Source organism: Arthrobacter sp. 05L417 (assembly GCF_056397865.1).
This window is the reverse complement of sequence record NZ_JBFTOG010000001.1, coordinates 1-57,671: the sequence shown is the minus strand read 5'-3', so window position 1 is coordinate 57,671 and position 57,671 is coordinate 1. Positions and strand designations below refer to the sequence as shown.

At 62.6% G+C, this 57,671-nt stretch carries 47 protein-coding genes and 1 pseudogene (1 of these 48 running past the window's edge); 28 read left to right on the top strand and 20 right to left on the bottom strand.

Annotated features, from left to right (window positions below):
• Positions 1–202: the 3' end of a helix-turn-helix transcriptional regulator gene (locus AC1DJW_RS00240; RefSeq protein WP_284754758.1), read on the top strand. The gene continues 464 nt to the left of window position 1, outside the view; only the last 202 of its 666 coding nucleotides appear in the window; the start codon falls outside the window, past its left edge; its stop codon occupies positions 200–202.
• 97 nt (positions 203–299) lie between these two features.
• Positions 300–1,550: a cysteine desulfurase family protein gene (locus AC1DJW_RS00235; protein ID WP_459341170.1), complete on the top strand. Its 1,251-nt coding sequence runs from the start codon at positions 300–302 to the stop codon at positions 1,548–1,550.
• On the opposite strand, the gene AC1DJW_RS00230 is transcribed toward AC1DJW_RS00235, so the two are convergent.
• Positions 1,547–2,785, bottom strand: coding sequence for an NAD(P)/FAD-dependent oxidoreductase (locus AC1DJW_RS00230; RefSeq protein ID WP_476900474.1), 1,239 nt, complete (start codon positions 2,783–2,785; stop codon positions 1,547–1,549). The genes AC1DJW_RS00235 and AC1DJW_RS00230 overlap by 4 nt on opposite strands.
• A gap of 235 nt (positions 2,786–3,020) precedes the next feature.
• Between AC1DJW_RS00230 and mnmA the strand changes: the two genes are divergently transcribed.
• From mnmA to AC1DJW_RS00205, 5 genes are all read left to right on the top strand, one after another.
• Positions 3,021–4,142 (top strand): tRNA 2-thiouridine(34) synthase MnmA, encoded by a 1,122-nt coding sequence (mnmA, locus tag AC1DJW_RS00225; protein WP_390279350.1) that lies wholly within the window; start codon positions 3,021–3,023, stop codon positions 4,140–4,142.
• Positions 4,143–4,408: 266 nt separating this feature from the next.
• Positions 4,409–6,037: an ABC transporter substrate-binding protein gene (locus AC1DJW_RS00220; protein ID WP_284754753.1), complete on the top strand. Its 1,629-nt coding sequence runs from the start codon at positions 4,409–4,411 to the stop codon at positions 6,035–6,037.
• Positions 6,038–6,152: 115 nt separating this feature from the next.
• A complete protein-coding gene (locus AC1DJW_RS00215; RefSeq protein ID WP_284754752.1) occupies positions 6,153–7,241 on the top strand; it encodes an ABC transporter permease in 1,089 nt (362 codons plus the stop codon).
• 1 nt (position 7,242) lies between these two features.
• Complete coding sequence (locus AC1DJW_RS00210; protein WP_284754751.1) at positions 7,243–8,277, top strand: ABC transporter permease; 1,035 nt, start codon at positions 7,243–7,245, stop codon at positions 8,275–8,277.
• Positions 8,274–9,983: an ABC transporter ATP-binding protein gene (locus AC1DJW_RS00205; protein WP_390279232.1), complete on the top strand. Its 1,710-nt coding sequence runs from the start codon at positions 8,274–8,276 to the stop codon at positions 9,981–9,983. The genes AC1DJW_RS00210 and AC1DJW_RS00205 overlap by 4 nt, the downstream gene beginning before the upstream one ends.
• Before the next feature lie 76 nt (positions 9,984–10,059).
• On the opposite strand, the gene AC1DJW_RS00200 is transcribed toward AC1DJW_RS00205, so the two are convergent.
• The gene (locus AC1DJW_RS00200) at positions 10,060–10,719 is read right to left on the bottom strand and encodes an NADPH-dependent F420 reductase (RefSeq protein WP_350225163.1); all 660 of its coding nucleotides are present in this window, start codon (positions 10,717–10,719) and stop codon (positions 10,060–10,062) included.
• Positions 10,720–10,797: 78 nt separating this feature from the next.
• Between AC1DJW_RS00200 and AC1DJW_RS00195 the strand changes: the two genes are divergently transcribed.
• Positions 10,798–11,184, top strand: coding sequence for a chorismate mutase (locus AC1DJW_RS00195; RefSeq protein ID WP_284754749.1), 387 nt, complete (start codon positions 10,798–10,800; stop codon positions 11,182–11,184).
• 4 nt (positions 11,185–11,188) lie between these two features.
• Positions 11,189–12,226 carry a uroporphyrinogen decarboxylase/cobalamine-independent methonine synthase family protein gene (locus AC1DJW_RS00190; RefSeq protein ID WP_459341168.1) on the top strand — a complete coding sequence of 346 codons (1,038 nt, stop codon included), beginning with the start codon at positions 11,189–11,191 and terminating at the stop codon, positions 12,224–12,226.
• An 18-nt stretch (positions 12,227–12,244) separates the two neighbouring features.
• On the opposite strand, the gene AC1DJW_RS00185 is transcribed toward AC1DJW_RS00190, so the two are convergent.
• The 6 genes from AC1DJW_RS00185 to AC1DJW_RS00160 are packed head-to-tail and all read right to left on the bottom strand — an operon-like array spanning position 12,245 to position 18,609.
• Positions 12,245–12,979, bottom strand: coding sequence for a DUF4166 domain-containing protein (locus AC1DJW_RS00185; protein ID WP_390279227.1), 735 nt, complete (start codon positions 12,977–12,979; stop codon positions 12,245–12,247).
• A gap of 52 nt (positions 12,980–13,031) precedes the next feature.
• Positions 13,032–14,324: a DUF58 domain-containing protein gene (locus tag AC1DJW_RS00180; protein WP_390279225.1), complete on the bottom strand. Its 1,293-nt coding sequence runs from the start codon at positions 14,322–14,324 to the stop codon at positions 13,032–13,034.
• Positions 14,325–14,373: 49 nt separating this feature from the next.
• Positions 14,374–15,462, bottom strand: a complete 1,089-nt coding sequence (locus AC1DJW_RS00175) for an AAA family ATPase (RefSeq protein WP_284754745.1) — start codon at positions 15,460–15,462, stop codon at positions 14,374–14,376.
• Positions 15,459–16,565 (bottom strand): DUF4350 domain-containing protein, encoded by a 1,107-nt coding sequence (locus AC1DJW_RS00170; RefSeq protein WP_284754744.1) that lies wholly within the window; start codon positions 16,563–16,565, stop codon positions 15,459–15,461. Before AC1DJW_RS00170 ends, AC1DJW_RS00175 begins: the two co-directional genes overlap by 4 nt.
• Positions 16,566–16,624: 59 nt before the next feature.
• Complete coding sequence (locus AC1DJW_RS00165) at positions 16,625–17,311, bottom strand: DUF4129 domain-containing protein (RefSeq protein WP_459341166.1); 687 nt, start codon at positions 17,309–17,311, stop codon at positions 16,625–16,627.
• On the bottom strand, positions 17,308–18,609 hold the full coding sequence (locus tag AC1DJW_RS00160) for a DUF7847 domain-containing protein (RefSeq protein ID WP_459341165.1): 1,302 nt from the start codon (positions 18,607–18,609) through the stop codon (positions 17,308–17,310). Before AC1DJW_RS00160 ends, AC1DJW_RS00165 begins: the two co-directional genes overlap by 4 nt.
• A 176-nt stretch (positions 18,610–18,785) precedes the next feature.
• Between AC1DJW_RS00160 and mtrA the strand changes: the two genes are divergently transcribed.
• The 3 genes from mtrA to AC1DJW_RS00145 are packed head-to-tail and all read left to right on the top strand — an operon-like array spanning position 18,786 to position 23,156.
• Positions 18,786–19,460 carry an MtrAB system response regulator MtrA gene (gene mtrA / locus AC1DJW_RS00155; RefSeq protein ID WP_059387541.1) on the top strand — a complete coding sequence of 225 codons (675 nt, stop codon included), beginning with the start codon at positions 18,786–18,788 and terminating at the stop codon, positions 19,458–19,460.
• Positions 19,432–21,423, top strand: a complete 1,992-nt coding sequence (gene mtrB, locus AC1DJW_RS00150; protein WP_459341164.1) for an MtrAB system histidine kinase MtrB — start codon at positions 19,432–19,434, stop codon at positions 21,421–21,423. The genes mtrA and mtrB overlap by 29 nt, the downstream gene beginning before the upstream one ends.
• Positions 21,420–23,156: an LpqB family beta-propeller domain-containing protein gene (locus AC1DJW_RS00145; protein WP_476900473.1), complete on the top strand. Its 1,737-nt coding sequence runs from the start codon at positions 21,420–21,422 to the stop codon at positions 23,154–23,156. The genes mtrB and AC1DJW_RS00145 overlap by 4 nt, the downstream gene beginning before the upstream one ends.
• On the opposite strand, the gene AC1DJW_RS00140 is transcribed toward AC1DJW_RS00145, so the two are convergent.
• Positions 23,153–23,308 carry a hypothetical protein gene (locus AC1DJW_RS00140; protein WP_476900472.1) on the bottom strand — a complete coding sequence of 52 codons (156 nt, stop codon included), beginning with the start codon at positions 23,306–23,308 and terminating at the stop codon, positions 23,153–23,155. The genes AC1DJW_RS00145 and AC1DJW_RS00140 overlap by 4 nt on opposite strands.
• Positions 23,309–23,524: 216 nt before the next feature.
• Between AC1DJW_RS00140 and AC1DJW_RS00135 the strand changes: the two genes are divergently transcribed.
• The 4 genes from AC1DJW_RS00135 to secA all read left to right on the top strand — a co-directional run bounded on the left by AC1DJW_RS00135 (position 23,525) and on the right by secA (position 29,153).
• Positions 23,525–24,115: a ComF family protein gene (locus AC1DJW_RS00135; RefSeq protein WP_476900471.1), complete on the top strand. Its 591-nt coding sequence runs from the start codon at positions 23,525–23,527 to the stop codon at positions 24,113–24,115.
• Between the two features lie 158 nt (positions 24,116–24,273).
• On the top strand, positions 24,274–24,999 hold the full coding sequence (gene hpf, locus AC1DJW_RS00130; protein ID WP_234748144.1) for a ribosome hibernation-promoting factor, HPF/YfiA family: 726 nt from the start codon (positions 24,274–24,276) through the stop codon (positions 24,997–24,999).
• Positions 25,000–25,031: 32 nt separating this feature from the next.
• The gene (locus AC1DJW_RS00125) at positions 25,032–26,273 is read left to right on the top strand and encodes a winged helix-turn-helix domain-containing protein (RefSeq protein WP_284751317.1); all 1,242 of its coding nucleotides are present in this window, start codon (positions 25,032–25,034) and stop codon (positions 26,271–26,273) included.
• 135 nt (positions 26,274–26,408) lie between these two features.
• Positions 26,409–29,153, top strand: coding sequence for a preprotein translocase subunit SecA (secA, locus tag AC1DJW_RS00120; RefSeq protein WP_284751316.1), 2,745 nt, complete (start codon positions 26,409–26,411; stop codon positions 29,151–29,153).
• A gap of 150 nt (positions 29,154–29,303) precedes the next feature.
• Here the strand turns inward: secA and AC1DJW_RS00115 are convergent, their stop codons facing one another.
• Positions 29,304–29,816: an Rv3235 family protein gene (locus AC1DJW_RS00115; RefSeq protein ID WP_390279206.1), complete on the bottom strand. Its 513-nt coding sequence runs from the start codon at positions 29,814–29,816 to the stop codon at positions 29,304–29,306.
• Positions 29,817–29,898: 82 nt separating this feature from the next.
• Entirely contained in the window at positions 29,899–30,684 is a 786-nt protein-coding gene (locus AC1DJW_RS00110; RefSeq protein WP_284751314.1) for a LysM peptidoglycan-binding domain-containing protein, read from the bottom strand.
• A gap of 144 nt (positions 30,685–30,828) precedes the next feature.
• On the opposite strand from AC1DJW_RS00110, the gene AC1DJW_RS00105 reads away from it, so the two are divergent.
• Positions 30,829–31,401 (top strand): hypothetical protein, encoded by a 573-nt coding sequence (locus AC1DJW_RS00105; protein ID WP_390279204.1) that lies wholly within the window; start codon positions 30,829–30,831, stop codon positions 31,399–31,401.
• 44 nt (positions 31,402–31,445) lie between these two features.
• Here AC1DJW_RS00105 and AC1DJW_RS00100 read toward each other — a convergent pair whose 3' ends face one another.
• Positions 31,446–31,661, bottom strand: a complete 216-nt coding sequence (locus AC1DJW_RS00100; RefSeq protein ID WP_059387549.1) for a helix-turn-helix domain-containing protein — start codon at positions 31,659–31,661, stop codon at positions 31,446–31,448.
• Between the two features lie 151 nt (positions 31,662–31,812).
• Here AC1DJW_RS00100 and AC1DJW_RS00095 point away from each other — a divergent pair, with 151 nt between their 5' ends.
• The 4 genes and pseudogenes from AC1DJW_RS00095 (at position 31,813) to AC1DJW_RS00080 (ending at position 40,182) form a co-directional block, all read left to right on the top strand.
• Complete coding sequence (locus AC1DJW_RS00095; protein ID WP_390279202.1) at positions 31,813–32,457, top strand: SAF domain-containing protein; 645 nt, start codon at positions 31,813–31,815, stop codon at positions 32,455–32,457.
• Positions 32,454–33,768 (top strand): annotated as a pseudogene (locus tag AC1DJW_RS00090) (CpaE/TadZ family protein). The gene AC1DJW_RS00095 and the pseudogene AC1DJW_RS00090 overlap by 4 nt, the downstream one beginning before the upstream one ends.
• Positions 33,769–33,825: 57 nt before the next feature.
• Positions 33,826–38,682 (top strand): NAD-glutamate dehydrogenase, encoded by a 4,857-nt coding sequence (locus tag AC1DJW_RS00085; protein ID WP_476900470.1) that lies wholly within the window; start codon positions 33,826–33,828, stop codon positions 38,680–38,682.
• Positions 38,683–38,712: 30 nt separating this feature from the next.
• Positions 38,713–40,182 carry a sensor histidine kinase gene (locus AC1DJW_RS00080; protein WP_284751309.1) on the top strand — a complete coding sequence of 490 codons (1,470 nt, stop codon included), beginning with the start codon at positions 38,713–38,715 and terminating at the stop codon, positions 40,180–40,182.
• 130 nt (positions 40,183–40,312) lie between these two features.
• Here AC1DJW_RS00080 and AC1DJW_RS00075 read toward each other — a convergent pair whose 3' ends face one another.
• On the bottom strand, positions 40,313–40,561 hold the full coding sequence (locus AC1DJW_RS00075) for a WhiB family transcriptional regulator (RefSeq protein ID WP_003804966.1): 249 nt from the start codon (positions 40,559–40,561) through the stop codon (positions 40,313–40,315).
• Positions 40,562–40,789: 228 nt separating this feature from the next.
• Here AC1DJW_RS00075 and AC1DJW_RS00070 point away from each other — a divergent pair, with 228 nt between their 5' ends.
• Positions 40,790–41,287, top strand: coding sequence for a hypothetical protein (locus AC1DJW_RS00070; protein ID WP_390279195.1), 498 nt, complete (start codon positions 40,790–40,792; stop codon positions 41,285–41,287).
• 6 nt (positions 41,288–41,293) lie between these two features.
• Here the strand turns inward: AC1DJW_RS00070 and AC1DJW_RS00065 are convergent, their stop codons facing one another.
• Positions 41,294–45,400: an FtsK/SpoIIIE domain-containing protein gene (locus AC1DJW_RS00065; RefSeq protein WP_476900469.1), complete on the bottom strand. Its 4,107-nt coding sequence runs from the start codon at positions 45,398–45,400 to the stop codon at positions 41,294–41,296.
• 211 nt (positions 45,401–45,611) lie between these two features.
• On the opposite strand from AC1DJW_RS00065, the gene glf reads away from it, so the two are divergent.
• The 4 genes from glf to AC1DJW_RS00045 are packed head-to-tail and all read left to right on the top strand — an operon-like array spanning position 45,612 to position 50,447.
• Positions 45,612–46,799, top strand: a complete 1,188-nt coding sequence (gene glf, locus AC1DJW_RS00060) for a UDP-galactopyranose mutase (RefSeq protein ID WP_459341157.1) — start codon at positions 45,612–45,614, stop codon at positions 46,797–46,799.
• Complete coding sequence (locus AC1DJW_RS00055) at positions 46,796–48,823, top strand: glycosyltransferase (RefSeq protein ID WP_284751306.1); 2,028 nt, start codon at positions 46,796–46,798, stop codon at positions 48,821–48,823. Before glf ends, AC1DJW_RS00055 begins: the two co-directional genes overlap by 4 nt.
• Positions 48,820–49,713, top strand: a complete 894-nt coding sequence (locus AC1DJW_RS00050) for an ABC transporter permease (RefSeq protein WP_284751305.1) — start codon at positions 48,820–48,822, stop codon at positions 49,711–49,713. The genes AC1DJW_RS00055 and AC1DJW_RS00050 overlap by 4 nt, the downstream gene beginning before the upstream one ends.
• Positions 49,714–49,715: 2 nt before the next feature.
• The gene (locus AC1DJW_RS00045) at positions 49,716–50,447 is read left to right on the top strand and encodes an ABC transporter ATP-binding protein (RefSeq protein WP_284751304.1); all 732 of its coding nucleotides are present in this window, start codon (positions 49,716–49,718) and stop codon (positions 50,445–50,447) included.
• A gap of 131 nt (positions 50,448–50,578) precedes the next feature.
• On the opposite strand, the gene AC1DJW_RS00040 is transcribed toward AC1DJW_RS00045, so the two are convergent.
• From AC1DJW_RS00040 to AC1DJW_RS00015, 6 genes are all read right to left on the bottom strand, one after another.
• A complete protein-coding gene (locus AC1DJW_RS00040) occupies positions 50,579–52,519 on the bottom strand; it encodes a DUF6541 family protein (RefSeq protein ID WP_350225121.1) in 1,941 nt (646 codons plus the stop codon).
• A 97-nt stretch (positions 52,520–52,616) separates the two neighbouring features.
• Positions 52,617–53,480 carry a glucose-1-phosphate thymidylyltransferase RfbA gene (gene rfbA / locus AC1DJW_RS00035; RefSeq protein ID WP_284751302.1) on the bottom strand — a complete coding sequence of 288 codons (864 nt, stop codon included), beginning with the start codon at positions 53,478–53,480 and terminating at the stop codon, positions 52,617–52,619.
• Positions 53,481–53,554: 74 nt separating this feature from the next.
• The gene (locus tag AC1DJW_RS00030) at positions 53,555–54,469 is read right to left on the bottom strand and encodes a glycosyltransferase (RefSeq protein WP_476900468.1); all 915 of its coding nucleotides are present in this window, start codon (positions 54,467–54,469) and stop codon (positions 53,555–53,557) included.
• Positions 54,470–54,480: 11 nt separating this feature from the next.
• A complete protein-coding gene (locus tag AC1DJW_RS00025; protein ID WP_284751300.1) occupies positions 54,481–55,368 on the bottom strand; it encodes a glycosyltransferase family 2 protein in 888 nt (295 codons plus the stop codon).
• 18 nt (positions 55,369–55,386) lie between these two features.
• Positions 55,387–55,770 (bottom strand): DUF2304 domain-containing protein, encoded by a 384-nt coding sequence (locus AC1DJW_RS00020; protein WP_284751299.1) that lies wholly within the window; start codon positions 55,768–55,770, stop codon positions 55,387–55,389.
• Entirely contained in the window at positions 55,771–56,523 is a 753-nt protein-coding gene (locus AC1DJW_RS00015; RefSeq protein ID WP_284751298.1) for a glycosyltransferase family 2 protein, read from the bottom strand.
• A gap of 200 nt (positions 56,524–56,723) precedes the next feature.
• On the opposite strand from AC1DJW_RS00015, the gene AC1DJW_RS00010 reads away from it, so the two are divergent.
• Together AC1DJW_RS00010 and AC1DJW_RS00005 are read left to right on the top strand one after the other, a co-directional pair.
• Positions 56,724–57,479, top strand: coding sequence for a glycosyltransferase (locus AC1DJW_RS00010; RefSeq protein ID WP_476900467.1), 756 nt, complete (start codon positions 56,724–56,726; stop codon positions 57,477–57,479).
• A gap of 31 nt (positions 57,480–57,510) precedes the next feature.
• Positions 57,511–57,671 (top strand): NAD-dependent epimerase/dehydratase family protein (locus AC1DJW_RS00005; protein ID WP_476900578.1); only part of this gene is annotated, 161 nt, incomplete at its 3' end.

The following is a 57,671-nucleotide window of genomic DNA, read 5'->3' as shown; positions in this document are numbered from 1 at the left end:
GCCGGAAGCTGACGAGGACGGCGGGTACTCCTTGGTCAATTGCCCGTTCCACCGGCTGGCCGAAAGCCACACGAGCGTCGTCTGCGCCATGAACGGCGCCTTCCTGAGCGGAGCGGCGGCCGCGTGCGGAATTGCCGAGGACCGGATCGCCGACGACGACCGCGAAGGCCATTGCTGCGCAAGAATCCTTCCGACATCGTGATCCGTCCGGCGGATCAGTCCCGCGGAGAGGAGAGCGGCCGGGGAAGGCACCTTCCGCCGCCGGAGCCTGATTCCGCCTGCCTCGATAGACTTGGGTAGTGCCTGTTTACCTGGACCATGCCGCCACCACGCCCCTTGCCGCCGTCGCCCTCGCAACCATGACCCGCGAGCTGGCACGGACCGGCAATCCGTCATCGTTGCACGCTTCAGGTCGGCGTGCCCGGCGATCCGTGGAAGATGCGCGAGAGGCCATTGCGGCAGCGGCCGGGGCGCATCCTTCCGAGCTCATCTTCACGTCCGGAGGCACCGAGGCAGACAACCTCGCCGTCAAGGGGATGTACTGGGCCCGCCGCGACGAAGACGGCCGGCGCAAGCGGATCCTTTGTTCCGCCGTCGAGCACCACGCGGTGCAGGACACGGTTGAATGGCTTGAACGGCACGAAGGGGCCGAAGCGGTGTGGCTTCCCGTCGATTCCCAAGGCGTGGTGCGGCTGGACGCGGTGCGGGCGGAGATCGAACGTGATCCGGGATCGGTGGCCCTGGTCACCGTCATGTGGGCGAATAACGAGGTGGGCAGCATCCAGCCCGTCAAGGAAACCGTGGAAATCGCCGCCGCCCACGGCATTCCTGTGCACTCGGACGCTGTCCAGGCGTTCGGCTCTATTCCCCTCAGTTTTCGCGAATCCGGGCTCGCTGCGATGTCGGTGTCGAGCCACAAAATCGGCGGACCCGTGGGTGTGGGCGCCCTGTTCCTGGGGAGGTCCACCAAGGTCACTCCCGTCCAGCACGGGGGAGGGCAAGAGCGCGACGTCCGCTCGGGAACCCTGGATACGGCATCGATCGCTGCTTTCGCCGCCGCAGCAGAGTCTGTTGCCCGGAACCTGCCCGCGGAGCGCGAGCGAATCAGTGGCTTGCGGGACAAGATCATTGAGGGGGTCCACGCGGCCATTCCCGAGGCTGTGCTGCGCGGAGCGCCTGGAGACGCCCGGCTTCCGGGCAACGCGCACTTCACCTTCCCTGGCTGCGAGGGCGATTCCTTGCTGTTCCTGCTGGACCTCGCAGGTATTGAGTCTTCCACGGGATCCGCCTGTACCGCAGGGGTCCCCAGGCCATCTCACGTCTTGCTCGCCATGGGGCTTGATGAGGACACCGCCCGGGGTGCACAGCGATTCAGCCTGGGGCACTCCTCGGACGACGCCGACGTCGACGCCCTCCTCAAGGCCCTGCCGGACGCGTATGCCCGGGCGAAGCTTGCCGGAATGGCCGGTCACGAGTCCAGCATCCAGACCGCGGGCACCGTGGCCCGGGGCCACGGTAGCGGTTCTGCAGGCAGCTCGGCGGGCGATTAGGTACCGGGCAACAACTGATCCAGCGGAACGGCAGGATCGGTCAGGCGGTCCACGTCCACCGGAACGCGCCCCGAAATGAGTGCCTTGACGGGCTTTTGTACCCGTTGCTGGTTGACGCTCATGCCGGCCACGATGGCGCCGTCCCGTAGCCAGAAGGCAAGGAAGCTGTTTTCCTCCAACGCGCCGCGGATGACGGGTACTGACCCTGCCGCGAGCGTGGGATATCCCCAGTACTCCATTGAGACGTCGAACTGGTCCGTGTAGAAATACGGGACGACGTCCAGCATCGCATCCTGTCCCAGCATCGCTTTCGCGGCGACCTTGCCGCCGTTGAGGGCGTTGGACCAGTGCTCGCTGCGGTGGTGATCGCCGGTGAAGGGGTGGAGGGCGTTCGCGACGTCTCCGGCGGCGAACACGTCCGGACTGCTGGTCCGGAGCGATGAATCCACCACGATTCCGTTGCGGATATCCAAACCGGCGGCTTCGGCCAAGGCCGTATCCGGAACGACGCCGACGGCCATCACCACGAGGTCAGCAGCGAGGACTTCGCCGGAGTTGGTGACGACGGCGTTCGCCTTGCCCCCGACGCCGGTGATTTCCGCGGCGCTCGCGGGGAGCCGGAACTGCACGCCGTGCTTTTCGTGCAGGCTGCGGAAGAAGCCGCCCAGTTCGGGTCCGATGGCGATGCTGAGAGGTACGTCTTCCAAGCCCAGCAGCGTCACGGTATTGCCGTAGCTGCTCGCGGCCGCGGCAAGCTCCATGCCGATCCAACCCGAACCGATCATCACGACATTCCGGCCTCCGATCGACAGTTCTTCCTTGAGTCGGCGCGAATCATCGAACGTCCGGAACGTCATGACACCCGCAAGATCGGAACCGGGGAGCGGAATCCGGCGCGGCTGCGCCCCCGTGGCGATCAGGAGCTTGCTGAACTGAAGCTCGGTTCCTGATCGCAGCTGTGCCGTGTGGGCGGCAGGATCGGCAGCCGCGACCGCCTCGCCAAGGAGGAGTCCGACGTCGTTCTCCCCGTACCAGCCGGCCGCCAGCACCGGGACGCTATCCTCGCCGGCTTTGCCCAGGAGGAACTCCTTGGAGAGGGGAGGGCGCAAGTAGGGCTGTTCATTCTCGGCGCAGACCATGGTGATGCGGCCCTGGAATCCTTCGGAGCGCAGTGTCTTGGCAGCCGTTGCGCCGGCCAGCCCGCCGCCTGCAATAAGGATGTGTTCGGTGTCCATGGTGACTCGATTCGCGGGGCGTCGGCGGTTCGCATGCGCGGTCCGCGTGTGCGTGAACGCGCGTGCCTCAATCTAAAACTGTTAGTTTTGACTTTAGAATCGTCCTCGACGGTGGTCAAGGCATTTTTGGGGCGGATTCCCGCGGGCGCTAGAATAGTTGGGCGCGCTCACTCTCTTCAGCCGCAATTCTTCTCCCCAACATCAACAGAAAGCCAGCATGCGAGTTCTTGCAGCCATGAGCGGCGGAGTCGACTCCGCCGTTGCCGCCGCCCGTGCCGTCGAGGCAGGGCACGACGTCGTAGGCGTCCACTTGGCGCTGTCCCGCATGCCCGGAACGCTGCGCACCGGCAGCCGTGGCTGCTGCACCATCGAAGACTCCCGCGACGCCTGGCGTGCCTGCGACGTGCTGGGGATTCCCTACTATGTGTGGGACTTCTCGGAGCGCTTCAAGGAAGATGTTGTCCAGGACTTCATCGATGAATACGCCGCGGGCCGCACTCCCAATCCCTGCATGCGCTGCAACGAGCGGATCAAGTTCGCCGCCCTGTTGGAGAAGGCCATTGCCCTGGGTTTCGACGCGGTCTGCACGGGCCACTACGCCAAGGTCATCCAGGACGCGGACGGAAACCCAGAACTCCACCGCGCGGCGGATTGGGCCAAGGACCAAAGCTACGTGCTCGGCGTCCTGACCCACGAACAGCTCAAGCACTCCATGTTCCCGCTGGCGGAGACTCCCTCCAAGGCCGAGGTCCGCGCGGAGGCCGAGCGCCGCGGCCTGTCCGTGGCAAACAAGCCGGACAGCCATGACATCTGCTTCATCCCGGACGGCGATACCGCCGGCTGGCTCGCCGAGAAGATCGACATGACCACGGGCGACATCGTGGACGAGGCTGGAACCAAGGTAGGGGAGCACCCCGGGGCGAACGCGTTCACCGTCGGCCAGCGCCGCGGCCTCAAGCTGGGCACCCCGGCCGCTGACGGCAAGCCGCGCTTCGTACTGGAGATCCGGCCCAAGGAAAACAAGGTGGTCGTCGGGCCCGAAGCCCTGCTGGCCATCGACGAGATCCGCGGAATCAAGGTGTCCTGGGCAGGCCTGCCCATTGCCGAGGTCGCTACCGGCGCCGAGTTCGACTGCTACGCGCAGGTGCGCGCCCATGGCGATCCCGTTCCTGCCAAGGCATCTGTCGAGCGGCACGTCGACGACACCGGCATCGAGCGCGAAGGCCTCGTGGTGACTCTTGTCGATCCCCTCCGTGGAGTGGCTCCCGGGCAGACCATCGTGCTGTACCAAGGCACCCGTGTCCTGGGTCAGGCAACCATCGACGCCGCCCGTTCCCTTCAGCGCGCGGAGCTCTAGGCCCGCGAATTCCGGTGACTTGCTCCCCGGAAAGTCGCGCGCGAAATTGTGAGCGCTAACGGCTTCCGCTCGCTACCGTTCGAAGCGGCGTGCGCCGGTCTGCCTAGCCCACTGCGCGCCAAAAGAAAAGTAAATTTTGTGTCTCAACTCACAAAATCAAACGTTTCACCTGAAAAGCTTCTGATTGAATCGTGGAGTCAGGAGTATGTGCTCCTAGGAAATTACCGACGGCGGTTCGCCGTATCCATCGAACAGAAAGTTCACTGATGGCATTGAACAAAAAAGCCTTGCGAAGCGCTATCGCGTTCGCGGGCATCTCCGTATTCGCGTTGACGGCCTGCACGGGCCCGGCAGGCGGCGGCAGTTCGGCTTCTTCAGCTGCCAGCGGTCCGATCGCATATGGCACCACCGACAAGGTGACTGCACTCGATCCCGCGGGCTCGTACGACAACGGTTCCTTTATGGTGATGAACCAGGTATATTCCTTCCTCCTCAACTCGAAGCCAGGAAGCGCCGACCCCGTTCCCGACCTGGCAGCGTCGGCGTCGTTCACGTCGCCCACCGAGTACACCGTCAAGCTGAAGCCCGGACTCAAGTGGGCCAATGGCCACACGCTGGACTCCACCGACGTCAAGTTTTCGTTCGACCGGCAGCTCAAGATCAACGACCCCGCCGGTCCTGCAAGCCTGCTCGCAAACCTGGACAGCGTCACCACCCCTGACGCCAACACGGCCGTTTTCAAGCTGAAGCTCGCCAACGACCAGACGTTCCCGCAGATCCTCAGCAGCCCGGCCGCGCCGATTGTTGACCACCAGGTCTTCCCGGCCGACAAACTCCTTTCCGATGACGACATCATCAAGGCCAAGGCGTTCTATGGCCAGTACACGATCGACAGCTACAAGAAGAACGAGCTCATCAGCCTCAAGGCCTACCCTGACTACCAGGGTGTCCTAGGCAAGCCGGCCAACGACGCCGCCACGATCAAGTACTACGCCGAGCCCACCAACATGAAGCTGGACATCCAGCAGGGCAACATCGACGTTGCGAACCGAAGCCTCAGCGCCACCGACGTCGACGACCTCAAGAAGGACTCGAAGGTCAAGGTCAACGTTGGTCCCGGCGGCGAAATCCGCTACATCACCTTCAACTTCGACACCATGCCGTTCGGCACCAAGGCAGCCGGTGCCGACCCGGCCAAGGCACTTGCCGTGCGCCAGGCGATCGCCAACCTCGTTGACCGCCAGGCAATCGCGGACCAGGTCTACAAGGGCACCTACCTGCCGCTCTACTCCAACGTCCCCAGTGGCTTCCTGGGCGCCAACGAGTCGTTCAAGGATGCCTACGGAGACAACGGAAAGCCGAGCTTGGACAAAGCCAAGAAGGTCCTTTCCGATGCCGGCGTCAAGGACGTCGTTACGCTGAACCTCCAGTACAACCCGGACCACTATGGCAAGTCCTCGGGCGACGAGTACGCCATGATCAAGGACCAGCTTGAGAAGTCGGGCCTCTTCAAGGTGAACCTGCAGTCCACCGAATGGGTGACCTACAGCAAGGCCAGCCGTGCGGACGAGTACCCGCTGTTCCAGTTCGGTTGGTTCCCTGACTTCAGCGACCCCGACAACTACCTGACCCCGTTCTTCCCGAACGGTGGCTTCTTGAAGAACCACTTCAACGACCCGGCCGTGACGGACCTGATCAACAAGCAGCTGACCACTACGGACAAGTCGGCTCGCGAATCCACCATCAAGGACGCCCAGAACGCTCTGGCAAAGGACATTTCCACTTTGCCGCTGCTCCAGGGTGCCCAGGTTGCCATCTCGGCGAAGGGCGTGAACGGCGTCGACAAGACGCTTGACGCTTCCTTCAAGTTCCGATTGGGAACTATTTCAAAGTAAGCAGCCGGTAGGGGGAGGCGGGTGCCAACAGGTGCTTTGCCTCCCCTTATTGCTGATTGCCTCACATTTTGAGCAAAACCCCGCGCGATCCGCGGGCAATGAACTTTAGGTAGCAATGACAACACTTATAGAGGTGCCCGACGTCGAACCGGACGCGGTCGCTCCCAAGAGTAAATCAGCGGGCGGGGGTCTCGGCAGGTACATCGTGGTCAGGTTCTTCCTGATCATTCCCACGATCTTCATCCTCGTGACTCTGGTCTTCTTCCTCATGCGGGTCATCGGAGACCCCATCACCGCGGCGCAGGGCGGCCGGCTTCCGCCGGATGTCCTGGCACAGCGAATCCACGACGCCGGTTACGACCGGCCGATCATCATCCAGTACTTCGAATACCTGGGCCAGCTGATCACCGGCAACTTCGGCACCACCATCACCGACCGGCGGCCCGTCGTCGAAATGCTGTCGACCTTCGGTGCGGCCACCCTTGAGCTGTCCATCAACGCGCTGATCGTGGCGCTCGCGGTCGGCATCCCGCTGGGCATGATCGCCGCGCAACGGCGCGACAAGGCAACAGACGCCTTCCTGCGCTGCTTTGCCATCCTCTGCTACGCCACTCCGGTCTTCTTCTCCGGACTCTTGCTGAAGCTGACGTTCTCGGTTTGGCTCGGCTGGCTCCCTGTGGCCGGCCGCGTGTCCACCCGCACTGAGCTGACCATGGGCCAACTGGCCGCTCCCACCGGGATCTATTGGCTCGACGCGCTGCGCAGCGGCGATTTCACCGCACTCGGCGACGTCGTGTCGCACGCTGTGCTTCCCGCCATTGCCCTCGGTCTCCTGACCGCCGGTGTCTTCCTGCGCCTTGTCCGGACCAACGTCATCGGAACCCTGGGCAAGGACTATGTCGAGGCCGGCCGTTCCCGTGGCGTGAGCGAGTTCCGGCTCGTGACGAAGCACGCCTACAAGCCGGCGCTCATCCCCATCATCACCGTCATGGGCTTGCAGATCGCCCTGATGCTCGGCGGAGCCGTGCTTACCGAGACCACTTTCGAATGGAAGGGCCTTGGCTACCAACTGGTCCAGTACCTGAACGCCAGGGACTTCGTGGCGGTCCAGGGCATCGTGGTGCTGCTGGCCGTCATCGTCGCATTCACCAACTTCGTCGTGGACGTCGTCGCCGCGCTGATCGACCCGCGAGTGAGGTACTGACATGAGCACCGCAACAATTTCAGGACGGAAGAAGTCCTTCCTGTCCGGACTTCCCGTCATTTCCCATGTCAACAAGAGCGTCGGCCTCCAGCGGGGCATGCTCATCACCGGGCTTGTCCTGACCGGGCTCTTCCTTCTCTCCACCGTGCTCGCGCCGTTCATCGCGCCATACGGCTATTCCCAACTCAGTGACGCTTCCGGTTCGTTCCCCACCCAGGACGCCCCGAGCAGCAAGCACCTGCTCGGCACCACGGTCGGCGGCTATGACGTCCTCTCCCGCGTCCTGTGGGGTTCACAGACCGCGGTGACCGTGATCGTCGTCGCCGTCGCGATGTCCATCTTCCTCGGCGTGGCGCTGGGCCTGCTCAGCGGTTACTTCGGCGGCTGGCTGGACCGGGTGCTGGTAGTCATCGCCGATGCCATTTATGCCTTTCCGTCCCTGCTCTTGGCGATCGTCATGTCGATCGTCATCAGCCGTGGCCAGTCGAGCTTCTGGGGCGGCATCCTCGCCTGCGCCTTCTCGATCACCGTGGTGTTCGTTCCGCAGTATTTCCGCGTGATCCGTGCCGAAACCATCAGGCTCAAGGCCGAGCCCTTCGTGGAATCGGCCATGGTCCTGGGCGCTTCCAGCCTCCGGATCATCACCCGGCACATCTTCAAGAACGCCACCAGGACGCTACCGCTGATGTTCACCCTGAACGCCTCCGAAGCGATCCTGACCCTGGCCGGCCTTGGCTTCCTGGGCTTCGGCATTGAACCGTCCTCGGCTGCGGAGTGGGGCTTCGACCTCAACAAGGCCATGGCGGACGCGTCCTCCGGCATTTGGTGGACCGGTGTCTTCCCCGGTATCGCGATCGTCCTCACCGTGCTGGGCCTGACCTTGGTCGGCGAGAGCATCAACGACCTCAACGATCCCCGCCTGCGCGGTCGCAAGCGTGCCGGAGGCAAGGCCTCCCGTTCCAAGGCCGCGGCAGGAACCGACGGCAAGAACACAGGGGCCACTACCGCTCCTGAACCAGAAGCAGGTAAGGCATGACCACCAACATCGGCAACATTTCGGACCAACCGCTGCCAACCGGGCAGCCTGTCCTGGACATCGAACGGCTCAAAGTCACCTTTGCCACCGACAGCGGCGACGTCTACGCGGTCAAGGACGTCAGCCTCGAGGTCAAAGCCGGCGAAGTGCTGGCGATCGTAGGGGAGTCAGGCTCCGGCAAGACCGTCACGGCCAAGACCATCCTCGGCCTGCTCCCTGAAACGGCCATCAGCTCCGGGGCTGTGCTGATCAACGGCAACAACGTCATCAGCGTCAGCGCGTCCAAACTGCGCAAGATCCGTGGCCGCGACGTGGCCATGGTCTTCCAGGAACCGTCAACGGCCCTGAACCCGGTTTTCACGGTCGGCTGGCAGATCGCCGAAGGCATCCGGGCACACGCCTTGGACGGACACCGCATCTCGGCCAAGGAAGCCAAGAAACGGGCCACCGAAGCCCTGCGGAAGGTGGGCATCCCCGATCCCGAAATCCGCGTCAACTACTATCCCCACCAGCTTTCCGGAGGCCAGAAGCAACGCGTGGTCATCGCAGCCGCGCTCGCCTTGAACCCCGGTTTGATCGTGGCGGACGAGCCTACGACGGCGCTGGATGTCACTGTCCAGGCCGAGATCCTTCAGTTGCTCCGGGACCTGCGGGACAAGTACGGCACCTCGATTGTGCTCATTACGCACAACATGGGTGTCGTGGCCGACCTGGCCGACCGCGTCGTTGTCATGTACCAGGGCGACGTCGTCGAAGAGGCCACCGCAAGGGTCCTTTTCGCCGAGCCCAAGCAGGACTACACCAAGAAGCTGCTGGCCGCGGTACCGCACCTCGGCCGTAACTCAGCGTCCGAAGGGGCCACCGAGCGCCTGCACCAAGGCGGAAAGATCCTGGTTGAGGCCAAGAACCTCACCATCGAGTATCCGGGCCGCCTCGGGAAGCCCGGGTTCAAGGCCGTGGACAACGTGAGCTTCACGGTCTCCGAGAACGAGGTCTTCGGCCTGGTCGGCGAGTCCGGTTCGGGCAAGTCCACCATCGGCCGCGCTATCGCGGGACTCAACAGGGCAACCGGGGGCAGCCTCAAGGTCCTCGGCTACGAAATGCTGGGCTTCAAGGAACACACGTTCAAGCCGCTGCGCAAGGATATCGGCTTCGTCTTCCAGGACCCGGCCGCCTCGTTCAACCCTCACCTGACCATCGGTGAGTGCGTTGCGGAACCGCTGCTCATCCACACCCACCCGAGCCCGGCTCAAGCACGCCTGCGCGTGGCGCAGTTGCTCGAATCGGTCCAGCTGCCGGCGTCGTACGCTGAGCGCTTCCCGCACGAGCTCTCCGGCGGGCAGCGCCAGCGCGCTTCGCTGGCGCGTTCGCTCGCACTCAACCCGCGCCTCCTGATCGCCGACGAGCCGACCTCGGCCCTCGACGTTTCCGTGCAGGCAAAGGTCCTGGAACTGTTCAAGGACATCCAGGAAGAGTTCGGTTTTGCGGCGCTGTTCATCAGCCACGACCTCGCCGTCGTGGACATCCTCTCCCACTGGGTGGGTGTGTTGTACAAAGGCGAGCTCGTGGAGCAAGGGATCGGCAGCCAGATCATGGGCAATCCCCAGCACGACTACACCCGCAGGCTCATTGCCTCGCTGCCCGTGCCGGATCCTGACGAACAGGCCCGACGCCGGGAAGAGCACCGCGCGCTGCTGGGCATCTAGCCCGCCTCCTGCGGCGACCCGCAAGAACACATGCCCGCCCTTCTCCGCGAAGGGCGGGCATGTTCGTTCTACCGGGCTACTCGGACACGATGCTGATGTTGAAGAGCTTGTCCTTCGGCTGGCGCACGAAGATCCGGAGCCACAGCGGCATCCACATCTCAAGGCCGCGCGCGACGTCGAGCCCGCCCAAGTCGTGGATGTGTTCCGGAAGCCAGCCGAACTCCCGAAGGAGCGCGACGACGGTGGCTTTCGCGTCGTCGTCGTTCCCCGCCACGAAGACGTCATGGGCACCATCGGCGAGCCTAAGCGGATCAACCATCAGGGGTGCAGTCAAGGTGTTGAGGGCCTTGACCACACGCGCCGCGGGGAAGGAGCGCTGGATGGTTTCGGCAATGCTGTCGGTATTGCAGACGGACAGCGACGGCGGGAATCCGGCGGAAAAATCCAGCGGGTTGGACACATCCACAAGCACCTTGCCAGCCAGGTTCGCCGCTCCGGCTTCACTCAACGCCGCGAGAGAGACCATGCCCGGGGTTGCGTTGACCACGATCTCGGCCATGGCTGCCGCCTGCGCGAAGGAACCGGAGCTTGCCCCCGGACCCGCCTGCGCCGCCCACTCCGTCCCCTTGGGATTGCCGGCCTCCCGGGAACCCATCATGACCTCGTGGCCTACCGCCACCAATTTGCCGGCCAGGGCATGCCCCACCATTCCGGTGCCAAGAACTGCGATTTTCATGCGTGCTCTCCTTATCATCGGCGCGGACATGCCCATTCTGCCCCTCGGACGGCGGCCAGCACACCCTAGACTGGAGGAATGACCGAGCAGAACCACGCCCTCCCCGACGCCGACTCCTTCGATCCTTCTGCCAGCTCCCTCGCCGGCCGGGTGGACCAGGCCGTCATGGACGAGTTGCTCTCCATCCGCTCAAGCATCGACAACATCGATGCCACCCTCGTCTTCCTCCTCGCGGAACGCTTCAAGGCCACGCAGAAAGTGGGCGTCCTCAAGGCGACGCACAAGCTTCCTGCCGGGGACCCGGGGCGCGAGTCCGCCCAGATTGAGCGGCTCCGCCGGCTCGCCGAAGAAGCGCACCTCGATCCTGCCTTTGCGGAGAAGTTCCTGAATTTCATCATCAGTGAGGTCATCCGGCACCACGAGGCAATCGCCGAAGGCCACCAGGCTTCCATCGCGCAGGCCTGAACACGTGCCTGCCGAAACCGCGCAGAACCAGGTCACCGCTACGGCATTGGGTCCTTGGCCCGGGACGGATCCTGCTGAGGCGGCACGGGTCATCCGTGGCGAGCTGGGCAGCCCGCACCTGCCGTTCCTGGCCGAGCTTCCGGACCGTGGCGTTGGCTCCGACGCCCTCGGCCGGACGGCATCGCTCCTGGTCGAGCTGGCCATCGATGTGCAACCGCACGGCTGGCGCCTGGTGGACCGCCCGGGCAAGGACCTGCGGCGTGCGAAGTCCGCCCTCGCTATGGACATCAACATCCTGGCCGACGTTGCCGGCTCGGAAGAATCCTCCGCCGAGGAACTCAAGATTCAGTTGCGCGGGCCCCTAAGCCTCGCGGCGGGCCTCTACTTGCATAACGGGGAGCGCGCCCTTCTTGACTACGGTGCCCGCAGGGACATCGCTGAGTCTTTGGCCGCCGGCGTCGCCGAGCACGTATCGAAAGTCCGTGCTGCCGTGCCCGGCGCCGGTATTGTGGTCCAGCTCGACGAACCGGACATCTCTTCAGTGTTGGCCGGCACCATTCCCACGGCGAGCGGCTACCGCACGCTGCGCTCCATCCCTGGCGAAGAAGTCACGGGAGCCTGGCGGTTGGTGGTCGACGCGCTGCGGGCCGCAGGGGTGGCGGAGATTGTGGTTTCCGTTCCGGAGATCGAAGCCCCCATCCAGCAGATCCTCGCCTCCGGAGCCGACGGCGTCGCCGTTCCCCTCAAAGCGCTCACCACGCGCCAATGGGAACAGATTGCCACTGCGGTGGAAGCGGGCAAACGCTTGTGGGCCGGCGCTTTGCCCGTAGAGAACCCAAGGGCAACCCTGCCACGCACCGCTGAGCTCGTGGACACCGTCTGGCAGCCTTGGCGCCAACTCGGCCTACCGGCGTCGAGCCTGGGGGCCGTGCGCGTCACGCCGTCGGACGGGTTGGCCGGATATTCGCCGTCGGGAGCCAAAGAGGTTCTGAACCGTTTGACCCAGCTTGCGGACGGGCTGAACCAGCTCGCGCTCGGGTAGCCTGCCGTCCGGCTCCCTCTAGACGCGCCGTTCCCAACGGTCCGGCTCGGCGTAGCGGGGGAGCCCGACGGCGGCGGTGGCGGTTCGCGGGGCTGCCGCGCCGTCCGTCGCGGGCAGCGACGGCGCCAAACGGTAGTCGAAGGATCCCGCGTAGACCAGGACCAGTCCGACGTGTGGCTGGAGCACCTTCACCTGGATCCGATGCTTGCCTTCTGCCGCGTCCCACCACTGCTCGGCATAGGCCTTCGCGTCAAGGGAAGCCGGCAAGGCGAGCCTCAGCGGACCCAGGAACAAACGCGAATCACCCGAGACGCCGCGAAGCCGCCCCTCCGGTGTCACATCCAGATCCAACGCCGTGGCCAGCCTTCGATGCCGGCCCAGATAGTCGACCAGGCGCGTGCCGCCCTCGCTTGTGGTCTCCGCGACGGTGGTGTCGTGGAACAAGCGGGTGTGCCCGGGAAAGAAGATTTCACGCCGGGCCGTGAGGCTGGACCGTCCGAACGGATCAAAATGGGCATGATTTTCGATGCGGAACGGGATGCGCTCGCCGTACTCGGGGAAGAAGGCCTCTTCCCCGGCAACCGTGGCAAGGAGTGGGCGGAGCCACTTTTGCCGGCAACCGACCACCTCGAACACGCCCTCGCCGATTCCGTAGGATCCGGAGCCCGGGGCAAGGGAAAAGTAGTCCTGGAGCTCGGGCTGCAACTGCCGGAACTTGGCGCCCAGCGCCAACTCGTAGATGGGTGTGCTCATGTGCTTTCCTCGGATTCCGGTTGTTGATTTCTGGACTCGGTGCCTGGCCAGGCTACAGGCGCCCGGCAGCCTTCAGCCGTATGTACGCATCCGCCAGGAGCGGCGGCAGTTCCAACGGCTCGGCGTCGACTACCTCCGCCCCGAGCTGGCGCAATTGGGCGCTGACGGCCTCACGGTCCAGCAGGGCACGTTCGGCGGCCGAGGCACGGAAGACCTGGCTCGCCGTCGTGCGTTCTTCCTTCATTCGCCCCAGCAAGGGGTCCCGGACCGATCCGATCAGCACGACGTGCTGACGTACCAGTTGCGCCACCAAGGGAATGAGTCCTTCTTCGGGGGCGCCGCTGTCGAGCGAGGTCAACAGGACCACGAGGGAGCGGTGCGCCGAAATGGCCCGCACCTGGGCCGGGACTTGGGCCCAATCCATCTCGATCAGTTCCGCCTCAAGCGGAGCCATGGCCTGCACCAAGGAGCCGAGGAGGTTGCCCTTCGCCGCTGAATCGACGCGCCCGCGGACGCGCCTGTCGAAGGCGAAGAAGTCCACGCGGTCTCCGCCCCGCTCAGCAAGCACCGCCAGCAGGAGAGCCGCTTCCATCCCCGTGTCCAGGCGGGGCTCGTCGTCGATTCGGGCGGCTGCAGTGCGCGAGGTGTCGAGCATGATCACGACGCGGCGGTCCCGTTCCGGTCGCCAGGTCCGGACGACGACGGCGGTGCGCCTGGCGGTTGCCCGCCAGTCGATGGAGCGCACGTCGTCGCCCCGGACGTAATCGCGGAGGGAATCGAACTCCGTGCCCGCCCCGCGGATCTGGACAGCGGCCTTGCCATCGAGCTCCCGCAGTTTCCGTAGCTTCGACGGCAAATGCCGCTTGGAATGGAACGGCGGCAGGACGCGCAGGCGGCCGGGAAGGGCCACGGTACGTTGCCTGGCGGCCAGGCCGAGCGGGCCGAAGGAACGCAGCGTTACGTGCGGTGCCGTAAGGTCGCCCCGCCGTGTTGGCCTCAGCCGTACCGATATTCGCCGCCGCTCACCAGCCGGGATCTCGACACGCTGAACCGGGGCGAGGGTCCCCGCGGAGGGCTGCCAGGCGTCGCGCACCATTCCGCGGAAGGTCCGCCGGTTGCCGTTTTCCAGCGTCAGGACGGATTCCGTTTCCGAGTTCAGGGTGACATTTCCGAGGTCTGTCCGCTGAAGCATGATCTTGGCGGGCGATGCGGCCAGCAGGAGGTCGGACAACACCAGGGCCAGCAGCACGGCGGTGGTGAGAAGGATCGTAGCCCAGGCGGGAAACAGCACCAAGGGGGCCAACGCGGCGAAAGCCAGCAGCACAAAGCGGCCTGTGATTGCCATTCAGCACCCCTGGATGGTCGTGGACGGGACAGTCATGGGGCACGGCCAATCAGCGCGGCACGGGAACAGAAGCCAGGATGCTGCCGAGGACATCATCTACGCTCACACCGTCCATTTGGGCTTCGGGACGAAGCCCCACACGGTGCCTCAAACATGGCAGGGAGAGCGCTTTGACGTCGTCGGGGGTGACGAAGTTGCGTCCGGACAACCAGGCCCAGGCACGCGAGGTGTTCAGCAGCGCTGTGGCGCCGCGTGGGGAGACTCCCAACTGGAACGACGGCGCCGCCCGGGTCGCCCGCACGACGTCCACAATGTAGCCGAGGATCTCGGGGGCCACTGTCACTCCGGCCACCGCGTCGCGGGCATTTTGGAGTTCGGCGACGCCCGCCACGGGCCTGACTCCCGCGGCCAGCAAGTTGCGCGGATCAAAACCTTCCGAATGCCTGCGGACCACTTCGATCTCTTCGGCACGTCCGGGCAGCGGCATGGAGAGCTTGAGGAGGAAACGGTCCAGCTGGGCCTCCGGCAGGGGATACGTGCCCTCGTACTCGACGGGGTTCTGCGTGGCGGCGACAATGAACGGCGACGGCAGGGGCCGGGAGAGTCCGTCAACGGATACCTGGCGCTCCTCCATTGCCTCCAGCAGCGAAGCCTGGGTCTTGGGCGGCGTTCGGTTGATTTCGTCCGCCAGCATGATGTTGGTGAACACCGGCCCTTCCCGGAAGGTGAATTCCGAGGTGTGCGAGTCGTAGACGAGCGATCCGGTGACGTCACCCGGCATGAGGTCCGGAGTGAACTGGACGCGCTTCGTATCCAGGCTCAGCGCCGTGGACAAGGCCCGCACCAGCAGTGTCTTGGCAACGCCCGGAACGCCCTCAAGCAGCACGTGGCCTCCGCAGAGCAGCGCGATGAGCATGCCAGTCACCGTTGCATCCTGCCCGACGACGGCCTTGCCGACTTCGTGACGGACGTCCAGCAGGGCTTTGCGGGCAGGATCGGACCGGGTGGCTGCCTGCACCGCCGGCTCCTGCGACGCCGGACCTCCCGGGTAGCCATAGGCGCCGTCGGTGAAACCGTCTGCTTGATTGCTCTGTGCCTGATTGCTCTGTGCCTGATTGCTCTGTGCTTGATTACTCATTGGGCTATTGCCTCCTGCTCGAGTGTTTCGATGCTTTGTGCCCATTGGACGAGTTCTGATTCGGTGCGTGGCCGGTGCTCCAGCAGGAGCATACGCAGCTCCTGTGCCGGCCGGTCGACCTTTCGGGCCACGGCATCGAGTACGGCATCTGCGCCGGCCTCGGGGCCGAGCCGGAAGTGCTTGGCAAGCCTGGTCAAAGTTCCGGACCGCAGATTATCGGCCGCCTGGCCGACGGCGCGGGAATCCTGGTAGAGGCGGGCGCGGCCTTCGGCGGTCTCCACGGCCTTGACCACCACCGGCAGCGGCTCGAATACGAGCGGACCAAGCCGCCTGCCGCGCCACAGCACAGCCAGCAACGCGACCACCGCCAACCACAATCCCAGGAAGCCAACCCACGGTGGCGCCAATTCATTCAGCGTGGGCGGTCTGCCGTCGCTTGGTACGTCTCCGAGGCCCGGAAGATACCAGACGAGATCCGGAGTCGGCCCGAGAGTTCGGAGGGCCAAGGCGGCATTGCCCTCTTCCTGCAGCAGATCGTTGCTGAGCAGGGCTGTGCTGCCGAGAACCACCAAGCGACCGTCCGCGCTCGCCGCGTACATGCCGCCGTCGTTGCTACTCGGCCTGTAGCAGGTCACCTCGGCGCCCTTGTAAAGGAATCCACCCTTGCCGGAGACATCCCCTGCGGCGAGTGGATCAGCCTGAACGCACCCCGCTCCCAACGTTGAAGTGCTGTCGGGAACCACCCCCGCGTTATGGATCTCGCTGCCCAGTCCGGTCAGGGTTCGGAGGCCGGGGGCCACCACCACCACGCGGGCAGCCGATTGCAGCAAGCTGTGCAACTGGGTGGGGCCGAGATAGCCATTGCGGTCATACAGGAAGACGGTGGCGCGTGGTTTCCCAGCGAGCATGGAGGCTGTCGCCGCGAACGAATCGGATTCCGTGACCGCGACGCCGTGCCGCCGGAGGATTTCGGCCGTGGCCATGGCACCATCCGGTGCGGGATTGCTGGGAGAGAGGGGTTCCTTGTCCGCGTTTGCGGGGGATTGGGCCAGGGTGGCAATGCCCAGTGCCGCGACGATGGCTCCGATGATGAGCCAGGCCATTTGGCGGCGCATCCAGCCCCGAAACTGCGCCGACCACCGGAGTGTTTGAGTGTCCGCAGTCATCGCGGCACCGCGAAACCGTTGGCGGAGTGCCCGGCGAAATCAGGTTTCATGGCCGATAACCCGGTGTCCAATGCCAGCACGGCGGCGTGATCGGACGCGGTGGCGCTTGCCTTCCCGTATTTCACGCCATCGAAAATCCGCGCCGCTTCCTCAAGGCGCGAACTGGCTGCCCCGAACGCGCGCCCCAATTGAGCAGCCGCCTCGTCCGCTGTCCGGCCAACCTGGATATCGATGACTGCCCGGTCCTCCGCAGAGCGAACCACAGCGCGGAACTGTTCGACGACGGCCGTTTGCCAGTCCTCGCGGCTTGCCGCAGCAGATGCCCGGGCGCGGAAGGCATCGGCATCAACTGTTGCCTCGCCGTCGAAAACCTCTGCTGACGTCTTCTTTCGGGCGTTGAGCCTCGGCCTGACCACAATCACGGCAACCACGATGAGGACTACGGCCAAGGCGGCGATCAACGGCATGCCGATATTTGGCCCGCTGATGGAATTGCCATTCAAAGATCGGAGCCAGTCGATGAACTGGTTCCACATCTGATCGATCCAATTGGGTTTGGCAGATGCGTACTGCGGTTTGGACAGTTCCTCAACCGCCCACCGTTGGGCTTCTCCGCGGTCCGGATCAACGGGAGGCTCGGAGGCGGCGAAAGGAAGCGCGAAGGGCGCGGATACCGCAATCATCCTGTGGGGAAACCCTGAGCGGGGTTTGGCGGCCATGGACGCGGACCGGCTTGAGGTGCCCGGCGCCGGCCCGGAACGCCGTCGGGATCTTCTCCGGTCTCCAGAAGCCGCAGGAGCTCCACGTCCAGGCCGTCGCGCCGCATCCTCAGGTCCATGTAGATCAAGGCTGCCACGGAGGTCTGGAAAGCGAAGCCGACTGCACTTATGAGGACCGCTACGACCTGCGAAACCACAAGCAGGACAATCGCCGTGGTGGTCACCTGCGAGGCGCCGGCATGGGGTGCGAACACAGAGGTTACTCCGCCGGACGCCATGCTCAGGGGAATCTGGATGACCGACCCGATGATGCCCACCATGAAGGCCACCAGCAGGGTGATTCCGAAGATCCGCCACCAGCTCCGGGTGGTCAGCGCCCACGAGCGCCGGAGACCGGCGAAGACGCCGAGTTCTTCTACAGTGATCGCGGCGGGGGCCACCATCAGCTTGGTGTAGATCCAGACATAAACGACGATCGCACCGAATCCCAACGGGAGAAGCAAAAGCGCCCCGGCCGGTCCCAAGCCGGTCAGGATGAGGGCGGCCAGCACGAACAGGACCACGAAGAACACCAACGATCCGGCAAGCAAGAGGAAGGCAAGGCCTACCAGGGGCCAGATACGGGAGCGGGCCAGGGACCACATTTGCTTGAAACCGGTGGGCCGGTTCAGCGCCGACCGGGCGACGGGGATGGCCATGACGCCCTGAAGGATGGCGGCGAGCACCATGGCGAGCAAGGAAATTCCCAGAATCCCGGCAGTGGCGCTCATGATCGGGCCAAGATAGCGCATCGCCTCGTCTTGGCTCGTGAATCCTCCTACGGGAGGTCGGACCATCCCGAGCATGCCCAGCGCGGCCACCGTGCTTAGTGCACCGGTGACCGCCTGGACAATAAGGGCGGAGCCGAACATGGTTTTGGCGTTCCGGCGGATGGTCTGGAAGGCGCCGTCCATGATCTCGCCGAAGAAGAGCGGCCGGAGGGGCACGATTCCGGGTTTCGGGGGAGCCACATAGCGGGGCTGGCCATAGGGCGGCGGACCGCCGCCCGGCCAACGCGGATCGATCGGCGCGCCCCACGCTTGCCCCGGATACTGTGGCGCGCCCCATTGCGGTCGGGAGCCCCACTGTGGCTGGGCGCCGGGCTGTGGCTGGGCGCCCCACGGTGGCCGGGCGCCTGGCTGCGGCGCGCCCCACTGTGGCTGGGCGCCCCACGGTGGCTGCGGTCCCTGTTCGGGCCGGTTCCCCGGATCTGGCTGTGACACTTTTTCCTCCCCAAAAGATGCGTCCGCAGCAATGCACGGGACCCCGAAAGGGGCCGTTCGCCCAGCCTATAGTTCCGCCGTCGCGCCTCATAGCCCAATCGCCTGCTGGCTGCAGCGCGCCATGCCGTGATCGGGCTCAACGGGACAAAGGCCTGGTGATAAGGGAATATATAACTATGAAGGCACGCATCCTGGTAGTAGACGACGACGAAGCGCTGGCCGAAATGATCGGCATCGTGCTGCGGAACGACGGCTTCGACCCGGTTTTTTGCGCGGACGGCGGGCAAGCACTGGAGGTCTTCCGTTCCTCAAAGCCAGATCTGGTACTGCTTGACCTCATGCTGCCCGGATCGGATGGCATCGAAGTGTGCCGCCAGATCCGCGGGGAGTCGGACGTTCCCATCGTCATGCTCACCGCCAAATCGGACACCTCCGACGTCGTCCGCGGCCTTGAATCCGGTGCCGATGACTACGTGCCCAAGCCTTTCAAGCCGGCCGAACTCGTGGCCCGGGTCCGCGCCCGGCTGCGTCCCGGAGACCAGAAGGCGCCCGAGACCCTGCGGATTGCCGACGTCACCATCGACGTCGCGGGCCACTTGGTGACACGCGGCGGAGAGCGGATTTCGCTGACGCCGCTGGAATTCGATCTCTTGGTCGCGCTGGCGCGCAAGCCCTGGCAGGTCTTCACCCGTGAACTGCTCCTAGAGCAGGTATGGGGCTATCGCCACGCTGCCGACACCCGGCTGGTCAATGTCCATGTCCAGCGCCTCCGGTCCAAGATTGAGCGTGACCCGGAAGCTCCCGAAGTTGTATTGACGGTTCGTGGTGTCGGATATAAAGCAGGCGCCTGAGTCTTCCACCGGCGAGCCCGGCACTGACCAAGAGGCCCCGGCGGCCAAGGTCAAACATCCCGCTTCAGGACATCCTGTCCCGGAACACACGGATGCCCGGGCACTGAACCTCCCGTGGATCCTGGAGCGCACCCGCATTTGGACACGCCGCGCCCTGATTCTGGCACTGCGTGTCTCCCGCCTTGTAGTGACCGGACTTCGCCACATCCGGCCGGGAATCCGGTATTTGTGGCGCGCGCTGCTGCGCCGTTGGCGCCGCTCGCTCGAATTCAGGACCGTCGCGGTGACGATCGTACTGTCGATGGTGTCATTTGCGGTGGTCGGTGCGTACCTCTCGAACCAAATAGCGAACAACCTGTTCCAGGAGCGTTTGAAGCAGGCCGAATCCGAGAGCCGTTACTACGTCAAGCAAGTCCAGGACACCTTCGACGGCTCACAGGCCAACGACCAATCAAGCGTCATCACCCTCGTCTACGACACCCTCAAGGCAGTGGAGGGCAACGGCTCGGTCATCCAGCGGCGATACGTGTTCGAAGCGATGCCCGAACAAACCAAGCCGCGCAACCGGTGGGTGGAATCGCGGGCCTCGGATCAATTGACTGTCCGCGTCATTCCTCCGGCACTTCGCAAGTCGGTGCAGGAATCGGGCAAGGACCAGTACTGGGCTTCCACTGAGTTCCCTGTCGGCAACCAGGACCACCCCGGCATCGCCGTCGGCAACAAGGTCACGTTCAACGGCACGGTCTACGAGCTCTATCTCCTCTATGACCTGGATACCGCCCAACAAACCCTGGACGAAATCCAGAACGTGCTGTGGGCGGGCGGCGCCGCACTCATCCTGATGATCGGCGGGATTGCCTGGTACGTGACCAGGAACGTCGTGAGTCCCGTAAGCCACGCCGCGGTCGTCTCCGAGAAGCTGGCCGCGGGCCAGTTGCAGGAACGGATGGTGGTCAAGGGCGAAGACGAGGTGGCCAGGCTGGGCGCCTCCTTCAACCACATGGCCGCGAGCCTGCAGGAACAGATTACGCAGCTGGCCACGTTGTCCCAGATGCAGCAACGGTTTGTCTCCGATGTGTCCCATGAACTGCGGACACCGCTCACCACCGTCCGGATGGCGGCGGAAGTGCTGTTCGATGCCCGCGACGACTTCGACCCCATCAACAAGCGCTCCGCGGAACTGCTCTACAACCAGGTGGAGCGCTTCCAGTCCTTGCTCTCGGACCTGCTGGAGATTTCACGCTTCGACGCCGGAGCCGCGGTGTTGGACTCCGAGCCGACGGACATCTTCCAGGTCGTCTCGCATGTCATCGACGGCGCCTCGCCTGTTGCCGCGGAGTACGGCTCCGAAGTGCGCCTTACCTCGCGCCACAAGCGGATCATCGTGGAGATGGACGCCCGCCGGATCGACCGCATCCTGCGGAACCTGCTGCTCAACGCCGTCGAACACGGCGAGGGGAAGCCCGTCCACGTTTCGGTTGCGGCCAATCACGACGCCGTCGCCATCTCCGTGCGTGACTTCGGCATAGGGATGAGCCCGGCAGAAGCCGCGCGGGTCTTCGATCGTTTCTGGCGCGCCGATCCCGCGCGTGCCCGGACCACGGGTGGCAGCGGACTGGGACTTTCCATTGCTGCGGAGGACACCAAGCTCCACAACGGTTGGCTGCAGGCTTGGGGGCGCAAGGGATCCGGTTCGAACTTCCGGCTGACGCTGCCCCTCAAGAAGGGAGGCACCATCGTGAAATCACCGTTGCAGCTTGAACCCGCTGACATCCATTTGCCGGGCGCCGCCCCTGAGCGCCAGATGCTCGTTCTGGATGCGGGCGACCCGCCCCAGGAGCGCGCTTCCGCCGCGGATCCGAAGCCGGAGGACGCTCCGTCACTGCCGCCTGTACTGCCCGCCGTACTGCCTCCAGCCGGAAACGACGACGCCGACAAACCCCAAGGGGGGACGGCACCTTGAGTTCCCAACGCCCTTACCTTTCCCGGCGCCCATACGTGTTAAGGGCCGTGATTGCCGTTCTTGCTGTCCTCATGGTGGTCCTTAGTTCCTGCGCCCAGATCCCGAGGTCCGGTCCGGTGGGGAAGAGCAAGGACGAGAGCGCGGGCAACCCGAACGCTCCCGTCTTCTTCCCTCCGCCGCCACACCCCGGAGCCACTCCCGAGTCCATCATCGAAGACTTCTATGGTGCAGGCAGCGGTTACGAAGGCGACTACGCGGTGGCCCGGCAATACCTCACGCAGGCGCTGTCCGTGAGCTGGAAGTCGGACAAGCGCACGCTCGTTTTCCGCAAGGCGACAGTCGTCAAGACCGGTGTGGAAAATGAGTTCAAGTACCAGTTGGACCTCGCCTACTCGGTTGACGCCGACGGCGTCGCGACGCAGTTCCCGGAAGGAACAACCGAAACAATTCCGGTGACCCTGGAACAGGTCGACGGCGAATGGCGGATCTCAGCGGTCCCGGACGGCACCGCGATCCCGGAAGAGACGTTCAAAGTCATCTACGCGGCCCAGCCCATCTATTTCTACGACCCTACGTTTATGTATGCGGTTCCGGACGTCCGGTGGTTCATCAAGAAGAACACTGTCAAGGCGATGACCAGCGCCTTGCTTGATGGTCCTGCGCCCTACCTCCAGGGCGCGGTGGTCAGTGCTTTTCCTTCCGGCATGAAACTGGCCCGGGAGTCCGTGCCGGTTGTGTCGGGCGCAGCCCAGGTGGACCTTTCCGCGAAGGAACTCGTGGATGCCTCTGCCGAGGACCGGCAGCGCATGCAAAACCAACTAACCTTGACCTTCCGTAGCCAGCCGGACGTGGTGAACGTTCAGTTGCGGGCTGACCAGGACCTTGTCCGGGTGGAGGACAACGGTTCGGTCCTGCCGCCAGTGCTTGAGAAGAATGCTCCTGCGCGCCAAATCGCGATCAGCAACGACGAACTCGTGCGCTACGAGAACAACAGGGTCTCGGCCCTCCCGGACATGCAGCCGGTGGCCGGACTGAATCCGAGCGCTCCCGCCGAGTCCCCGACGTCCCAGGCCGTGGCCTTCCTCAACGGTGCCGGAACCGTCCTGTATTCGATCATTCCCGGCCAACCCGCCCGTCAACTGACAACCAGGAGCACCCTGAGCCATCCCTCCTTCAGCCCGCAGGACTGGGTCTGGACGGCAGGCCCGGGAGCCAACGGTGCCACCGAGGTGGTGGCGTTCAAACCGTCCAACGTTCCCCAGGGCCAGGCCGTCCCCACGGTGACGATGGCGCCGCCATGGCTGGCAGGGCGCGTGGTGAGGGACTTCCGGATATCCCGCGAAGGGACGCGCGCATTGGTCATCTCCGAGATGAACGGCAAGTCATCGGTGCAGGTGACCGGTATTGTCCGCAATCCTGACGGGACCCCCAAGGATCTGACTTCACCCCTCACCTTGTTCGCCTCCGCTCCGGTTGATCAAGGGGTTTGGGTCAATTCCACGACGGTCGCGGTGATGAAAGCCTCGTCAACCGAGAACGTGGTTCCCGAACTGTTGTCCTTGACGTCGAGCCAGCCGCAGCTGCTACCGGCATGGCCGAACCTGACGACTATCAGCGCAGGCAACGGACCGGAGCAGATCTTCGGACAGTCAGGGGCAGGCGTGTTCCAACGAGTGGGCAACGGCTGGGAACTGCAACTCAAGGGCCCCGTAGATCCTTCCTTCCCGGGCTAGGCGTTCACCGCGAAACGCGGTTTTCCACATAGCGCGCCTCGGGAGTGTTGGCCGTCGGCGAGGAGCCGGATGCTTGGGGTATGGGTACTGACAGCCGTTGCCGAGCGCGCGACCCTGACCTTGCCGTCGTCCTTGGTGGCGCCGCGCGCCATAGGGGACTCCATCCTGCCCGATGGACGAGGCTCGCCCAGGGGGTTGGTGAGGCCTTCGTCGAGTTGCTGGCGGTTCTGGCTCCCGTGGAATGCGTGTGCTGTGGTTCCGAGGATTCGGCGCTCTGCCGCTCCTGTGCGCGGCAGTTGCGCCTTCTGTGCACCCGTCCATTCCGCGCTGAAGGGCAGGCACCGGCCTTGCTTAGGGTGGATGGGTCCGTGATTCTGCCTGTTGTCGCAGGCGGGCACTATCGGGATGAACTGGCCCAAGCACTCCTTTCTTTCAAGCATCTAGGCCAGGGACGGCTGGCTTCGGTGCTCGCGCCTGCGCTCGGCAAGGCCATCCGGTCTGCCGTTGGAGACAAGGTGGATGTCTGTCTTGTACCGGTTCCCAGTAGCAATGCGGCCTTTCGGCGTCGCGGCTTCAGTCCGGTCCATCTCTTGCTCGGCCGCCTGCGGCGCCTGGACGCTTTGCCGGGTCTGCAAATCATGGATGCGTTGAAGACGGCGCCTGGACCGGGAAACGGGCAAAAGGGCTTGGGCCGCGGAGAGCGTGCGCGCCGTGTCCGCGGCTCCATGACCCTTCGGTTGTTCCGCAGAGCTTCCTTGGAGGGCAGGATATGCGTGATCGTCGACGACGTCCTCACTACCGGTGCCACCCTCGCCGAAGCCGCCCGGGCGGTGTCGGCGGCGGGAGGCGTGGTGCGTGGCGCCGTGGTCCTGGCAGCCACCCGGCCGCCGTCCGGAAGCGACCTTCCTCCGGACTTGCAACACACCCGGCCCGTGCCGACTCAAACAAAAAATAAGTGACGAAAGGATGAATTACCCGTGGCGATGAACTAACGTCGGTTATGGGTACCAAGAACAGATGTACCTGTCGATAGCGGCTCGGAAAGGGGCTCGACTGTCCGTCAGATCAGCCCCGAGAAGCGCCCTTATCGTGTCACCTGAGTTGTTTGGAGGGCACCATGGAGTTCATGATCAGCGGCCGTAATCTGACCGTTTCGGATCGCTTCCGCGAGTATGCCGGCGAGAAGATTTCAAAGATTGAATCGCTTGGGGACAAGGTCCAGAGGGTTGACGCGAAGGTTTCAAAGGAAACCAACCCGCGCCAGACACCGGGCCAGCTCACGGTGGAAGTGACAGTTCTGGGCCGGGGCCCTGTGATCCGGGCCGAAGCGAGCGCCGCTGACAAGTTTGCCGCCTTTGATCTCGCCTACAGCAAGCTGCTGGAAAGACTCCGCAGGGCCAAGGACCGCAAGAAGGTCCACCACGGCCGCCACACCCCCAAAGCCGTCCGTGAGGCTACTGCGACGCTTGAGCCTGCCAGCGCAAGCGAACCCATTTACGTAGAGGCCAGCAACCACCAGGAGCCAACGACGCCACCGGTGGAGACCTCGCCCTACGACGTCGACAACGACATTCCGGCCGGTGATTCCCCGGTCCTGATTCGTCGCAAGGTTTTCCCCGCCGCTTCGCTCACCCTTGATGACGCGGTGGACAACATGGAATTGGTGGGCCACAATTTCTACCTGTTCGTGGATAAGGAAACCAACACGCCGTCGGTTGTCTACCGTCGCCGTGGCTGGACATATGGAGTAATCACTCTGGATTCCACATGCGAGCCAGGAGACGAACCCGTGGAGGAAAAGATCCACGCTTACCGTTCGAATGACCAGGCCGCTACAGCCTAGGCCGCATTCGTTTTTCCCATGAAAGGACTGGCATGGCCGCTTCGCTGAGCCTGTTGCAGGCACGGCGGATTGCATTGGCAGCCCAAGGACTGGACAAGGAACGGCCCACCGGCCCCGTGACTTCACGGACGGTGGGCCGCACCTTTGCCCGCCTCCAGGTGGTGCAGATCGACTCCGTCAACGTCCTCTCGCGCAGTCACTACCTTCCTTTCTTCTCAAGGCTTGGCAACTACGACCGAAGCATCCTTCATGCGATGGCCGGGCGAAGTCCGCGGCGCATGATGGAGTACTGGGCGCACGAGGCGAGCTTCATCCGCCCGGAACACTTTCAAGATCTGCTGCTCTGGCAAAACCGCGCCTGGGTAGGCGCGTCCCACTTGGAACGCGGAATCCGGGAGGACATGGCCAACCGGATCCTCGAAACGCTCGCAACCGGACGCCCCATGACTGCCGCTCAATTGACCGCGCATCTGGGGCACCAGGAAGACCGGCAGCACGACAACTGGGGTTGGAACTGGAACCTGGTCAAGAGGGTTTTGGAACACTTGTTTGAAGAGGGACTCGTGACGGCTGCGTCGCGGACTGAGCAGTTCGAGCGGCGGTACACGCTGACATCGCGGGTTCTACCGCCAGGATTGCCTGCCGTCATCGCTCGCGCAGGAGCGCTCCCGGACGCTGGCTCCGACGTGTCGACGGCGGCCATGGACCGGCTGATCGACGCCGCAGCCCAGGCCCATGGCATCGGAACAATCCGCTGCTTCGCAGATTACTTCCGGACTCCGGTGAAGGCTGCAGCAGCATCGATCGACAGGCTCGTTGCCGCCGGGCGTCTGGAACCGGTCACGGTGCGTGGCTGGGACCGGGCTTTGTACCGGCATGTGGACGCCCGGCTTCCCCGGGCCGCGACGGGCCGCGCACTCCTCAGCCCGTTCGATTCGCTGGTCTTCGAGCGTAGAAGGCTCGAGGAGTTGTTCGGTTTTCACTACCGGATCGAAATCTATACGCCGGCGGAGAAGCGCAAGTTCGGCTACTACGTACTGCCTTTCCTCCTCCGTGACGCCGTGGTCGCGCGCGTAGACCTCAAGGCGGACCGCGCAGCCAAGCAACTTCTGGTGCGTGCCGCCCACGCCGAGCCGGACGCCCCGGCGGACACCGCCGTCGAGCTTTCCGCGGAGCTGCGGCTTATGGCCGGGTGGCTGGGGCTCGACGACGTCGTCGTGTCACCGACGGGGGATCTCTCGTCGACGCTTGCCTCGGCAATGGCCCGCGGCTGAGACCCGGAGGGCTCCGACAGCGGCCTATGGGCGCGCTGCGCTCCGCTCTCAGGGAAACGGGGCCGCGCGGCGTTGGTCTCTCCCGTAGACTGAAACCGCCAGAATTCGGCAGCTTGAGACTGGGAGCAACTTTACGTGGCATCACTTATCGAAAAACTTCTCCGCACGGGTGACAAAAAAACCCTGAGGCAACTGCGGACCTATGCCGATTCCATCAACGCCCTCGAAGACTCCTTCAAGACCTTCTCCGACGCCGAATTGCGCGAGGAGACGGACAGGCTGCGCGCCCGTCATGAGGACGGCGAGAAGCTGGACGATCTCTTGCCGGAGGCTTTCGCGGCTGTGCGGGAAGCTTCCTCCCGCACCCTGGGAATGCGCCACTTCGATGTCCAGCTCATGGGCGGGGCCGCTCTCCACCTCGGCAATATCGCCGAGATGAAGACCGGTGAAGGAAAGACCCTCGTGGCCACTGCTCCGGCCTTCCTCAATGCGCTCACCGGCAAGGGCGTGCACGTCGTGACAGTCAACGACTACCTCGCCGAATACCAGTCCGAGCTCATGGGCCGTGTCTACCGATTCCTTGGCCTCAGCAGCGGGTGCATCCTGTCCAACCAGGATCCCGAAGTGCGCCGCCAAATGTACGCGGCAGACATCACTTACGGCACCAACAACGAATTCGGCTTCGACTACTTGCGCGACAACATGGCGTGGGACAAATCCGAGCTTGTGCAGCGCGGCCACCACTTCGCGATTGTCGACGAAGTGGACTCCATCCTCATCGACGAGGCCCGTACCCCGCTCATTATCTCCGGTCCGGCCCAGGGTGACACCAACCGCTGGTACAGCGAATTCGCCAAGGTCGTGCAGCGTCTCCAGCCTGAAATCGACTACGAGGTCGATGAAAAGAAGCGCACCGTCGGTGTTCTCGAAGCCGGCATCGAGAAGGTCGAGGACTACCTCGGCATCCAGAACCTCTACGAATCCGCCAACACCCCGCTCATCGGCTTCTTGAACAATGCCATCAAAGCCAAAGAGCTCTTCAAACGGGACAAGGACTACGTCATCCTGGACGGCGAAGTCCTCATTGTTGACGAACACACTGGCCGTATCCTTGCCGGACGGCGTTATAACGAAGGCATGCACCAGGCGATCGAGGCCAAGGAAAACGTCGAGATCAAGGCCGAGAACCAGACTCTCGCCACCGTGACCCTGCAGAACTACTTCCGCATGTACTCCAAGCTCTCGGGCATGACCGGCACGGCTGAAACCGAAGCCGCTGAGTTCATGAGCACGTACAAGCTTGGCGTGGTGCCCATTCCCACCAACCGGGACATGCAGCGCATCGACCAGTCGGACCTCGTGTACAAGAACGAAATCGTGAAGTTCGAAGCCGTCGTGAAGGACATCGCGGAACGGCACGAAAAAGGCCAACCCGTGCTCGTCGGTACCACCAGCGTGGAGAAGAGCGAATACCTTGCCAAGCTGTTGGCCAAGGAAGGCATCCGGCACGAGGTCCTGAATGCGAAGAACCACGCGCGCGAGGCGGCCATTGTCGCCCAGGCCGGACGCAAGGGTGCTGTCACGGTCGCTACCAACATGGCCGGCCGTGGTACTGACATCATGCTGGGCGGAAACGCCGAGTTCACGGCCATCGCCGAGTTGGCAAAGCGGGGCCTGGATCCTGAAGAAAACTCCGAGGAGTACGAGGCCGAGTGGCCGGAAGCCCTCGAAGCAGCCAAGCAGGCAGTCAAGGACGAGCATGAGGAAGTGCTTGAACTGGGCGGGCTGTATGTACTGGGCACGGAACGCCACGAATCCCGTCGAATCGACAATCAGCTCCGTGGCCGCTCCGGGCGCCAGGGTGACCCGGGCGAGTCCCGCTTCTACCTCTCGCTGACCGATGACCTCATGAGGCTCTTCAACTCCGGTGCCGCCGAGCGCCTCATGAACAGCTCCGTGCCGGACGACGTTGCCCTCGAATCCAAGCTCGTGTCCCGTGCGATCGCTTCGGCCCAGGGCCAGGTTGAAGGGCGGAATGCCGAGCAGCGCAAGAATGTCCTTAAGTACGACGACGTCCTGAACCGCCAGCGTGAAGCCATCTATGGCGACCGTCGCAGGATCCTGGAAGGCGACGACCTGCACGAGAAGGTCCAGTTCTTCCTGGAAGACACCATCAACGCCCTGATCGATGCCGCGACGGCGGAGGGAACCGGAGATGACTGGGACTTCCACCAACTGTGGACCAACCTCAAGACGCTGTACCCGGTAACTGTGTCGTCCCAGGACATCATTGACGAAGCCGGTGGCAAGGCCCGCGTGTCCGTTGAATTCCTCAAGAACGAGATCCTTTCGGACGCGCAGCTCGTTTACAAGGAGCGGGAAGAAGTCATTGGCGCCGAGAACATGCGCGAGCTTGAGCGCCGGGTTGTCCTCTCGGTCCTTGGCCGCAAATGGCAGGAACACCTCTATGAGATGGACTACCTCAAAGAGGGCATTGGCCTGCGCGCCATGGCCCAAAGGGATCCCCTGGTCGAGTACCAGCGCGAAGGATTCACGATGTTCCAGAGCATGATGGAGGCCATCCGCGAGGAGAGCGTTGGCTTCCTCTACAACCTGGAAGTGGAAGTAACGCCCGCCGAAGACGTGGTGGTAGTGGACGGCAGCCCGGAAGGCGGTCACGTGGAACACCACGATCCGCAGATTCGCGCGGCCGGCCTCGAAGCCCCGGAGAAGCCTGTTCAGCTCCAGTACACGGCACCCGGTGAAGACGGTGCGAGCCAGACCCGTGTTGAGGGGCGGGCCTCGGGACGCTCAGGCAACCCCGCCAAGGCCGCCGCCGATGACAAGCAGCGCGGATCCAACAAGAAGAAGCGCCGCTGACACCGTGGTTGCCTGACGCATATAGCTGAGGGACCCTCGCAACTGCCATACGTATCCAACAAGCGGATGCTTGCCGTGAAAACGGAGAAGGACCAGAACACCCCGTTCTGGTCCTTCTCCGTTGTGCTGCCATTTCAGATGAACCCGCCGTCAGCCGATTTCCAGGGCGGTGACCCTCCACGTGCCATTGCTCCCTTCAAGCCTCATGGCTACGGCGCGGGATCGGAGTTCTTCCGAGACAACCAAGCTGGCCTCGTACACTCCGTCCTTCACCGCGCAGACATGCACGGAGCGGACCATCGGACTTCGGTGAAGTCTGGACTGCCCGCCCTGGGTGCTGGCAGCGTGGGCTCGCGTCAGTGCGGCCCGGTGTTGCAGTGCGCTGAGGCATCCGGGATCCAACGTGCGTGAGAGTTGTTGCACCGGCCGGGTCCCGGCAAGGACCTCCATCGCGGCTTGCGCGATACTGCGGGCCAGCGCGCGGATTTCACCGTCGAGGCTAAGGAGCCGAGCCGCTTTGCTGGCAGAGGAAGGCCCCTTGTCGGACGGACCTCCCGCCCGGGCTTTGGCCCGCGGCGAAACCACGATTGAACGCGAGGCAATGGGTGGAGGAGGCGTCCGGACTGCATTGGGCACAGTGCGGATGGCTGGTGATGCACTCATGGACTTCCTCGGCTACGAGTCGATGGCGGATGGCGGATGGCGGATGGCGGTGGTTCGGGGCTCGTGGGGTCCGGCTGCTGGGCTACCTGGGCGGTGGTTGCAGGATCTGACCTGGGACAAGGAGACCCGGGTCGTCTCCGATGACATGTCGGTTTGCGGCATACCACTTCGGCCAGCGAAGGGCAATGTCGACGTCACTGGCCATCGGGCCCAGCTGCCGGGCGGCAATTGACCACAGTGAATCTCCCCGCCTCACCACCACTTCGCCTTGATTTGGCGAGGCAGACTGTTCCGCGGCCCGCTGTGGCCTGGTTCCCAGAAGCCTTGGCTCGGCAGCAGGCGCGCGCGGTTGCCAATAGGGGTCGATCTCCGATGAGCCGGACTCAAGCGAGGGCACGACTGGGCGATTCGGAGAAGGATTGGAGCCGGGTGTCCATTGGGCCGAGATTCCGCTGGACGGTGTTGAGCCGTTTGCCGGGCCCCACGCTCGTTCAAGCTGTGCCGATGACGCATTCGCCAGGGGAATTCCCGCGAGATTCAGGCCCAGAATTGCAACAGCAAGCCTGCGCATGAAGGCTGGGCTGAGTTTGGCGGTGGCGCTCGCGCAGCGGTCCTTGCCGGCTTGCTGGAGGAGCGCGGCGGCTATTGCCAGAAGGAACGTGCCGATCCACCAGACCCCGATCCCCAGACCGGCGGCAGTTGCGACAAGTCCCAGGAGGTCTTCGAACGTGGGTGCCTGGAGTCGGCGTGCCGCGGAGTGCCATCGGTCAATCAAGATCAATCCGGTGGCGGCGAGCAAAAGAGCGAGCGCCAGGATGGTCATCGCCATTGCGACGTCGTGCCGAACGGGTCTGCTGGCCTGTTCCATGGGTTCCCCCTACCCAGTTGATGCTGTTTGATGCAGTTTGATGATGTTTGACTTATTTTGGTCTCAAAATGATGGATTTGTCTAGGAGTTGGTTGTCGATGAAGAAAGATTGACCATCGAGGGGTGCCCGCTTACGCTGACGCAATGCGTTGGGATGCTCTGTTTGAAGACATGGAGGCACAACTGACCTCTGAACGATTGCTGGGACTTGAATCCGAAATTTCAGAGCGGGCACGGGTGGAGATGGCCGGAATCGAGGTCTCAGACAGGCTGCGTGGAGCAATCGGCCAGAAGATTGATGTGAAGCTCCGGTCCGGGACGCAGGTGTCCGGGACGCTTAGTCATGTCGGAAGCGAATCGTTGGTCCTTGACGATGGTCGCCACCAGTGGTTGGTGCCTGTAACGGCCGCATTGGCGTATCAGGGCCTGGGCCGGCAGGTTCGGGCAGGCCGATCTAAGGCGTCACAGCGGCTTGGCTTGGCCAGCGCATTGCGAATGCTGGCCCGCGACAGGGCGGAACTGGTGGTTCATCTGCTTGAGTTGGCGCGTGATGAGCAGACGATGCGGGGCGTCATTGATCGCGTGGGCAAGGACCACTTTGATCTCGCCGTCATGCTGCCGGGCGAAGTCCGCCGGTCCGGCAACGTCGTGTCTGTGGCGACAGTTCCATTCCAGTCGCTTGCCGCGCTGCGTTCATTGCGGGGCCAGGACTTCTAGCCCGGCCAGCCTCCCCGCCGCCGTCCTGGGGCCCTGGACGGAGATCAGGAGGACTTGGATTTGGCCTCTTGGATTATCCTGCTGGCCTCGGCGTAGCGTTCCTCGATGTACTGCTCCAGCATCTTCTCTTCGACGCGCCACTGGCCCCTGCCACCCACTTGGATGGCCTTGAGTTCTCCGCTGCGCACCAAGGCGTATGCCTGCGGAGAGTTGATCTGAAGCTGTTCGGCGACATCAGCCAGGGTGAGGAATCGGGGCATGCATCCATTTTGCCACTGTTCGACCCACTTGCCGGGGTTATCCACAGTTGACGTAATTTGAGGCTTTTGGCTTTCGAAAGGGACCAACATGCGGTCAGAATAGGGGCCACTGGAGGTCGTCGCCGACTAACTATGCAATGGGGGAAGCAGGATGGGTGTAACTACCGCGGCCGCTGCAGCGCGGCTCAGGAAACCGTCATGGAGGGATCCGCGACTTTTGGTGGGGGTTCTCCTGGTCTTGGCATCACTGGCTGGAGTCATCGCCCTCGTTGGAAGCGCGGACCGTACCATCCAGGTGTATGCGGCGCGCGAGTCGATTGCCGTGGGCCAGAGAGTCAGCAAGGACGATCTTGCGATAGTCAAAGTCCGGCTCGACGACGTTGAGTCCAGTTACGTGACTCTCGCGGATGGCCTGCCCGAAGGAAAAGTTGCCGTTCAAAGAATTGCCAAGAACCAACTCGTTCCGCAGGAGAGTCTGGGGGCCGCGGACTCCCTGAACCGCAAACCTGTGGCGATCGCGATCCAGGAGTCACTGCCTTCCCAAGCGGTGGCAGGATCCCGCGTTGACGTTTGGGTAGCCCTCCCCGATGCGCGCAACGGTTTCGGCACGCCACAGTTGCTGTTGCCCGGTGCGGAGATCGCCCAGATCACGGAAGGCGCCTCCACGCTCGGGGCGTCCAAGGAGAAAGTGGTTCTGGTCCTAGTGACCGATGAGCACATGCCGAAACTTCTTGGAGCGCAGGCGAACAAAGCGAAGATAGCTGTGGTTTGGAATCCGGGCGGTGCCGGCACATGAGCATCCCCGTTGTCACAGTCGGGCAGTCCCGGGAGGACTTGGTGGGGGGGACTAGAGCGGCTCCATGGGCCGGTCACGGTAGTGCGCCGGTGCGGCGAACTCGCGGAACTTCTGGCTGTTTGCCAAAGCGGTCTCGCGCGTGCCGCGGTCATAGCCGAAGGCGCTGAGGAACTGACGGCATCGTTGGTCGACCGGCTGGCGGCTGTCGGAGTGTCCATCGTTGCCCTGAGCGACGACGCAGGGGAGGAGAGCCGCCTGCGGAGCATCGGCGTCGTGACAGCGTCGCTGGATGTTGATTCGGCAACTCTGGCTTCCAGGATCTCCGATGCCGTAGGCCAGCTGCCCGGACAAGGAAGGCGACGCGCGGAGCCTCGGGATTCCGAGTTTGCCGACACCGCCGCAGAACTCCGTCCCACCGAAGCGGCGGAAGAACCGGAACGGGCACCGGCAGGTGCTGGCCGGATCATCGCGGTCTGGGGGCCCACCGGGGCGCCGGGCAGGACTCTTGTGGCTGTCAACATTGCTGCAGAGCTGGCGGCTGAAGGCAAGTCAGTGATCCTTCTCGATGCAGACAGCTACGGGGCCAGTGTCGCGGCATCGCTGGGCTTACTGGACGAATCCGCCGGACTGGCACAGTCTTGTCGACTGGCGGATCAAGGATTGCTGGACGCCGAATCGCTCAAGCGGATCGCCGCGCCTGTCTTCGCCAAAGCTACTAGTTTCCGGGTTCTTACCGGCATTACGCGCGCGGACCGGTGGACGGAGCTCCGGGCTGGCGCGCTCTCCTCCGTACTTGAACTCGCCAAGGAGATCGCGGACGTCGTCGTGGTCGACGCAGGTTTCTGCCTTGAAGCCGACGAGGAACTCAGCTTCGACACCATGGCCCCTCGACGCAATGCCGCAACACTACGCAGTATCGAACTGGCGGACACCGTTTACGCCGTGGGCGCGGCCGACGCCGTCGGGGTTCCGCGACTCGTGCGTGGGCTCGCGGAACTTGAACGGGCAGTCCCGCACGCGGCTCCACGGGTGGTCCTGAACAAAGTTCGGGCAGCATCCGCGGGCCGGTCGCCCGAGCGTGAGCTCCGCGAAGCATGGGAACGGTACGGCCCCGGCCATGGCATCGAGGTATTCCTTCCATCCGATCCGGAAGCCTGCGACGCGGCGTTGTTGTCCGGTGCCGTGCTCTTCGAATCTGCCCCCGAATCTGCCTTGCGGCTAGCAATCGCAAAAATGGTCTGTGCACCTGTCCAGCAAAATGGCAAATCCTCTGTCGCATATTCCAGAGCAAGGCAACGCCTAAAGCGTTAGGCTCGCCATGTGGGCTGCAAGGACGCAGCAATCGAGATGTGATGGAGGCGTTTGTCGATGTCGTCAGGATCCAGCGTGGAGGATCGTTCTAAACCTGCAGTAGTCCGGGAAGGGTTCTTCGGAGACTACTACGAGCATCTCGCAGAGGAGGACGCCCGCGGATACGCTGCCGAGCAATTGACCTCCAGGGCAGCGGCCCACCGGGAAGCGGGACAGAGCCGAAAGCCGGGCACCGCCAAGGTCAAGATTGCCAACGAGGGTGATCGCAGCATTCTGTACATCGTCACAGATGACATGCCGTTCCTGGTGGACTCGGTGAACGCCGAACTCGTCCGCCAGAACTGCGCTATCCGGCTTGTCATGCACCCACTCTTCGTGGTTTCGCGTGACCACCTCACGGGCGACCTGTCCGACATTGCCCGGGTGCCGTCGAACATTGGCATCTCAAGCGGTGACACCGCGGCAATGCCGAATATCGCCCATCTGATCGCCCAAGGCGACAACGTCTCCCACATGGAGTCGTGGATCGCCGTCGAGGTTGACAGGGTGGCCGACGACTTCCAGAAGGAACTCGTGGACGGAATCCACCGCGTCCTGAACGACGTCCGCGCCGCCGTCGAAGACTGGCCCAAGATGCGCACGAAGGCGCTTGAGCTGGCATCATCCCTGGACAAGGTGGCCCACCCGGAAGACATCGCGGAGCTCAGGCAAGCGCAGGACCTTCTGCGTTGGTTGGACAACGGCAACTTCACGTTCCTCGGCTACAGGGAATACGACCTCATCACCGAGAACGGTGAAGACGTCCTTGAGTTGCGCGAAGAGAGCGGCTTGGGACTCCTGAGGGCAGGGGACCACCCGCACCAAATCCAGCACCTCACCGACGCCGGACGCAGGAAGGCGCGCGAGAAGCGTGCCTTGGTCATCACCAAAGCCAACTCGCGGTCCACCGTGCACCGTCCCGCATACCTGGACTACATCGGTGTCAAGAGCTTCGATGTTGCAGGCAACGTCAACGGTGAGCGCCGCTTCATCGGCCTCTTCGCCACGAGCGCGTACACCGGTTCCGTAAGGAACATCCCCATCGTTCGGGAAAAGGTCGACGCCGTGCTCCGCTCAGCCGGTTTCCCGCAGGACTCCCATTCCGGCAAGGACCTCGTCGGTATTCTCGAGACCTACCCGCGTGATGAACTCTTCCAGATCGAGACCGAGGATCTGGCCGCAACGGCTTTGGGTATCCAGCGTCTGCAGGAGCGGCGCCGCACCAAGCTCTTCCTGCGCCCGGATATCTACGGACGGTTCATGTCGGCACTGGTCTACCTGCCCCGTGACCGCTACACCACCAACGTCCGGCAGCGGATTGAGCAGGAGCTCCGCGAGACTTTCGAAGCCGAGAGCATCGACTACGAGGCCCGGATCACGGAGTCCGCACTCTCGAGGGTGTTCTTCCGTATCCGGCTGCCGCGGGAGGCTGAGCTTCGCGACGTCGACGCCGGTGAACTCGAAAAGCGGCTTGTCCGGGCTTCTCGGTCCTGGGCTGAAGGAATTGCCGAGGTGCTCCGCGAGAACACCAGCGGTTTGGATGCCGAGCGGCTGTCCGCCCTGTGGGCTGATGCGTTCCCCGCCGGCTACCGGGTCGACTACGAAGTCGAAGACGCACTCAAGGACATTGGCCGTTTCGAGAAGTATGCCGCCACAACCGACCGCGACGCCGTCGCTGTCCAGGCGGTCCCCGGAGTGCATGTCTATTTGCCCAGCGGCGCCGGCGAACTCCTCGAAGAGGATGCGCGCGTCAAGCTCTACCTCTTGGAACCCAAGAGCCTGAGCCAGATCCTGCCGTACTTCCACAATCTTGGCCTCGAGGTTCTCGACGAGCGACCATTCGAGATTGAGACTGCCGACCACCGCGACTTCTTCCTCTACGACCTTGGCCTGAAGTACCCCGCCGGTGTCGATCCCGTGGCCACGGGCCAGCTCTTGGCGGACTCCTTCAGTGCCGCAGTGACGGGTGCGGTGGAATCCGACAGTTTCGACCGGCTCGTACTCCGGGAAGGTATCCACTGGCGGCAGGTTGTCATGCTTCGCGCCTATGCGAAGTACATGCGCCAGATGGGGAACACCAACTCCTTCGAGTTCATTGCGGATACCCTTCTTGCGAACCCGGAGGTTGCACGCGGCCTGATTGACCTGTTCGGGGCCCGCTTTGATCCTTCTTCGCCTGACGCCGCGCGTCCGGCCCGCCAAGAGAGCGCCCGCGCCACATTGGCCGAAGCAATTGACCAGGTGGCTACGCTCGACGCCGACCGGGTCCTGCGGACGTTCGTCAACCTCATTGAGTCGACGCTGCGCACGAACTACTTCCAGGGCAAGTCGTACGTCAGCTTCAAGCTCGATCCCACCGCGATCGACGGCCTGCCGTTCCCGAGGCCCAAGTACGAGATCTGGGTTTACTCGCCCCGCGTTGAAGGCGTTCACTTGCGCTTCGGCAAGGTAGCCCGTGGCGGCTTGCGCTGGTCCGACCGCCGTGAAGACTTCCGGACCGAGATCCTCGGGCTGGTCAAAGCACAGACGGTCAAGAACGCCGTGATTGTGCCGACCGGCGCCAAGGGCGGATTCTTCGCGAAGCAACTTCCGGATCCGGCACTTGACCGCGCCGCGTGGATGGCGGAAGGCATCGAAAGCTACAAGACCTTCATCCGCGGCCTCCTCGACCTCACCGACAACCTGGTGACCACAGCGGACGGCGAGAAGATCGTGCCGCCGTCGGACGTCGTCCGTCAGGATGACGACGATTCGTACCTGGTGGTGGCCGCGGACAAGGGCACGGCAACCTTCTCGGACACTGCCAACGGCCTGGCCGCCGAGTATGGCTTCTGGCTGGGGGACGCATTCGCTTCCGGTGGTTCCATCGGATACGACCACAAGGCCATGGCCATTACGGCCCGAGGTGCATGGGAGTCGGTCAAGCGACACTTCAGCGAGCTGGACCTTGACACCCAGACTGAGGAATTCACCGTGGTTGGCGTCGGCGACATGTCCGGCGACGTGTTCGGCAACGGGATGCTGCTCTCCAAGCACATCCGCCTGCTGGCCGCCTTCGACCACCGCCACATTTTCCTCGACCCGACGCCGGATGCGGCTTCGTCCTTCGCCGAACGGCGGCGTCTCTTCGAGCTGCCCCGTTCTTCCTGGGATGACTACGACCGCTCGCTCATCAGCGCAGGTGGCGGGGTCTTCCCCCGCCAGGCCAAGGTCATCCCGATCTCGCCGGAGGTCGGCAGGTCCCTCGGCCTGCCGGACGGAACGGTCCAGCTGAGTCCTCCGGAACTTCTGCGTGCAATACTCCTGGCTCCGGCCGATCTCCTGTACAACGGCGGGATCGGAACGTACGTCAAGGCCAGCACCGAGTCCCACGCCGAGGTGGGGGACAAGGCAAACGACGTCATCCGCGTCAACGGGCGCGAGCTTCGGGTCAAGGTTGTCGGCGAAGGCGGCAACCTCGGAATGACGCAGCGCGGACGCATCGAGGCCGCATTGCAAGGCGTCATCCTCAATACCGATGCGATCGACAACTCTGCCGGCGTGGATTGTTCCGACCATGAGGTCAACATCAAGATCTTCGTGGACCGGATGGTTGCCGCCGGGAAGCTGGACGTTTCCGAGCGCACATCGTTCCTCGCCGACATGACCGACGAGGTCGGGCGCCTTGTGCTCGAAGACAACATCGATCAAAACATCCTGTTGCTCAACGACCGCACACGCGTCGCCGAATGGAGCCCGAGCTACGAGCGCCTCATGGACTGGTTGGAGAAGTCCGCCGACCTCAAGCGGGACCTTGAAGCGCTACCGACCACCGACACTCTTCGTGAGCGGCTGGAACAGGGCCAGGGCCTGACGTCCCCGGAACTGTCTGTCCTCGCCGCATATGCCAAGATCGAATTGGGCTCGGCCTTGCGCGAAAGCGATCTGGCGGATGATCCCTGGTTCCGTAAGACGATTCGCTCCTACTTCCCGAAGCAGCTCCGCGAACGTTTCGACGCCGAACTGGACACCCATCCCTTGCGTCGTGAAATCGTCGCGACCGTGGTGGCCAACGACATGATCAACCTGGGCGGCATCACCTTCGCCTTCCGCACCATGGAGGAGACTTCGGCTACCGAGGTCGCCGTCGCGAAGGCGTTCGTGGCCCTTCGAGAGATCTACGAACTCGACTCGATGGTGCGGGAGCTCAATGCCTTGCCTGCTTCGTTCCCCACGGAACACTGGAGCACCGTCCACCTCGACATCCGAAGGCTCCTGGACCGCGCCGTTCGCTGGTTGCTCAGCCAAGGTAACGCGTCGAAGCCGATCTCGGAGATCGTCGCCGAATTCAAGCCGATGATGGACCCGATGCGGGCCAGGGTACTCGACTACCTACGCGGCAGCGACAAAGAGCGCGTCACCGCTTGGCTTGAAAAGGCGCGTGCGTGGGGCCTGCCGGATGAGCTTGCCCATCGCTGGGCCGAGCTCTTCGAGAGCTTCGTGCTCCTGGACATCGCCAAGATCGCGCAAAGCCGGGAAGCCCGTGTGGAAGAAGTCAGCCACGTCTACTACACGGTGTTCGACCGCTTCCACGTCGATTCATTGCTGGAGCGAATCACAGCACTGCCGCGCGATGACAGGTGGCAAGCTCTTGCCCGTGCAGCCCTGCGCGACGACCTCTACTCGACCGTGGCGGACATGACGACGTCAGTGCTCGAATCTACCGACGACGCCGGACTGGACGCCGAGGCTCGTTTGCGGGCTTGGGAGGATCTCAACGCCGAGCAGTTGGGACGCGCGAAGAGCATGTTTGACGAGGTCAACGCGTTGGAGGCCGACGACATGGCCTCTCTGTCGGTAGCATTGAGGCTCTTGAGGTCAATCGTTCGACGCTAGGGACAAGCCCCGGCGTTATATGGAGGTGCAGTGGCAATCTTTACAGACCCCATCAGGGAGCACGCTGATTTCGGGCCTGGAGATGCCGAATGGCTGCACCTCCTGGTCGGCGACTGGCAGATGGTCGCCGACCTGGCGTTCGCGGACTTGGCCCTATGGTTTCCGCACCCTGAATTCGGTTACATCGCGCTTGCCCACGTCAGGCCGTCGACGAGCCACACCGTGTTTCATGCGGACTTCGTCGGGGAAGGCATCCGCTCGGATCTGCGACCGATAGTCGACAAGGCGTGGTCCAGCCGCTCCATCGAACGATCCAGCGAAACAAGCTGGAGCAGCGAGATGGCCTTGCGGGTAGAAGCGGTGCCCATGGTCAGGAACGGACGGACCCTTGCGGTCGTCACATCCCATATGGACCTTTCCAGTTCACGGATGCCTTCACGCCTGGAACTCACGTACAGGCAATGCGCCTACGATCTGCTCCGCATGGGAACGCTGGGACTGTGGCCGGACTTCGCTTCGCCGACGGGTTCCCGCCGCGGCGCTCCCCGCGTGGGTGACGGCCTCATCAGGCTCGACGCCGACGGCATCGTGCAGTATGCGAGTCCGAACGGCGTCTCCGCGTTCCGCCGCCTCGGCGAGGTGGAAACCTTGGAAGGGCGGTCCCTCGCGGAAGTAACCGCAGGACTCCTCAAGGACCGGCGGATGGTGGACGAGACGTTGCCGCTGGTCGTGACCGGTCGGATGCCGTGGAGAAGCGAAATCGAGTCCCGCGGAGTCAGCTTGTCACTGCGCGCGATTCCGTTGCGCGATGAAAAGCATCGCTTCGGTGCCTTGGTTTTGTGCCGCGACGTCTCCGAGCTGCGACGCCGCGAGCTCGAGCTGGTGACGAAGGACGCGACGATTCGTGAAATCCACCACCGTGTCAAGAACAACCTGCAGACAGTGGCTGCTTTGCTGCGCATGCAGTCGCGGCGGATGGTCAGCGATGAGGCGAAGCAGGGCCTGGAGCAGGCAATGCGGCGAGTGGCGACGATTGCGCTGGTGCACGAGACGCTTTCGCAGGGGCTCACTCAGAGCGTTGATTTCGACGAACTCATCGGACGTCAGTTCCGGCTTTCGGCGGAAGTAGCGTCCCCTTCGCAGCACGTCCGGACCGAGCGCGCCGGCCTGTTCGGGGAATTGCCGAGCGACTTCGCCACGCCTCTTGCGTTGGTTATCAATGAGCTCGTGACAAATGCCGTGGAGCACGGTCTTGAAGGACGGGCCGGAACAGTATGGCTGATGGCCGATCGTTCCACGGGGGAGCGCGGCGATGAACTCCTGACGGTGACGATTGCCGATGATGGGGTCGGTCTGCCCGAGGGGTCCTACACGGAGGGCCTCGGCCTTCAGATTGTGCGGACACTTGTCACGAGCGAGTTGGGTGGCAGCATCCAGTGGATGCCGCGCGACGGCGGTGGCACCGCCGTCGAGATCGTCCTGAACCTGGTGCGAAGCTGATGCCGGCCGCTCGCGACGCGCTCTGTCGGTAGACGCGACAGACATACGAAGATGGCCCGGACCTTTCGGTCCGGGCCATCTTCGTATGTTCTCTTTGCCTCAGGCGCTGTGCTTTGTGGGTCCCAGACGCTTAGGAAGCGCGGCGGGCGCGGGCGGCGCGGCGCTTGAGCGCGCGTCGCTCGTCCTCGCTCATACCGCCCCAGACGCCAGCGTCCTGGCCCGATTCAAGCGCCCACTGAAGGCATGTGTCCACGACGGGACAGCGGCGGCAGACACTCTTCGCTTCCTCGATCTGGAGAAGCGCAGGGCCGGTGTTGCCTACTGGGAAGAAAAGCTCCGGGTCCTTGTCAAGGCAGGCTGCGCGGTTACGCCAATCCATGCTGATCAGTCACTCCATTCGTGAGTACTAGTTAAGCCTTTTGTGAAAATATTCACGAGAGGCTTCATAGGAAAGGGGACCCATTGGGCCCCCTTGGTCGTCTGAGTCAAGCGTGTCATGTTAACGCCATGTAAACAAGGGGTTCAAGCCTTTGAAACCGTGAGCGATGCATCACACTGGCCGCCGGGCTACTCACAGGTATTCGACTATGTCCGGTAGTGTGCCAGTGTGTCAAGACCCCCTCTGAACCCTAACCATGACCCAGCAGCGCCCGGCGACGACAGCCGAGGGACCGGCCGCGACAACTTTGGCCGGACATCCGGCGGAGGAACGCGTCCCGTAGGAATCGTTGTTATTTCGATCGTGGTTGTGCTGGAAGCCCTCGCACTATTGACCGCCGGGGTGCTGTATATATACGAGTTGGTGACTGGTGCTCCGGTGGCCTCATTCTGGGGAGCCGTGTTCACCCTGGGCCTCCTGCTGGCCTTTTCTGCGTTGCTGTTTGCCGTGGGACATTTCCTGTTCCGTGGCTACCGCTGGACCCGGGCGCCAGCGTTGGTTGCCCAACTGTTCGCCCTGACGATCGGCTTTCCCACTTTGACTGGAGGGCTGGTTCTCGCCGGTCTTGCCATGGTGGTGCCGGCTTTGGCCGGGATTGTCTTCTTGTTCGACAAGCGGGTCATTGCCTTCGCGTCCCGAGCGGGCGGATCCCGCGCCGCCCTCTGACCGTTTTCACTTTGGTGCGGCTTCCGAGTCCGGTGCTACTTCCGAGTCCGGAGCGGCGACCTGGAGGGCACGTGTTTGTCCGTTCTCGATGAGAACAGCACGACCCGGCGGTGCCGCGTGTTCAATGTCGAGGCGCACGCCGAAGAAGTCCCCGGCTGTAGGCGAGCCATTGCCCAGAAGAATTCCGCTTCCGTGGTTTCTGGCCAGGGAGGCAAGGGGCGTCCGGTGCAGAAGGGCCGGGCTGTGACCCGCAGTTGCGACGACGGAGAAACCCATACCGGGAAGTTCGGCCAGGAGAATACCGGTTTCGATGCTGAGGCGTTCGGCGTCGTCCACGAGGGGGACGACTTCCGGACCCACGAGCTTGCGGCTGGCGTCCCGGTGGAATTCGGCCCAAAAGGCATCAGGATCGGCACCTTGGGGTAGCGTCCGCCATTCACGGCCTGGATTGAGCTGAGCCAATGAGGTGAGCAAGGACGACTTGCCTGAACCCGGGGTACCGAGAGCGAGGAGGACGGCTGATCGCGGCAGTGTGATCCAAACAGGTTCGTTTTCGTCCCCTCCCACGCCGATGAGCACCGATCCCGGCCCGCGAGCGGGGGAATGGGCGACGGCTTCTGTTTGGTTGTCCGCCGCGAGATCCGAAGCGCGGATGAGTTGCGGCAAGGGATCCACCCGGAATGGGTGCCGACCAGGCTGACAGGGCACACAGTACGGCCAGGCCGCATTTGGCAGGGGTGCCACTAGCTGGGCGACTGCAGTGTCGACTTCTATGAAGTTGCCGCCCACGACGGCCCGACCCCTCAGGGCCTTCATTGCCGCGAAACGGGGCCACGCCAACCGCCCTTCTTCTGTGGTTCCGGCGGGAAAGTATGCGCGGTTGGGGATTGACGCGAACATGCGCGACGCCGTCAGTTCGCGGTCGCCCGTGACAAGAACGGCCAGTCCTGACTTCGGTCCATCGCGGACGATTGCATGGACAAGGTCTTCGGCCCAGGCCAGGGGCCCTGCGCGCAACTCAGAGACCCACGAACCCCAGCTTGATATGACGAGGAAAAGAGGGACTTGCCCGACGACGGTCCCTAGGGATTGCCGCGCCGACATTTCGGCCGCGAGCCTCTCCAGGATGCGGACGCCCCTTCTGATGTCGTTGACGGTGGCAACCGCACCCACGCGTCCCTGGGCTCCCACATCAGTGAACAAGCCGTCTCCGTCAAGGACGTAGAGATGGAGTTCCTCCGCACCTCCAACAAGTTGCGCCGCTGTTGCCCGACAGGCATCTTCAATTCCGCTTCCAGAAGGGCCAACGAGTCCAAGATTCCCGTGGACGAGCGGACTCCAGCACAGGCCGGCGACTCGTTGCTGCGTCGGGAAGTCGGCCAAGCCAAGGTAGGCCGTCGGGCCTGCCCTCGTTCTGCTTGCCGCGTGCTTGCTTGTCGTTGCCGTCCTGCCAAGGGATTCGGGAAACGGGATGGACTCAGGAAGGGGATGTGCAACAGGTGTCCGGAGCGGTCTACCCCCGTGGACGTCCCAAACCCGGTTGATTGCTTTGATGATGGGGCGGGCGGCTTCCGCGGGCGTTGCCTCCACAGCCTGAGTCTCTGCCTCGGCGCTTTCGAACCAACCGCTGAAGCGGAGCGACCCTGCCGCCGGCCGGGCAATGGTCTTCGTGAGTGACGGGGCCTTTTCGCTACCGGAGAGAGTCGCTGACTGAAAGGGCTCGGCATCTTCCACTCCGCGGACCATGTACGCGCGGCCAGGCAGGGACACGGGAATCGATGCCGCTGCGGCCGAGTTGATGACGTCCCGGGATTCCATTTCCGATTGGACGCGAAGAGCAATGCTGGTGGTGACGTTCGCCCGGATGTCCGCACTCAGTGCACCCTGTGGACGTTGGGTTGCCATGATCAGGTGGATGCCCAGAGACCGGCCCAGGGTGGCGATCCGCATCAATTCGGCCAAGGCATCAGGGGCGTCTTCAATGAGCATCCTGAATTCGTCGATCACAAGGACCAGACGGGGCAGCACTGGAAATTGGTTTCTTCGTCCCGTTGCTGCCCCACCCCCGGTTCCCCCGACGTTGGCCCAGTATGCGGGCAAATCAGGGACACCGGCCTTCGCGAGGATCCCCTCCCGCATCCGAACCTCGGCACGGAGGGACGTGAGGGTACGTTCGAGCTCGTGTTCACTGAGGTCCGTGAGCATTCCGACGCATTGCGGGAGGTCGACCAATGGCCCGAGTCCCGAACCTCCCTTGAAATCAACAAACAGGAAGTTGACCCGGTCCGGGCTGTGGGTCAGCGAGATCGCCGACACTATTGTGCGCAGAAGTTCGGACTTGCCCGATCCCGTTGTTCCAGCAACGAGGAGATGCGGGCCATCCGAAACCAGGTCCAGGGACCGGGGACCGTCGGCTCCTCGTCCGATGACCGCTGAAAGCCCTCTGCGTACTGAAGAAGCGTGCCAGCGGGTTGCGATGTCAGAGGGCTCAAAGGGAAGCAGGTCAGCCAGCTGGCAGGTAGACGGGACAAGCGGCGCCCTTTCTGCCGTAAGGCCGGGCGCTCTTGCCAAGGAGCGACAGTAGAGGTCAAAGACCGAGCGCGGGACAAGGTCAGGATCGAATTCCGTCTCTGAAAGACACGAGCGGAGGACTGCGCGCCTGTTCCACAGATCGACTACGTAATCGCTTTCATCGCCGCTCGCCGAGCGTTGGAAGATTCTCCAGCCAGACTCGATCGCCGCTAACCGGAGTGGGCCGACGGCGGGATCCTGTTCGGGCCCCACCAGAAACAGTGCTCCTGATCTTTCCGCGGGCGCCGAAAGAACAGCTGCTGCTGAAGAGGCGTCCGTGGTCAAGGTAACGCGGGGGAGGAAACGGGCGCTGGACGGCAAGAAGGCAATCGGTCCGTGTATGAGGACAGGAACGTTGGTCGCGCTGGGAAAGGCCGCCAGCTGCATGAGCAGAAAGCTGAACATTCCTTCCACGATGGCGTCAGGTCCCGTGAGTGAAACTGCTTGGATAGAGGGATCCAGGGCCACCGGCACCGGGCCCAACTGAGGTGGCTCGAAGCTTGGATCCGCGGGATCGAGTGCAACCAAGGCGTTCTGCACACTGGTTCCGAGCCGGAGCCAGATATCGCGGCGGACCACCGTTCCTTCCGTTGTACTGGTTTTTGGGGGCGTAAACTGCATTCGCCCGAGTTCTCCTGAGGAGGAAGCAGTTGAGCTGACGGCATAGGCGAGCTCCGCAGCGGACGGTGAGCATCGCCGTCGTCGGGCTCGGTCTTGTTCGACGGCCGCCGCGATCGCGGCAGCCAGAAGGCGGCGCTCACGTCTTCCCGATATTGCCGGGGCAAGGACCGCGATGGCAGAAATTGCGGTGAATCCAAGGAACATCCACATGCCAGTGGCGAGTGCCATTCCAACTCCCAGCAGGAACGGAAGTCCGGCCGTGAGGAGAAGTTGCGTGCGGTTGCCGGCATCGTGGCGCCGAAGAACCACAATCGGCTCGGCGACGCCCAGGCCAGCTGCCCCCAGGGAATCCGCTCCGAATTCTTCGTTGCCGAAGACCACTGACATGACGGAGCCGCCACAACGGATCGTGGAAGCGGTTGAGAGAGAAGAGGAGCGGACTTTGCGTCCATCGACCATTGTTCCGTTAGCGCTGTTGTTGTCCCTTATTGTGACTGCTGTCTCGGAGATCGTCAGCACGGCGTGAACCCGGGAAACATCAGGATCCGGGAGGCAAATGTCCGCGTCGCTCCTGCCGATCCTGTAACTGCCACGTTCCAGTGGAATCACCAGGCCCGCGGCAGGTCCGGCGTGCACGAGCAAGGACAGAGCCGCGGGACCGCGTTTGCTGTTAGGGGTATCCCGTGCCTCCGGATCGGCCCCGTCGACCAACACAGCTCCGGACATGAGCGGCGCCGAGCCAACGGCGAGACCGCCGAGCGGTAGCCCATCGACCGTCAGTCTCGCAGTTCCGAACTCGGCCGCCACGGCGGCCTCGACGACGGCGCCGGGGGTGCCGTTGCCCACGGCTATGGCGAGCTCGACGGGTTCACCTTGCCGTAAGGCCCCTGGGGCCCGGACGAGGGTGCAATGGAGTGTCACTGTGTCCGCTCCTTCGGCTCGCGCGACTGCTGTTCATCCACGATATTTGGGATGTGGGCCGGGTGTTCTTGGGCAGTTGGCCTATGTGGAAAACGCCGTGCTCGCGGGGCAGCGAACGGCCGCGGCGGCAATTGGATGCGGCATCTCAGGTAGGCTTGACCTGCAGCCAATGCAGATCATTAGGCTGCCCGCATTCGAACCAGGAGTATTTGTGACCGCTGACCTCGTCATCGTCGGGTCGGGCTTTTTTGGCCTGACAATCGCAGAACAGGCCGCCACTGAGCTGGGCTTGAAGGTTGTTGTCATTGACCGCCGGCACCACATCGGTGGCAACGCCTACAGCGAAACGGAAGAGCAGACAGGAATCGAGGTGCACCGCTATGGCGCGCATCTCTTCCACACTTCAAACGAGCGAGTGTGGGAGTATGTCAACCGGTTCACGACCTTCACAAACTACGTGCACAAGGTGTACGGCGTGCACAAGGGCGAGGTCTACTCCCTTCCCATCAACCTGGCTACAATCAACCAATTCTTCCGTGCCAACCTGACTCCGGGCCAGGCGCAGGACCTGATCAGGGAGCAGGCTGGCGAACTCGCGGGAACCGATCCTCAGAATCTCAATGACAAGGGCATCCAGCTGATCGGCCGCCCGCTGTACGAGGCATTCATCAAGCACTACACCGGCAAGCAGTGGCAGACGGACCCCAAGGATCTCCCGGCGGGCATCATTTCGCGTCTTCCTGTCAGGTACAACTACGACAACCGGTACTTCAACGACAAGTACGAGGGCCTGCCGACCAACGGGTACACGGCGTGGATCGAGAAGATGGCCGAGCACCCGAACATCGAAGTTCGCCTGAACACGGACTTCTTTGACGAATCACAGGAGTATTCAAAGAACAAAGTTGTCGGCAAAATTCCGGTCGTCTACACAGGACCTGTGGACCGCTACTTCGACTTTGTCGCTGGCGATCTGTCCTGGCGCACCATCGATTTCGAAGAAGAAGTCCTGGACATGGGCGACTTCCAGGGAACGTCCGTTGTCAACTACAACGACGACGACGTCCCGTTCACCAGGATCATCGAGCCGCGCCATTTCCACCCGGAGCGTGGCTACCAGACGGAGAAAACCGTCATCATGCGCGAATTTTCCCGGTTCGCCGAAAGCGGCGATGAGCCGTACTACCCGATCAACACCCCGGATGACCGCGAAAAGCTGCTGAAGTACCGCGATCTCGCAGCCGCTGAAAAGGACGTGCTGTTCGGCGGACGCCTCGGCACCTACAAGTACCTCGATATGCACATGGCCATCGGTTCTGCCCTGTCCATGTTTGACAACAAGATCCGTCCGCACTTCGAAAGCGGCGCAGAAATTGAAAGCGGAGGAGTGGACGCATGAGCGTTTCAACAGAGCCCATGAACCAGGGCGCTACGCCCGGACTGGGCGAAGATTGGCAGACCGTCCATCGTGTTGTCTTTCCGACGGACGGCGACACCGACACCCTTCCGCTGTACCTGGACTTTAACGCAGCCCAGCGAGTTGTGTCTGAAGAATCGCAGACATCCAAATCCGGTTCGGGCGTCACTGCCGTTACGTCGAGCGGGGCAAAGATCCGCTCAGACTTCATCGAGAACCGGCGCCAGCTGCACTTGCCGGCCTATCGGCGGCTTTCCTTCGGAACGTACTTCAATGCGTTCCCCGCGAGCTACTGGCGGGCGCACACGGATATCACCAGTGTGCGCCTCACGGTCGCGGTCGACGCACCGGCAACCGTTGTCATTCTTCGGTCCAGTGCGAGGGGTACTTCCAACAGGGTTGAAAGCATCAGCGTAGACGCAGGACGGCCGGTAGACGTCGTCCTGCCGTTGGCCAACTTCGGCGACGGCGGCTGGTACTGGTTTGACCTCGTGGCTTCATCTGAGCAGGTCAAACTCCTTGGCGCCGAATGGTCCGTAAAGAAGCCTGAAGGATTCGAGGCCGGCACCGCCACGGTAGCGGTAACCACTTTCAACCGCCCCGATTTCTGCGTCAAGCACCTATCGACATTTGCCGATTCCCCCGAGCTTCTCGAGGTGATGGACCGGCTCCTGATCACGGACCAAGGTACGCAGAAGGTACGGGACCAGGAAGGCTTCGAAGAGGCAGCCGCTCGACTCGGGGACAAGTTCGGACTCATTGAGCAGGGCAACCTCGGTGGTTCGGGTGGTTTTGCGCGCGGCATGCACGAGACGGTTGAAGACGGCCGGAGCAAGTACGTCCTGCTGTTGGACGATGACGTGATCATCGAAACAGAGGGCGTGTTGCGCGCTATCAACTTCGCTGACTTCACGCGGAAGCCGTCGATCGTGGGCGGTCACATGTTCAACTTGTACGAACGCTCGGTGATGCACAGCTTCGGCGAGGAAGTGAACGAGTACAAGTTCCAATGGGGCGCGGTCGAGAGCACAAAAGAAGCGCATGACTTTTCCGCGAGCAACCTTCGCACCACGCCGTGGATGCATCGCCGGATCGACGTGGACTTCAACGGCTGGTGGATGTGTTTGATCCCGACCAGTGTTCTCCGCGACATCGGACTGTCTCTTCCGGTATTCATCAAGTGGGACGACGCCGAATACGGCATCCGGGCCCGCCGCCACGGCTACCCGACAGTCACCCTCCCGGGGGCCGCTGTCTGGCACATGCCGTGGACTGAAAAGGATGACACCATCGACTGGCAGGCCTACTTCCACCAGCGAAACCGCTGGCTTGCCGCCCTGGTCTACTCGCCCTACAAGAAGGGCGGATTCCTGCCGCGCCAGAGTTTCATGGTGGATGTCAAGCACTTGTTGTCGATGCAGTACTCGGCGGTCGAGCTTCGCTTGGACGCCCTTGAGGACCTGCTCAAGGGACCTTCGCACTTGCACCAGACAATTCGGACCAAGCTCCCCGAAATTCGTGCGCGACGTGCGGACTTCGATGATGCCCGGATCACAAAAGAGGTAGCAACCTTCCCGCAAGTAAGGCGCGTGAAGCCACCCAAGCGTGGAAAGAAGCCGTCTTCCCCGAAGTCAATTTTCGCTGCCCTCGCGACAGCTGCATCAGCAGGGGTTCGTCAGGTGCAAAGCGTAAGGCCGGGAGCCCTGGAGCACCCAGAGGCCCTCGTTCCGGCAATGGATGCCCGCTGGTGGCGACTGTCCCAGCTGGACTCGGCAATTGTCTCGTCCGCGGACGGAACCGGTGCATCTTGGTACAAGCGCCATCCTGAGCATTTCCGCAATATGATGGCCCGCAGCATCAAGCTCCACCAGCAACTTCTCCAGGACTGGGAAAAGCTTTCCGAGGAGTATTCCCGGAGCCTGCCCGAGTTCACGTCGCAGCAGGCGTGGCGCGAGACTTTCGACGCGGTGACCACCACGACTCCGCAGGAAAAGGCCAACGGGTGACAACTGCGAGTGGCTTCAGCGAGACCGCCCCTCTCGTCCGTCCGGGCGTCGGGGGCGGGCTCGCGGACGTGTTCAGACAGCGATTCCTGCTCAAACTCCTTGTTCGGAAAGAACTGCAGATCCGCTACAAGGGCTCGGTTCTTGGGCTGCTTTGGTCCTACGTAAAGCCGGGCGTTCAGTTCCTCGTCTTTTACATTGCCTTGGGCGTATTTCTAGGACTTGAGAAGAGCGCTCGAAACCCGGACGGCCTGGCCAACTACGCAGTGTACTTGTTCTCCGGAATCGTCCTGATCAACTTTTTCACGGAGGCGCTCAGCAACGCTGCACGTTCCATAGTGGGCAACGGTGGCCTCATCAAGAAGATCTACCTGCCGCGTGAGCTATTCCCCGTTGCCTCTGTCTGGGTTTCGGCCGTACATTTCATTCCGCAGTTGATTGTCCTGGTTGTCGCCTGTGTCTTCGCAGGGTGGCACCCGAGCCTGCTGCAGCTCGTCGCAGCCGTCGCGGGTTTCGTGATCGTAGCTATGTTGGCTACCGGTTTAGGCCTCCTCTTTGGCTCTGCGAATGTCTATTTCAGGGACTCCGAGAACATCGTGGACATGCTGCTGATGGTTGCGACGTGGACCTCTCCCATCATGTACTCGTGGACCATGGTGCAGAGCAAACTCGGCGCGAGCTGGTACGCCGTTTACCAAGTCAATCCCATTACGATCGGCGTGGAGGCGTTTCATTATGCCTTCTGGCTTCCAACCACCGATGAAACGGCCCCCATGCCGCCGAATCTTCTGCCCCTTTGGGTCCCTGTGGGAATCGTGGTTTCCCTTGCAGTTCTCGTTCTCGGCCAGTGGGTATTCCGCAGGCTTGAGGGCCGATTCGCGCAGGAGCTGTGACGATGTCTGTTGCAATCGAAGTCCAGAAACTGAATAAGCAGTTCGTGCTGAGGCATACGCGCTCCCTCAAGGAAGCAATTGTCTGGCTTGTCACCGGCCGTAAGGGCGACATCTCGAAGAAGTTCCACGCTCTTCACAATGTCGATCTTGAAATCCAACAAGGTGAGACTGTGGCGTTGTTGGGCTTGAATGGGTCCGGCAAGTCCACGCTGCTCAAGCACATTTCAGGTGTCATGTTGCCCGATAGTGGATCTGTGCGCACGCGGGGCAGAGTTGCCGGCCTTATCGAGGTAGGCGCCGGGTTCCATCATGACCTGTCGGGCCGGGAGAACGTCTACCTGAACGGCGCGATCTTGGGGATGACTGAAGCTCAGATCGACGAACAATTCGACTCCATCGTGGAATTTTCCGAGATCGGCGAGTTCATCGACACGGAGGTCAGGTTCTATTCATCTGGAATGTACCTTCGCCTGGCGTTCTCAGTCGCCGTTCACACAGATCCGGAGGTTTTCCTCGTGGACGAGATACTGGCAGTTGGAGACGAGCCGTTTCAGCGCAAGTGCCTCGCCAGGATCAAGGAGCTTTCCGCGGCAGGGAAGACCCTCGTCGTGGTCAGCCACGACCTCGAACTCGTGTCCCGCATTTGCGATCGAGGTGTGGTGCTCAAACACGGAAATGTCGTGTTTGACGGAGCCATCGATGAGGCTGTGGCGCAGCTACGCAGCCAAGTCTAAGCGCGTGAGAGAGTCCAAGACGCCCCGCCTATGGCGGGGCGTCTTGGCGTTGAGGTGGTCACGAATCATCCGGGCGCGGGCTTCCTCAGAGGCCTGCGGAGCTCGGCCTCGGAGGAAGCTGCCTCTTCAAACTAACCGCACGCGGTTACTTTGAAGAGCTTCGCCTCACCGACCTGCGCTAGTAGCTGGAAACCTGGAGTCGCTTTCTCAATCAAGAGTCCCTTGAATCCGTGGTCCTCTCCATGAACCTCTTGGGTTCCAAAATTCAAAGCATAGCCGACGCCGGTCGCATGGACTGCCTTGCACACCTCAGGGTCGCTGACAGCGTCACGGAGGCGATCGTTCACCACGAGGACCGCGGGCGTGTACGTCGTAAGGGTGTGCTTGGATGTTGTGTTTCTGTCGGCAAGGGCGAAGGCCATTGCCGAGCCATTCCAAGGATTGACCGCAATTGTGGCATTTTGTGGCACGTACTTGTCGAGCTCGTCAAGAAGAGCCATTTCGTCTTGATTCACTAGGGGAGCGCTGGGAGTCGTCGAGTAGATGTTGCGAGCAGAGGTTATGGAACTACCCAAAGGAAGCGTTTGAAACACAAGGGCCATGGCGAGCAGCACTACAGGCAGGACGATCGCACCAACAACCTGCACTCGGTCCCGTGTTCCGAACCACTTACTTCGAGTCTCCCGGCTAGAGAACCACCAGAGCTGGCACCTTTTGATCAGCCAGGCTAGACCGATCGCTGATAGGGGTACTGCCACAATCGGCAGCAAGGCCGCCAGGCGGTAGCTGTCGTTGTACCAGACACCGGTCAGCACATTCCGGAACCACGGGTCTGGACCGGCGGAGACGACCACAAACAACACGGCAGAGACGAGAAACGACACCAAGAACCACAAGTTATGCCGTCTCCGCGCAAGGACGGCGATTCCCAAAAGCATTAAGCCGCTCACTGCCCACGCAGGAGCGTGATGCATCGGCGAGTTTGTCATGACTTCTCCGACCGCCTGGCCAACAGTCTGGACCGGCTTCCAGCCGGACGCCTCCGCCGGCGGCCGGATCAGCTTCCACATGACCGCCATGACTGCAAAAGCGACCACCAATCCCACGCCGAAGACGATGATGCCCCGGTAACCGAGAGCTCGCCTACGTTGTCGAACGCAGTATCGAACATAGCTGAAGAGCAAAATCGGCGCTGACAGGGCCACGAGAGACATGAGCCCGTTTGGATGCGCAATTGCGAGTCCTGCTGCAAGGCTGGGTGCTAGGGCGAAACGGGCGAGGGCCGGTATCCTCCTGATGTCGCCGGCCGCGAAAAACACGGCCACGGCAGCCAACGCCGTCGGCAGCATACTCAGCGCGAGGAAGTTCGGGTAGAGGACGCCAAAATCCAACAACAGCAGGGGGAAAGCACTAAACCCTGCCGCGAGAAGACCGGCGGCACCAACAACGTAGCCGTTTCCTTTGGTGACGACTTGCGTCAGGAACATGCAGCCGAGGGGCCACACTACGGCTGCAATGCAGATGTTTAGGACGTTTGCCGCAACGCTGATCGGAGCTCCGGTGATTTGCACAACGAGGGACGCCAAGTCATGCCAAGCCGCAGGGTAGAAGTACGGCGGATTGTCCCCGTTTGTCATGCTCGTGAGGGTCAAGGACGAACCGTTGCCGGTGTCAAGGATGTAGCGGACCGCGTTGAGGTGGAACACGTTGTCAAACGTCTGCGATATGTTGTCCGGCCGGCCGAAAGCCTGGTGGAGTTCGCTTGCGATAGAAAGGCTGCCGACGAGGAAGCCGGTTACCGCGACATATACAGCGGGTGTGGGCCGCTTGAATTGGAGCCGTGATGGTGCGGCGAGTCGGTCGCGGGTGAGGTAGCTCGCTGCGAAGAGAAGAGCCGCCAAGACCAAGGCAGCGACGACGGCTGGTGCCAGGGACCACGAGAGACCCATGTAGGGAAGGACAATGGCAGTAGCGGCGACGGTAAAGACACTGAGCACCGGTGCCACCGCAAGGAAGGTCAGGCCACGGAGGCGCAGCGACGCTGCAATCAAGCTCCCGGGTATAAAGAGCACTGCCAAGCTGGCAAGAAAAACGGGAAGCGTTGAATACCAACTCAATTGGACCCCACCTGTAACTTAAGGACGTGCGACGACGGGCGAATGTTGAGCCCTAGTCGTCGAGGAGCCCGAGCAAATACTGGCCGTAGCCGCTTTTTACCAGAGGCTCGGCGCGTTGGCGGAGTTCGTCGTCGGTCAGGAAGCCTTGGCGCCACGCGATTTCTTCGGGCGCGCCAATCTTCAGGCCCTGACGGTTCTCGACAGTACGGATGAAGTTGGAGGCGTCGTTGAGGTCGTTGAATGTTCCTGTATCCAGCCACGCAGTGCCGCGGGGAAGGATTTCGACGTGAAGCTTTTCCTTCTCGAGGTACGTGCGGTTCACATCCGTGATTTCAAGTTCTCCGCGTGCTGAGGGCTGCAGGTTCTTGGCAATGTCGACGACGTCGTTGTCATAGAAGTACAGACCCGGAACGGCGTAATGGGACTTGGGCTTGGCGGGCTTCTCCTCAAGGGAAATAGCCTTCCCGGTCTCATCAAATTCCACGACACCGTACGCTTTGGGGTCGCCAACCCAGTAACCGAAGACCGCGCCACCGTCGATGTTGGCGTGTCGGCGCAACTGCGTCCCCATACCTTGGCCGTAGAAGATGTTGTCACCGAGGACGAGGGCGACGGTATCGCTTCCGATGTGGTCCGCACCAAGGATGAATGCCTGGGCAAGGCCGTCGGGGGACGGCTGCTGAACGTAGCTGAGGTTGATGCCGAACTGCGAGCCGTCGCCGAGGAGGCGCTGGAACTGATCGGCGTCGTGGGGGGTGGTGATGATGAGGATGTCGCGGATCCCCGCCAGAATGAGAGTCGACAGGGGGTAGTAGATCATTGGCTTGTCGTACACCGGCACGAGCTGCTTGCTGATGCCGTGTGTGATCGGGTGCAGACGAGATCCGGTACCACCGGCAAGAATGATTCCACGCATGCTCTACATCTTTCCTTACGCGTCAGTCCCCAGCAAAACGGGCCCGATATCGTCGGACTACCGTCAAGCCCGGATTACCGGTGCTTTCGGCCGCTGTTGCCGCGGACGCCGTCGACTATGCCACTGACGGCTGATGCCAGCCGGGCTGTCCTTCCGGGGGCGAGAACACTGACGTACGCCAAATGCCGGAGATCGGTCAAAATGCCGCCGATGACCCAAACCGGATGGCGACGTGCGTAGCGCGTGCCCACGAGGATCCTGTTTCGGAAAATGTAGTAGTAGCGCCACGTTGCGGCGATCCGGACCTGCAACTTTCGGCCGCCGAGGCGAACCGCTCGCCCGAACAGCTTGGCATCAACCATTGTTCCGAGCGAATGATCGAATTCCGTGTCGGCAAGTACTGTCGGCAGGCCTGCGTCCAGCGCACGGAAATAGTATTCAGTGTCCACCAGATCGATAAACAGTCCGTCCCAGAATTGGCCGATGACATCCAATGTCGAGATCGGGATCAGCAGTCCTGATTGGATGGGTTCCTTGCCCAGCACCACACCACGCCTAGTGCCTGCCCGTTTCACCGGGTTTCCATGAATGCGCGCCGGTGAAACCAGCCCTGGCTGGACCCCGGCAGAGCTGGCAGATGCCGCTGCGGCCAGCAGCTGTTGGATGTACCCGGCTGGTAGAAGCGAGTCTTGATCCACCGTGACGATGTGTTCGACGTCCTCGTGATCCCGCGCACGGGCGATTCCGGCGTTCAATGCAGTGGCGATCCCTGAGTTCGACTCCAACCGGAGGACCACTGCACCTGCCTCGGCAACCGCCGCAAAGATGTGGTCGAACCCGCAGCCTCCTCCGTCGTCGACGACGACGACTGTGGATAGCTGCTTCAGGAGTGAGGCCACGTTGTCCACCAACCGCGGTGTCGGACGGAAAGCGGTGACTACTGCTGCGACGTTGGCAAGCCGAAGGGATTGGTCCAGCTCAGGAGTCATATATCCGATTCTCACTTTCCAAATGCATGGCGGAGCAGGGAGGTGACGGGCTCCACACCGCCATGCGAAGCGGCCCGGGGCAAAAGCAACAGGGCGTGGGCCCGCGATGTCAACCGGAAAGCCGCGGCACGGGCAGCAGCGGGCCAGCCTTTGTCCCTGCAAAGTCGACCTGCGAGCCCGAAGTAGGTGCGCTCACCGTCAAATCTTGTACCGTCCACGAGTTTGGCCGACGAGGCGCTGTGGATGTGTCGACGATAGGCGAAACAGACCTCCGGCTCGATGAGCAATTCGGCGCCTGCCAACACCATATCCATGACGAGCGCCAGATCCTGTATGACAGCCAACCCGTTCCGGAAGTCGAAGTCCTGGATCCTGTCCCGGCGAAATGCCAGTGAAGGCCAGTAGAGCCAGTCGCCGTGCAGGAGGCTAACCGCCAAAGGCTCGCCCCTGACAATTCGTTGGCCGGTGCCCTTTGGTTTGACCAGGCGCTGCTTGACGACGTCGGCGAGAGGTTCGGCAGTCTGCCCATTCTCATCGATGACAGTTACACCAGGCTGGATGATCCAAGCCTCAGGGAACGACTCGTGGGCCCCGAGGACAACATCCACGAAATTCGGAAGAAGCTTGTCGTCGCATCCCATGACCACTAGGACGTCCTGCGTCGCGAGCGACACACAAGTCCTGAAGTTCTCGGTGATGCCCTCATTCACGTCCTTGCGGATGTATTTGATCCTCGCGTCGCCAAGGCCTTCAACGTAGCGTCGCACCTCGTCATCCGGATATGCATCATCCACGACAGTCAGAAACCAGTCGCTTGAGTTTTGCGCCAGGACGCTGTCGACAGCCTGTTTCATCAAAGCTGCATCGCCCCAGTATGGGATGAAAATGTCCAGTGCCATGGGGAGCTGTTCGCGTCCTTATTTCGAGGTGGTGGTATTTGAGGTGTCGCCATTCGCGGGGTTAGCGGCGGCTTGCTGCTCTACGAGGGCTCGCAGTATCGCGACCTCTTCGGCGAGTGTGCGCGTCTCGTCTTCGACGACGGATATTTCCCATGACAGGTGCAGACAGACACCCAATAGGAGCAAGATGCTGATGATGAACAGGAGGTTGGAGGGCAGTTGCACTCCGACGAACTGCGTCACGATTGTCAGCAGGCTGGGGAAGGCGGCCAGTATGAGGGTGCCTGTGCCCACGACCAGCCATAACGCGGCGTACTTTTCACGAAGTTTCTTACGCCGGAGCATCTCCACGACGACGCCGACAATTGCCAGGGAGAGAATGAATGCGGCTAGGTTGCCCATTTACGAAGTCCCCTCAACGGCAATGTGACCCGATGTGATGTGTGACCTTTTGCGGGTCAATGCGAACAAGAGGGCAAACACAGATCGCCCGAGGTAGATTGCGGCTTTGAGCGGGTTGTGGCTGGGTGTTCCGCCTTGGCGGGGACGCATAGCCACGGGGATCTGGGTCACGCTACAGCCTGAGCGAATGGCGACGACGAGTGAGTCGATGGTGTCGCCCAGGTATTCGGCCGGATAGTGGTCGAGGTATTGGCTGATGGCACGTTCATTCGCTGCGCGGAAACCCGATGTCACATCCGTTAGCCTCGTCTTGGCGAGTCCTGATATGACCTTTGCGAGGAACTGCATGGCCCATTTGCGCGGACCGCTGACTTTGTACGCTCCCTTGTCCGCGAACCGCGCTCCGATTGAGATGTCGGCATGGTTTAGCCCTGCCAGTACCTCTTCGATGTGCTCTGGATCGTGCTGGCCGTCCGCGTCGACCTGGATAACCCGGCGGTAGCCAGTGCGCTGGGCGTACTTGAAGCCGGCCCGCATTGCCCCGCCGACGCCGAGATTGAAGGGAAGGTTAAGGACAGTGGCGCCCGCAGCTGCTGCGAGCTCCGCTGTGTCGTCCGTGGAGCCGTCGTTGACAACCAGGACGTCGTATGCGCGTCCCACTCCCAGCACTTCTCGAACGGTATCGCCCACAGACTCGGCTTCGTTCCAAGCGGGCATGATGACGAGGACCCGCGTCGAGTCATGAGTTTCCATAGGTCTCCAATATATCAACGGCCTGCGAATTGCTTCGCGGGATCCTGGCTGGTCCGCGCCAGTTGCCTTAGTCGATGATCCTATCTTTCATTTTCGCGGTCGTTACGTCCTGCGCCGATCATGAGGGCCGGCAGTCCTTATCGAGAGGCATGACGAAGACGGGATCCTTGCGAACACCGGAGTCCCATAGAGTGTTGTGCATGAACGATGCGACGACGGCGGACGGGCGCGAAATCCGTGCAAGTATCTGCATGGCCACGTATAAGGGAACAAGTTTTGTTGGAGAGCAGATCGCCTCGATTCTCAGCGAACTCGGGCCCAACGACGAGGTGGTCGTCGTCGATGACGCGTCGCCCGATGACACAGCCGACGTTATCGGGAGCATCAAGGATCCGCGCGTCCGCCTTGTGAGGGCATCCTCGAACAAGGGCTACGTCCGAACGTTTGAAGAAGCCGTGGGCCTGAGTGTCGGAAAATTCGTCTTCCTTTCGGATCAAGACGATGTCTGGATTCCCGGTCGTCTCACCAAGATGTTGCAGGCACTTGATACCCATAAAGTCGTGGCCAGTAACTTTGACGTTCTTGGCGGGGGACCCCGGCCTTGGATTCCACGGTTGCGCTCCACTGATTCTGGCCGTCATCTGGCGAACCTGTTCGCCGTGCTTGTCGGCTATCGCGCATATTACGGTTGCGCGATGGGATTCCGCCGGGACGCCGTCGGGCTCTTCACACCCATCCCCAGCTATGTCCGCGAGTCGCACGACCTGTGGCTGGCTATATGTGGCAACGTCGCAGGCTCCATAGCCCACCTCGACGATTCCACGGTCTATCGGCGGCTCCACGACGAAAACCAGACCCCTGCGGGCTGGCGATCTTTGTCGAAGATCGTCAAGGCGCGGTTCATGCTGGCCAGGCTAATGCTTGAAGCCTTCCGAAGGACGCGGCGACGGTTCTAGGCACGATCCCCACGTTCGGTAGGCTGGTTCCATGCAGAAACTCCTTGTCACCGGCGGCGCCGGCTTCATCGGTTCAAACTTTGTCCACTACGTCATCGCCAACACGGACCACCATGTCACGGTGCTGGACAAGCTCACCTATGCCGGGAACCTGGAGTCGATCACGCACCTGCCGAGCGAGCGGCTCACCTT

Coding starts and splice junctions, on each gene's coding strand:
- AC1DJW_RS00230 (WP_476900474.1), bottom strand. CDS start 2,785: ATGGACACCGAACACATCCTTATTGCAGGCGGCGGGCTGGCCGGCGCA.
- mnmA (WP_390279350.1), top strand. CDS start 3,021: ATGAGCGGCGGAGTCGACTCCGCCGTTGCCGCCGCCCGTGCCGTCGAG.
- AC1DJW_RS00220 (WP_284754753.1), top strand. CDS start 4,409: ATGGCATTGAACAAAAAAGCCTTGCGAAGCGCTATCGCGTTCGCGGGC.
- AC1DJW_RS00215 (WP_284754752.1), top strand. CDS start 6,153: ATGACAACACTTATAGAGGTGCCCGACGTCGAACCGGACGCGGTCGCT.
- AC1DJW_RS00210 (WP_284754751.1), top strand. CDS start 7,243: ATGAGCACCGCAACAATTTCAGGACGGAAGAAGTCCTTCCTGTCCGGA.
- AC1DJW_RS00205 (WP_390279232.1), top strand. CDS start 8,274: ATGACCACCAACATCGGCAACATTTCGGACCAACCGCTGCCAACCGGG.
- AC1DJW_RS00200 (WP_350225163.1), bottom strand. CDS start 10,719: ATGAAAATCGCAGTTCTTGGCACCGGAATGGTGGGGCATGCCCTGGCC.
- AC1DJW_RS00195 (WP_284754749.1), top strand. CDS start 10,798: ATGACCGAGCAGAACCACGCCCTCCCCGACGCCGACTCCTTCGATCCT.
- AC1DJW_RS00185 (WP_390279227.1), bottom strand. CDS start 12,979: ATGAGCACACCCATCTACGAGTTGGCGCTGGGCGCCAAGTTCCGGCAG.
- AC1DJW_RS00180 (WP_390279225.1), bottom strand. CDS start 14,324: ATGGCAATCACAGGCCGCTTTGTGCTGCTGGCTTTCGCCGCGTTGGCC.
- AC1DJW_RS00175 (WP_284754745.1), bottom strand. CDS start 15,462: ATGAGTAATCAAGCACAGAGCAATCAGGCACAGAGCAATCAGGCACAG.
- AC1DJW_RS00170 (WP_284754744.1), bottom strand. CDS start 16,565: ATGGCCTGGCTCATCATCGGAGCCATCGTCGCGGCACTGGGCATTGCC.
- AC1DJW_RS00165 (WP_459341166.1), bottom strand. CDS start 17,311: ATGATTGCGGTATCCGCGCCCTTCGCGCTTCCTTTCGCCGCCTCCGAG.
- mtrA (WP_059387541.1), top strand. CDS start 18,786: ATGAAGGCACGCATCCTGGTAGTAGACGACGACGAAGCGCTGGCCGAA.
- AC1DJW_RS00140 (WP_476900472.1), bottom strand. CDS start 23,308: ATGGCGCGCGGCGCCACCAAGGACGACGGCAAGGTCAGGGTCGCGCGC.
- hpf (WP_234748144.1), top strand. CDS start 24,274: ATGGAGTTCATGATCAGCGGCCGTAATCTGACCGTTTCGGATCGCTTC.
- AC1DJW_RS00125 (WP_284751317.1), top strand. CDS start 25,032: ATGGCCGCTTCGCTGAGCCTGTTGCAGGCACGGCGGATTGCATTGGCA.
- AC1DJW_RS00115 (WP_390279206.1), bottom strand. CDS start 29,816: ATGAGTGCATCACCAGCCATCCGCACTGTGCCCAATGCAGTCCGGACG.
- AC1DJW_RS00110 (WP_284751314.1), bottom strand. CDS start 30,684: ATGGAACAGGCCAGCAGACCCGTTCGGCACGACGTCGCAATGGCGATG.
- AC1DJW_RS00105 (WP_390279204.1), top strand. CDS start 30,829: ATGCGTTGGGATGCTCTGTTTGAAGACATGGAGGCACAACTGACCTCT.
- AC1DJW_RS00100 (WP_059387549.1), bottom strand. CDS start 31,661: ATGCCCCGATTCCTCACCCTGGCTGATGTCGCCGAACAGCTTCAGATC.
- AC1DJW_RS00095 (WP_390279202.1), top strand. CDS start 31,813: ATGGGTGTAACTACCGCGGCCGCTGCAGCGCGGCTCAGGAAACCGTCA.
- AC1DJW_RS00085 (WP_476900470.1), top strand. CDS start 33,826: ATGTCGTCAGGATCCAGCGTGGAGGATCGTTCTAAACCTGCAGTAGTC.
- AC1DJW_RS00075 (WP_003804966.1), bottom strand. CDS start 40,561: ATGGATTGGCGTAACCGCGCAGCCTGCCTTGACAAGGACCCGGAGCTT.
- AC1DJW_RS00055 (WP_284751306.1), top strand. CDS start 46,796: ATGAGCGTTTCAACAGAGCCCATGAACCAGGGCGCTACGCCCGGACTG.
- AC1DJW_RS00045 (WP_284751304.1), top strand. CDS start 49,716: ATGTCTGTTGCAATCGAAGTCCAGAAACTGAATAAGCAGTTCGTGCTG.
- rfbA (WP_284751302.1), bottom strand. CDS start 53,480: ATGCGTGGAATCATTCTTGCCGGTGGTACCGGATCTCGTCTGCACCCG.
- AC1DJW_RS00030 (WP_476900468.1), bottom strand. CDS start 54,469: ATGACTCCTGAGCTGGACCAATCCCTTCGGCTTGCCAACGTCGCAGCA.
- AC1DJW_RS00025 (WP_284751300.1), bottom strand. CDS start 55,368: ATGGCACTGGACATTTTCATCCCATACTGGGGCGATGCAGCTTTGATG.
- AC1DJW_RS00020 (WP_284751299.1), bottom strand. CDS start 55,770: ATGGGCAACCTAGCCGCATTCATTCTCTCCCTGGCAATTGTCGGCGTC.
- AC1DJW_RS00015 (WP_284751298.1), bottom strand. CDS start 56,523: ATGGAAACTCATGACTCGACGCGGGTCCTCGTCATCATGCCCGCTTGG.
- AC1DJW_RS00010 (WP_476900467.1), top strand. CDS start 56,724: ATGAACGATGCGACGACGGCGGACGGGCGCGAAATCCGTGCAAGTATC.